This is a genomic window from Paraburkholderia sp. J76 (assembly GCF_905220295.1).
In the GTDB taxonomy this organism is placed as follows: domain Bacteria; phylum Pseudomonadota; class Gammaproteobacteria; order Burkholderiales; family Burkholderiaceae; genus Paraburkholderia.
The window spans coordinates 57,672-114,426 of record NZ_CAJMZJ010000007.1 but is presented as its reverse complement, the minus strand read 5'-3'; the positions used below and the strand labels follow the sequence as shown (position 1 = coordinate 114,426).

52 protein-coding genes (2 of these 52 only partly in view) are annotated in these 56,755 nt (G+C 63.5%); 37 read left to right on the top strand and 15 right to left on the bottom strand.

Going from position 1 to position 56,755, the window contains the following annotated elements; all coding sequences use genetic code 11:
• Positions 1-1,223 carry the 5' portion of an MFS transporter gene (locus U5768_RS15495; RefSeq protein WP_415913912.1) on the bottom strand. It extends 85 nt beyond the left edge of the window, so only the first 1,223 of its 1,308 coding nucleotides appear in the window; the start codon lies at positions 1,221-1,223; its stop codon lies beyond the left edge, outside the window.
• A 331-nt stretch (positions 1,224-1,554) separates the two neighbouring features.
• Between U5768_RS15495 and U5768_RS15490 the strand changes: the two genes are divergently transcribed.
• The 4 genes from U5768_RS15490 (at position 1,555) to U5768_RS15475 (ending at position 5,040) form a co-directional block, all read left to right on the top strand.
• Complete coding sequence (locus U5768_RS15490) at positions 1,555-2,289, top strand: ribonuclease activity regulator RraA (protein ID WP_322031287.1); 735 nt, start codon at positions 1,555-1,557, stop codon at positions 2,287-2,289.
• The gene (locus U5768_RS15485) at positions 2,286-3,227 is read left to right on the top strand and encodes an SMP-30/gluconolactonase/LRE family protein (RefSeq protein ID WP_322031286.1); all 942 of its coding nucleotides are present in this window, start codon (positions 2,286-2,288) and stop codon (positions 3,225-3,227) included. The genes U5768_RS15490 and U5768_RS15485 overlap by 4 nt, the downstream gene beginning before the upstream one ends.
• A gap of 25 nt (positions 3,228-3,252) precedes the next feature.
• Positions 3,253-4,161 (top strand): aldose epimerase, encoded by a 909-nt coding sequence (locus U5768_RS15480; RefSeq protein WP_322031285.1) that lies wholly within the window; start codon positions 3,253-3,255, stop codon positions 4,159-4,161.
• Positions 4,162-4,350: 189 nt separating this feature from the next.
• Positions 4,351-5,040 carry a FadR/GntR family transcriptional regulator gene (locus U5768_RS15475; RefSeq protein ID WP_322031284.1) on the top strand — a complete coding sequence of 230 codons (690 nt, stop codon included), beginning with the start codon at positions 4,351-4,353 and terminating at the stop codon, positions 5,038-5,040.
• 126 nt (positions 5,041-5,166) lie between these two features.
• On the opposite strand, the gene U5768_RS15470 is transcribed toward U5768_RS15475, so the two are convergent.
• Complete coding sequence (locus U5768_RS15470; protein WP_322031283.1) at positions 5,167-5,730, bottom strand: phasin family protein; 564 nt, start codon at positions 5,728-5,730, stop codon at positions 5,167-5,169.
• Positions 5,731-6,170: 440 nt separating this feature from the next.
• Here U5768_RS15470 and U5768_RS15465 point away from each other — a divergent pair, with 440 nt between their 5' ends.
• The 8 genes from U5768_RS15465 (at position 6,171) to U5768_RS15430 (ending at position 16,314) form a co-directional block, all read left to right on the top strand.
• Positions 6,171-7,634, top strand: coding sequence for a catalase (locus U5768_RS15465; RefSeq protein ID WP_322031282.1), 1,464 nt, complete (start codon positions 6,171-6,173; stop codon positions 7,632-7,634).
• Positions 7,635-7,914: 280 nt separating this feature from the next.
• Positions 7,915-8,544 (top strand): cytochrome b, encoded by a 630-nt coding sequence (locus tag U5768_RS15460; protein ID WP_415913911.1) that lies wholly within the window; start codon positions 7,915-7,917, stop codon positions 8,542-8,544.
• A 21-nt stretch (positions 8,545-8,565) separates the two neighbouring features.
• Positions 8,566-10,032: a glycosyltransferase gene (locus U5768_RS15455; protein WP_322031281.1), complete on the top strand. Its 1,467-nt coding sequence runs from the start codon at positions 8,566-8,568 to the stop codon at positions 10,030-10,032.
• A gap of 251 nt (positions 10,033-10,283) precedes the next feature.
• The gene (locus tag U5768_RS15450) at positions 10,284-11,690 is read left to right on the top strand and encodes a circularly permuted type 2 ATP-grasp protein (RefSeq protein WP_322031280.1); all 1,407 of its coding nucleotides are present in this window, start codon (positions 10,284-10,286) and stop codon (positions 11,688-11,690) included.
• 40 nt (positions 11,691-11,730) lie between these two features.
• On the top strand, positions 11,731-12,684 hold the full coding sequence (locus tag U5768_RS15445) for an alpha-E domain-containing protein (protein WP_322031279.1): 954 nt from the start codon (positions 11,731-11,733) through the stop codon (positions 12,682-12,684).
• Positions 12,685-12,736: 52 nt separating this feature from the next.
• Complete coding sequence (locus tag U5768_RS15440) at positions 12,737-13,537, top strand: transglutaminase family protein (protein WP_322031278.1); 801 nt, start codon at positions 12,737-12,739, stop codon at positions 13,535-13,537.
• Positions 13,538-13,584: 47 nt separating this feature from the next.
• Positions 13,585-14,466 (top strand): proteasome-type protease, encoded by an 882-nt coding sequence (locus U5768_RS15435; protein WP_322031277.1) that lies wholly within the window; start codon positions 13,585-13,587, stop codon positions 14,464-14,466.
• A gap of 150 nt (positions 14,467-14,616) precedes the next feature.
• Positions 14,617-16,314, top strand: coding sequence for an acid phosphatase (locus U5768_RS15430; RefSeq protein ID WP_322031276.1), 1,698 nt, complete (start codon positions 14,617-14,619; stop codon positions 16,312-16,314).
• 440 nt (positions 16,315-16,754) lie between these two features.
• Here U5768_RS15430 and U5768_RS31970 read toward each other — a convergent pair whose 3' ends face one another.
• Complete coding sequence (locus tag U5768_RS31970; RefSeq protein ID WP_415913917.1) at positions 16,755-16,934, bottom strand: sugar transferase; 180 nt, start codon at positions 16,932-16,934, stop codon at positions 16,755-16,757.
• A gap of 357 nt (positions 16,935-17,291) precedes the next feature.
• Between U5768_RS31970 and U5768_RS15425 the strand changes: the two genes are divergently transcribed.
• The 9 genes from U5768_RS15425 to U5768_RS15385 all read left to right on the top strand — a co-directional run bounded on the left by U5768_RS15425 (position 17,292) and on the right by U5768_RS15385 (position 25,899).
• Positions 17,292-17,612: a hypothetical protein gene (locus U5768_RS15425; RefSeq protein WP_322031275.1), complete on the top strand. Its 321-nt coding sequence runs from the start codon at positions 17,292-17,294 to the stop codon at positions 17,610-17,612.
• Positions 17,613-17,781: 169 nt separating this feature from the next.
• Positions 17,782-20,262 carry a type VI secretion system tip protein VgrG gene (locus U5768_RS15420; RefSeq protein WP_322031274.1) on the top strand — a complete coding sequence of 827 codons (2,481 nt, stop codon included), beginning with the start codon at positions 17,782-17,784 and terminating at the stop codon, positions 20,260-20,262.
• Complete coding sequence (locus U5768_RS15415; RefSeq protein WP_322031273.1) at positions 20,259-20,954, top strand: hypothetical protein; 696 nt, start codon at positions 20,259-20,261, stop codon at positions 20,952-20,954. The genes U5768_RS15420 and U5768_RS15415 overlap by 4 nt, the downstream gene beginning before the upstream one ends.
• Positions 20,951-21,457, top strand: a complete 507-nt coding sequence (locus tag U5768_RS15410) for a hypothetical protein (RefSeq protein WP_322031272.1) — start codon at positions 20,951-20,953, stop codon at positions 21,455-21,457. The genes U5768_RS15415 and U5768_RS15410 overlap by 4 nt, the downstream gene beginning before the upstream one ends.
• Positions 21,458-21,519: 62 nt before the next feature.
• Entirely contained in the window at positions 21,520-21,963 is a 444-nt protein-coding gene (locus U5768_RS15405; RefSeq protein WP_322031271.1) for an N-acetylmuramidase domain-containing protein, read from the top strand.
• Complete coding sequence (locus U5768_RS31965; protein ID WP_415913916.1) at positions 21,917-22,168, top strand: N-acetylmuramidase domain-containing protein; 252 nt, start codon at positions 21,917-21,919, stop codon at positions 22,166-22,168. The genes U5768_RS15405 and U5768_RS31965 overlap by 47 nt, the downstream gene beginning before the upstream one ends.
• 744 nt (positions 22,169-22,912) lie before the next feature.
• On the top strand, positions 22,913-23,563 hold the full coding sequence (locus U5768_RS15395) for a hypothetical protein (protein WP_322031269.1): 651 nt from the start codon (positions 22,913-22,915) through the stop codon (positions 23,561-23,563).
• A gap of 47 nt (positions 23,564-23,610) precedes the next feature.
• The gene (locus U5768_RS15390; protein WP_322031268.1) at positions 23,611-23,850 is read left to right on the top strand and encodes a hypothetical protein; all 240 of its coding nucleotides are present in this window, start codon (positions 23,611-23,613) and stop codon (positions 23,848-23,850) included.
• A 627-nt stretch (positions 23,851-24,477) separates the two neighbouring features.
• Positions 24,478-25,899: a sugar efflux transporter gene (locus U5768_RS15385; RefSeq protein ID WP_322031267.1), complete on the top strand. Its 1,422-nt coding sequence runs from the start codon at positions 24,478-24,480 to the stop codon at positions 25,897-25,899.
• A gap of 34 nt (positions 25,900-25,933) precedes the next feature.
• On the opposite strand, the gene U5768_RS15380 is transcribed toward U5768_RS15385, so the two are convergent.
• On the bottom strand, positions 25,934-27,436 hold the full coding sequence (locus U5768_RS15380; protein WP_322031266.1) for an MFS transporter: 1,503 nt from the start codon (positions 27,434-27,436) through the stop codon (positions 25,934-25,936).
• Between the two features lie 124 nt (positions 27,437-27,560).
• Positions 27,561-28,040 carry a hypothetical protein gene (locus tag U5768_RS15375; RefSeq protein ID WP_322031265.1) on the bottom strand — a complete coding sequence of 160 codons (480 nt, stop codon included), beginning with the start codon at positions 28,038-28,040 and terminating at the stop codon, positions 27,561-27,563.
• Positions 28,041-28,789: 749 nt separating this feature from the next.
• On the opposite strand from U5768_RS15375, the gene U5768_RS15370 reads away from it, so the two are divergent.
• The 5 genes from U5768_RS15370 to cyoD all read left to right on the top strand — a co-directional run bounded on the left by U5768_RS15370 (position 28,790) and on the right by cyoD (position 34,543).
• A complete protein-coding gene (locus U5768_RS15370; protein ID WP_322031264.1) occupies positions 28,790-30,334 on the top strand; it encodes an NADH-quinone oxidoreductase subunit M in 1,545 nt (514 codons plus the stop codon).
• Positions 30,335-30,673: 339 nt separating this feature from the next.
• Positions 30,674-31,561: a ubiquinol oxidase subunit II gene (gene cyoA, locus U5768_RS15365; protein WP_322031263.1), complete on the top strand. Its 888-nt coding sequence runs from the start codon at positions 30,674-30,676 to the stop codon at positions 31,559-31,561.
• 7 nt (positions 31,562-31,568) lie between these two features.
• Positions 31,569-33,602, top strand: coding sequence for a cytochrome o ubiquinol oxidase subunit I (gene cyoB / locus U5768_RS15360; protein ID WP_322031262.1), 2,034 nt, complete (start codon positions 31,569-31,571; stop codon positions 33,600-33,602).
• Positions 33,602-34,213, top strand: a complete 612-nt coding sequence (gene cyoC, locus U5768_RS15355; RefSeq protein ID WP_322031261.1) for a cytochrome o ubiquinol oxidase subunit III — start codon at positions 33,602-33,604, stop codon at positions 34,211-34,213. The genes cyoB and cyoC overlap by 1 nt, the downstream gene beginning before the upstream one ends.
• Positions 34,214-34,543 carry a cytochrome o ubiquinol oxidase subunit IV gene (gene cyoD / locus U5768_RS15350; protein ID WP_310631508.1) on the top strand — a complete coding sequence of 110 codons (330 nt, stop codon included), beginning with the start codon at positions 34,214-34,216 and terminating at the stop codon, positions 34,541-34,543.
• Positions 34,544-34,623: 80 nt separating this feature from the next.
• Here cyoD and U5768_RS15345 read toward each other — a convergent pair whose 3' ends face one another.
• Positions 34,624-35,331: a hypothetical protein gene (locus tag U5768_RS15345; protein ID WP_322031260.1), complete on the bottom strand. Its 708-nt coding sequence runs from the start codon at positions 35,329-35,331 to the stop codon at positions 34,624-34,626.
• A 6-nt stretch (positions 35,332-35,337) separates the two neighbouring features.
• On the bottom strand, positions 35,338-35,988 hold the full coding sequence (locus tag U5768_RS15340; protein WP_322031259.1) for an SGNH/GDSL hydrolase family protein: 651 nt from the start codon (positions 35,986-35,988) through the stop codon (positions 35,338-35,340).
• Positions 35,989-36,100: 112 nt separating this feature from the next.
• Between U5768_RS15340 and U5768_RS15335 the strand changes: the two genes are divergently transcribed.
• The 4 genes from U5768_RS15335 (at position 36,101) to U5768_RS15320 (ending at position 39,137) form a co-directional block, all read left to right on the top strand.
• Positions 36,101-36,703 carry a TetR/AcrR family transcriptional regulator gene (locus tag U5768_RS15335; protein ID WP_322031258.1) on the top strand — a complete coding sequence of 201 codons (603 nt, stop codon included), beginning with the start codon at positions 36,101-36,103 and terminating at the stop codon, positions 36,701-36,703.
• A gap of 149 nt (positions 36,704-36,852) precedes the next feature.
• Positions 36,853-37,536, top strand: a complete 684-nt coding sequence (locus tag U5768_RS15330; protein ID WP_322031257.1) for a type 1 glutamine amidotransferase domain-containing protein — start codon at positions 36,853-36,855, stop codon at positions 37,534-37,536.
• 152 nt (positions 37,537-37,688) lie between these two features.
• Positions 37,689-38,786: an NADH:flavin oxidoreductase/NADH oxidase gene (locus U5768_RS15325; protein WP_322031256.1), complete on the top strand. Its 1,098-nt coding sequence runs from the start codon at positions 37,689-37,691 to the stop codon at positions 38,784-38,786.
• Positions 38,787-38,837: 51 nt separating this feature from the next.
• Entirely contained in the window at positions 38,838-39,137 is a 300-nt protein-coding gene (locus U5768_RS15320; protein WP_322031255.1) for a putative quinol monooxygenase, read from the top strand.
• Between the two features lie 92 nt (positions 39,138-39,229).
• On the opposite strand, the gene adhP is transcribed toward U5768_RS15320, so the two are convergent.
• Positions 39,230-40,258 carry an alcohol dehydrogenase AdhP gene (adhP, locus tag U5768_RS15315; protein ID WP_322031254.1) on the bottom strand — a complete coding sequence of 343 codons (1,029 nt, stop codon included), beginning with the start codon at positions 40,256-40,258 and terminating at the stop codon, positions 39,230-39,232.
• Positions 40,259-40,487: 229 nt separating this feature from the next.
• Here adhP and U5768_RS15310 point away from each other — a divergent pair, with 229 nt between their 5' ends.
• The 4 genes from U5768_RS15310 to U5768_RS15295 all read left to right on the top strand — a co-directional run bounded on the left by U5768_RS15310 (position 40,488) and on the right by U5768_RS15295 (position 50,372).
• Positions 40,488-42,860: a tetratricopeptide repeat protein gene (locus U5768_RS15310; RefSeq protein WP_322031253.1), complete on the top strand. Its 2,373-nt coding sequence runs from the start codon at positions 40,488-40,490 to the stop codon at positions 42,858-42,860.
• A gap of 151 nt (positions 42,861-43,011) precedes the next feature.
• Positions 43,012-48,918, top strand: coding sequence for an excinuclease ABC subunit UvrA (gene uvrA / locus U5768_RS15305; RefSeq protein ID WP_415913910.1), 5,907 nt, complete (start codon positions 43,012-43,014; stop codon positions 48,916-48,918).
• A gap of 303 nt (positions 48,919-49,221) precedes the next feature.
• A complete protein-coding gene (locus U5768_RS15300) occupies positions 49,222-49,452 on the top strand; it encodes an H-NS histone family protein (RefSeq protein WP_069267441.1) in 231 nt (76 codons plus the stop codon).
• 341 nt (positions 49,453-49,793) lie between these two features.
• The gene (locus U5768_RS15295) at positions 49,794-50,372 is read left to right on the top strand and encodes an NnrU family protein (RefSeq protein ID WP_322031251.1); all 579 of its coding nucleotides are present in this window, start codon (positions 49,794-49,796) and stop codon (positions 50,370-50,372) included.
• Positions 50,373-50,549: 177 nt separating this feature from the next.
• Here the strand turns inward: U5768_RS15295 and pcaG are convergent, their stop codons facing one another.
• Together pcaG and pcaH are read right to left on the bottom strand one after the other, a co-directional pair.
• On the bottom strand, positions 50,550-51,137 hold the full coding sequence (gene pcaG / locus U5768_RS15290) for a protocatechuate 3,4-dioxygenase subunit alpha (RefSeq protein WP_322031250.1): 588 nt from the start codon (positions 51,135-51,137) through the stop codon (positions 50,550-50,552).
• Between the two features lie 3 nt (positions 51,138-51,140).
• Positions 51,141-51,845: a protocatechuate 3,4-dioxygenase subunit beta gene (gene pcaH, locus U5768_RS15285; RefSeq protein ID WP_322031249.1), complete on the bottom strand. Its 705-nt coding sequence runs from the start codon at positions 51,843-51,845 to the stop codon at positions 51,141-51,143.
• Between the two features lie 139 nt (positions 51,846-51,984).
• Between pcaH and pcaQ the strand changes: the two genes are divergently transcribed.
• Positions 51,985-52,968: a pca operon transcription factor PcaQ gene (gene pcaQ / locus U5768_RS15280; RefSeq protein ID WP_322031248.1), complete on the top strand. Its 984-nt coding sequence runs from the start codon at positions 51,985-51,987 to the stop codon at positions 52,966-52,968.
• Between the two features lie 49 nt (positions 52,969-53,017).
• On the opposite strand, the gene U5768_RS15275 is transcribed toward pcaQ, so the two are convergent.
• Positions 53,018-53,674 (bottom strand): XRE family transcriptional regulator, encoded by a 657-nt coding sequence (locus U5768_RS15275; protein ID WP_322031247.1) that lies wholly within the window; start codon positions 53,672-53,674, stop codon positions 53,018-53,020.
• 346 nt (positions 53,675-54,020) lie between these two features.
• Between U5768_RS15275 and U5768_RS15270 the strand changes: the two genes are divergently transcribed.
• A complete protein-coding gene (locus U5768_RS15270) occupies positions 54,021-54,224 on the top strand; it encodes a DUF6900 domain-containing protein (RefSeq protein WP_322031246.1) in 204 nt (67 codons plus the stop codon).
• 158 nt (positions 54,225-54,382) lie between these two features.
• Here U5768_RS15270 and U5768_RS15265 read toward each other — a convergent pair whose 3' ends face one another.
• The 3 genes from U5768_RS15265 to U5768_RS15255 form a co-directional block, all read right to left on the bottom strand.
• A complete protein-coding gene (locus tag U5768_RS15265; protein ID WP_322031245.1) occupies positions 54,383-54,889 on the bottom strand; it encodes a metal-dependent hydrolase in 507 nt (168 codons plus the stop codon).
• Between the two features lie 114 nt (positions 54,890-55,003).
• Positions 55,004-55,360 (bottom strand): sugar ABC transporter ATPase, encoded by a 357-nt coding sequence (locus U5768_RS15260; protein WP_322031244.1) that lies wholly within the window; start codon positions 55,358-55,360, stop codon positions 55,004-55,006.
• Between the two features lie 288 nt (positions 55,361-55,648).
• Complete coding sequence (locus U5768_RS15255) at positions 55,649-55,861, bottom strand: hypothetical protein (RefSeq protein WP_322031243.1); 213 nt, start codon at positions 55,859-55,861, stop codon at positions 55,649-55,651.
• On the opposite strand from U5768_RS15255, the gene U5768_RS15250 reads away from it, so the two are divergent.
• Positions 55,860-56,378 carry a hypothetical protein gene (locus U5768_RS15250; RefSeq protein ID WP_322031242.1) on the top strand — a complete coding sequence of 173 codons (519 nt, stop codon included), beginning with the start codon at positions 55,860-55,862 and terminating at the stop codon, positions 56,376-56,378. The genes U5768_RS15255 and U5768_RS15250 overlap by 2 nt on opposite strands.
• 29 nt (positions 56,379-56,407) lie before the next feature.
• Here the strand turns inward: U5768_RS15250 and U5768_RS15245 are convergent, their stop codons facing one another.
• Positions 56,408-56,755 carry the 3' portion of a hypothetical protein gene (locus U5768_RS15245; RefSeq protein ID WP_322031241.1) on the bottom strand. 87 nt of this gene lie beyond the right edge of the window, so only the last 348 of its 435 coding nucleotides appear in the window; the start codon falls outside the window, past its right edge; it ends in the stop codon at positions 56,408-56,410.

The following is a 56,755-nucleotide window of genomic DNA, read 5'->3' as shown; positions in this document are numbered from 1 at the left end:
CAGGCGCCGATGATGTCGAACAACATGAGGCACACGAACAACGGGTTATAACCGATCGTGCTGGCCACTGCGCCGACGATGAGCGAGAACACCGTCGCGCCGAGGTAGCCGAACATGCCGGAGAGACCCGTGGCCGTGGCGACTTCGTGCTGGCCGAACACGTCCGAAGCGAGCGTGAAGAGCGCGCCCGAAATCGTCTGGTGTGCGAACGTACCGACGCAGAAGAGGGCGATGGCGGCGTAGGGGCTCGCAACGAGGCCCACGCAGGCCGGCCCGATCATCAGCAGCGCGCCGGTCGTGATGACGAGCTTGCGCGAGGTGATGAGCGAGCAGCCGAACCAGCGGATGAAGAGCGGCGCGAGATAGCCGCCCACGAGGCAGCCGAGGTCGGCGGCGAGGAACGGCATCCACGCGAACAGCGCGATTTCCTTCAGGTTCATGTGCCGCACGGTGACCATGTACAGCGGAATCCACGCGCCGAAGGTCTGCCATGCCGGTTCGGCGAGCATGCGCGGAATGCCGATGCCCCAGAAGCGGCGCGTCCTGAGCACTTCCTTGAACGAGGCGCGGCGGCCTTTGGTCGACTTCTGCGCTTCGGTCTGGCCTTCGCGAATGTATTGGGCTTCTTCCGTCGAGAGGCGCGGGTGCTCGGCGGGCATCTTGAAGAACACGAGCCACAGCGCGACCCAGATCAGCGCGCCGCCGCCGGTCACCACGAACGCGAATTGCCAGTTGAACTTAAGAATGCACCACACGACGAGCGGCGGTGCGAGCATCGCGCCGATCGAGGTGCCGGTGTTGAGCCAGCCGGTCGCAACCGAGCGCTCTTTCGCCGGGAACCATGCGCTGATGGCCTTCATGCCGGCCGGGAAGATCGCGGCTTCGGTCATGCCGAGCATGCCGCGGAATGCCGCGAGCGCGGGCCAGCTACCGGCGAGGCCGTGCAGCATGTTGGCGATGGCCCAGCCGAACGCGAAGATCGCGAAGCCGATCTTGATGCCCACGGAGTCGAGCACGAAACCGGCGACAGGCTGCGCGAGCGCATAGCAGGCCTGGAAGGCGGTGACCACGTACGAGTACTGCTGCGTGGTCATGTGAAGCGTTTCGGTCAGCGTGGGTGCGGCCACCGCGAGCGAGCTGCGCGCGAGGTAGTTGAAGATGGTGCCGATCATGATGAGGCCGATGATCCACCACCGTACCCCCTTGATTGTCTTGCGTTGCACTGCTCGTCTCCTGCTGTTGGCGGGCGCTGCCTGGCACGGCTGTGTCGGAAAGTGAGCCCGAATGGCTGTCTGCGCGTGGCGCCCGGGGCTGGCCCGGTAGCCTTGTTAAGCCCTTCATGTAAGACATCATTCTATTTGGAGCAAAGTTGTAAAGCAAATATTGAAGCGATGGGGGTTTCCCTGGTGCGCGCGGGAAATCTGTCTTTCGCGCCGACGCGCGCGGAAGTCCGGTCGTCGTATGTCTCCGCGCGGCATGCGCGGCGACGCCGGGTTGACAATTTTCACGTTGTATTACAACAATGCGACGACCCACGACAACGGACGAGACACGATGAATTCCCCCACCATCCCCGTGAGCGACGCCGCGCTCGAACAACTGCGCCACGTCTCCAACGCCACGCTCACCACGCAACTGTTCAAGCGCGGTCTGCGCAATGTCTTCCTGCAGGGCGTGAAGCCGCTCGCCGCGCCCGCGCCGGGCGCGCCGAACCTCGTCGGGCCGGCCTTCACGATGCGCAACATCCCGGCGCGCGAGGACCTCGACCAGTTGAGCGCGTTCCAGAACCCCGAGCATCCACAGCGCAAGGGCGTCGAGACCGTGCCCGCGGGCGCGGTGCTCGTGCAGGACTGCCGCGGCGTGACCGACGCCGCCTCGATGGGCTCGATCCTCGCCACGCGCATGAAGGTGCGCGGCGTGGCGGGCATGGTCTCGGACGGCCCCGTGCGCGACAGCGCGACCATCGCCGCGCTCGGCATTCCGGTGTTCTGCGCGGGCGCCTCGGCGCCGCTCAATCTGTGCAGGCATCACACGGTCGACCTGAACGTGCCGATCGGCTGCGGCGGCGTGGCCGTGTTTCCGGGCGACATCATCGTCGGCGATGCGGACGGCGTGGTCGTGATTCCGCGCCATCTGGCCGAGGAAGTCGCGCGCGACGCCACGGAACAGGAAACGCTCGAACGCTTCATCACGGAGCGCATCGAGGCGGGCGCGGCGCTGCCGGGCACCTATCCGCCGAACGAGGCGACGCTGGCCGCCTACGAAGCCTGGAAGAAGGAGCAGCGTTGAGCACGCAGCATGAGGCGACGCCGGTGCGTGCGCTCGAAGCCCGCGATGCGCGCCGTTCTTCCGTGGGCGAATGTCCCGTGTGGCGCGCCGGGGAAAGCGCGCTTTACTGGGTGGATATTCCCGCGCAAACGCTCGTGCGCTATGCGGTCGATACCGCGCGCCGCACGGAGTGGACGCTGCCGGAGCGCATCGGCTGCTTCGCGTTTGCGCGCGATGGCGGCGTGCTCGCGGCGCTGGAAACGGGGCTCTTCGCTGTGACTTTGCACGAACCGGCCGCGAACGCGCGCGCCGGCGAGGCAAGCGTGCGGCCGCTCGCGAGCGTGGCGCACGAGGCCGCGCGCATGCGTTTCAACGACGGCCGTTGCGATCGCCAGGGCCGTTTCTGGTCCGGGACGATGGTGCAGGACGCGGCGGAGCCGAACCCGGCGGGCAAGCTCTATCGCTATACGGCGCAAGACGGCTTGTCGGCGCCCGTGGTCGAAGGGTTGTGCACGCAGAACGGCCTCGCCTGGTCGCCGGATGGCTGCACGATGTATCTCTCCGATTCGCACGCATCGAGCCGCCTGATCTGGGCGTTCGACTACGACATCGACGACGGCGTGCCCACGAATCGCCGCGTATTCGCCGATCTGCACGACTACACGGGTCGCCCGGACGGCGCGGCGGTGGACGCCGACGGCTGCTACTGGATCTGCGCGAACGACGCGGGCCGGTTGCTGCGCTTCACGCCCGAAGGGCGGCTCGAGCGCAGCGTGGCGTTGCCGGTGACGAAGCCTTCGATGTGCGCGTTCGGCGGGGCGAATCTCGACGTGCTTTACGTCACGACGATCTGCCCGCCGCAAACCGGCGAGCTGGACGGCCTCGTGTTCGCCCTCGACGCCGGTGTGCGTGGATTGCCCGAGCCCGATTTCGCGGGTGCGCTGCGCGCGGCCCGCTGACTCCTGCTTACGAGGCGCTTGCGACATGCCGCAGTTTCAAAACCAGGACGTCATCGAACTGGCGCGTGGCGCGTCGCGGCTGCTGGTCGCGCCGCAGGCGGGCGGGCGTTTGCTTGCATGGACGATAGGCGGCGCGCCCATCATCCATTGGCCCGACGCGCCGGACTGGAGCAAGCCGGGGCTGATCCGCGGCGGCAATCCGCTGCTCTTTCCGTTCATCGCGCGGCAGTGGGTGGAGGGTCGCGTGGGCCGTTGGCGCGACGCACAGGGCGTCGTGCGGGACATTCCGCTGCATGGTTTCGCGCGCGATCTGCCGTTCGCGGCGCAGATCGAGCCGCAAGGCGACGGCGTGCGCATGACGCTCACCGACAGCGCCCAAACGCGCGAGATGTACCCCTTCGGCTTTCGCTTCGAGGCGGCCTGCCGTCTTGCCGACGAAACGACGCTCGACGTGGAACTCATCACGACGAACACGGGCGATGCGCGCATGCCTTACTACGCGGGCCATCACTTCTATTTCGCGCTGCCGCACGCGCAGCGCGGCGAGACGACGATTGCGCTGCCGCGCAACGTCCATCGGCGGCAGTTGGCGGACGGCACGACGACCGGGCCCGCGGCAGGCGCGACGCAGTACCGCCTCGACGACGCGCAGATCATCGACCGCTTTCATTGCCTCGAAGGCGAGCCGGACGCGCCCGTGCGCATCGAGATGCCGTCGCAGCAGCGCGCGATCGAAATCGATCTGCGCCGGCCCGGGTCGGCGCCGTGGTACGCGGTCACGACCTGGACGCTCGCGCCCGATTCGGACTTCTACTGCGTCGAGCCGTGGCTCGGCCTGCCCGACGCGATTCACACCGGTCTCGGCCTGCGCTGGCTGGAGCCGGGCGAGACGCAGAAAGTGGCATTGCGCATCCGCGTGAGCGCTTTGCGGTAAGGCGAGTCCCCGCGAAGGCGTATAAGCGGCCGAAATTGGCCGCAAATTGGTAAAGCAGGGCGCAAGCATGCACGAATGGGCGGAAACGCCCGCAAAATGGGGCCCGGCCGGGCGCGCATGCGCGCTATCGGCCGGCCATATGACTTACAATTGACGACACTCCTGACAACCCAAGTGCACCGTCCGATCATGTCTGAGCAGAAAGCGCCGAATATGCCGGCGCGGATTTACAGCGATATCCTCACCCGCATCATCGAGGGCGAGTACAAGGAAGGGGAGCGCCTGCCGACCGAGCACATGCTCGCGGAGCGCTTCGCGACCTCGCGCCCGACGGTGCGCGAGGCGCTCGCCCAGTTGCGCGCGGACGGCATCATCGCCACGCGCCACGGCTCGGGCACGACGGTCATGCGGCGTCCCGATCCGGACGTGCGCCGCTTCGCGCCGCTCGAAACGCTGTCTGACATTCGCCGCTGCTACGAATACCGCGTGGTGGTCGAAGCGGGCGCCGCCTCGCTCGCCGCGCAAAAGGCCGAAGACGAAGACATCGCCGCGATCCGGCGCGAGTGGGACAACCTGCAAACCATCATCGAGACCTCGGGCATCGGCGCGAAAGACGACTTCGCGTTTCATATGGCCGTGGCCCGCGCCTCGAAGAACCAGTTCTTCATCACGGCGCTCTCGGGCATCCAGGAGCAGATGGTGTTCAGCATGAACCTGTCGCGCAACCTCTCGCTCGTGAAGTCGATCGAGCGCCAGCGCCTCGTGCAGCAGGAACACCTCGAAGTGCTCGAAGCGATCCAGGCGCGCGACGCCGAACGCGCATCGACCGCCATGCGCGCGCATCTCGAACGCGCAGTGAACCGGATGTTCGGCTCCTGACGGCTAGCGCCGGGCCGCGTCGGCCCAAAAAGAAAACGGGCGTGAATCTCGCATTGCACGAGATTCACGCCCGTTTTCATTCCGGCTGGCGGGAGACGTTGCCCCCGCCAGCGCAAAGCGTAACGCTTAAGCAGCCTGCTTCGCGGCGCGTGCCGACGCTTGCGCGACGGCCTTCGTTGCGGCCTTGCCGGCGGCGTCCAGGTTGCTTTCCGCGAATTCCACAGCCTGCTTTGCAGCGTTGTTCACCGACGCATACGCGCTGCTGGCGGTGTTCAGCGCCGACTTGAGCGCGGCGACAGCGGCTTCCGAACCGGCCGGGGCGTTCTTCGCGGCGTTGTCCACGAACGTTTCGAACGCGCGCTGCTGCGTTTCGTACTGCGACTGGGCGGCGGTGGCGAGTTCGGCTTGCGCGGCCGAAACGATGCCGTAGACGCTGCGGCCATAAGCCAGCGCCTTTTCGGCGGCGGGCTGGGCGAAGCCGGCTTGCACGGCGAAGAAGCCTTGCGGGTCCTTGGCCGAAAGCGCGCGCTGGGCGTGTTCCTGACCTTCGGCGAACGCCGAACGGGCCGTTTCGATGTTGAGTTCTGCGAGCTTGATCGCGCCTTCGAATGCCTTGCTCGTCAGGCCGAAGAGGGCCTCGAGACCGGCTTTCTGGGTGGCGGCGAACTGTTCGGGAGTCGGCAGGTTCATGTCTCTTTCCTTTTGAGGGACGCTACGCGTCGGTTCGGTTACGAAAATGCGAAAACTTTCGGTTCGATCACCGGTTCGCGCAGGGAAGGTTTTGTGCGATGCAGCAATCGACTTCATGGTAACTCATCTAAAAATCGTGTCAAGAAGTTTTTTGTGCGTCGCAGCAATTATGTAAACGCCTGATTTACGGTGGAAATTCCCAACATCGCGCCCGACACGCCGATGATCCGGCTCGGCCGTGAACCGCTTGAGCGCAGCGCTTCGCGTCTGCGGGCAAAATGACCTCTCCCTCGGGCGGGAGCCGGTAAATAGAAGGCACTCTGCCCGGGTTGGTCCCCCAATCCAGCGGTGGCGGCCCGCTGCGGCTCAAACGTGCCGAAAGCCCTTGAACGGGCGCGGCGCGCGCAGCCGCCACTCGCGAATCCATCAGGAGAGCGGTAATGGGTGCATCGAACGACAAGTCTCACGGTCCTTCCACGACGAGCACGGGCGCGCCGGCCGTTAGCGACCGTAACTCGCTCACCATCGGCCCCGACGGCCCCATCGTGCTGCACGACGTGCATTTCCTCGAGCAGATGGCGCATTTCAACCGCGAGAAGGTGCCCGAGCGCCAGCCGCACGCGAAGGGCTCGGGCGCATTCGGCGAATTCAAGACCACCGAGGACGTTTCGCGCTATACGAAGGCCGCCTTGTTCCAGAGGGGCGCGGCCACGGAAATGCTGGCGCGCTTTTCGACCGTCGCCGGCGAAATGGGCAGCCCCGACACCTGGCGCGACGTGCGCGGTTTCTCGCTGAAGTTCTACACGACCGAGGGCAATTACGACCTCGTCGGCAACAACACGCCGGTTTTCTTCGTGCGCGACCCGATGAAGTTCCCGCACTTCATCCGCAGTCAGAAGCGTCTGCCCGACTCGGGCCTGCGCGACGCCCAGATGCAATGGGACTTCTGGACCAACAACCCCGAATCGGCGCACCAGGTCGCTTATTTGATGGGCGAGCGCGGCCTGCCGAGAACCTGGCGCCACATGAACGGCTACGGCTCGCACACCTACATGTGGGTGAATGCGAAGGGCGAGAAGTTCTGGGTCAAGTATCACTTCCACACGAACCAGGGCATGCAGTTCTTCACCAACCCCGAATCCGCGGCGATGGCGGGCGAGGACGCCGACTTCCACCGGCGCGACCTGTTCGAATCGATCAAGCGCGGCGAATTTCCCTCGTGGACGCTTTCCGTGCAGGTCATGCCGTACGCGGAGGCGAAGGCGTACCGCTTCAATCCGTTCGATCTCACGAAGACGTGGTCGCACAAGGACTATCCGCTCATCAAGGTCGGCACGATGACGCTCAACCGCAATCCGGAGAACTTCTTCGCGCAGATCGAGCAGGCCGCGTTCTCGCCGGGCAACACGGTGCCGGGCATCGGCCTTTCGCCGGACCGGATGCTGCTCGGCCGCGCGTTCGCCTATAACGACGCGCAGCGCGCGCGCATCGGCACGAACTTCAACCAGTTGCCGGTGAATCGTCCGAAGGTGCCGGTGCAGACCTATATGTTCGACGGCCACATGGCGTACGAACACAGCGGCAACGCGCCGACCTACGTGCCGAACAGCTTCGGCCGCCCGTGGGCGGATACGACGGGCGCGGCCGACGACGGCTGGGAAGCCGACGGCGAGATGGTGCGCAGCGCCTACTCGCTGCACGCGGACGACGACGACTTCCGCCAGCCGCACGACCTCGTGCGCAACGTCTTCAACGACAAGCAGCGCGAGGGGGTGATCCAGCAGGTGGTGGCGAGCCTGAACGGCGTGGGCAGCCCGGTGCGCGAGCGCGTGTTCGACTACTGGAAGAAGATCGACGCCGAAGTGGGCGCGGAAATCGAAAGGCAGGCGGGCAACGTGAAGTAAGTACGCCGCCGAAGGCGCCACAGAACCGGAACGGGTTTCATGGCCCGTTCCGGTTTTTCTTTTGCGGCGTGCCGTTCGAGGCGCGCCGCATGGCGGCAGGCCGCCGTCAAACTGGCAGAACCGCCATCTGGCCGATTCTGCAGTGTCAGGGACGAGGGGGCATAATGCGCGAGTCGCTGTGCGGGCCGCATCGTGCCATCCCGCCGGCGGACAACGCGCGGCGGGAATAAATGCGCCGCGCCGTGCGTTATCCCTACTGACCCGCAACGGCCACGTCCACGTGAAAACTTCTTTTTCCGCTGAAACTCCCGCCGAAACCCCGTTTGCCGACGCCGCCGCCGGCGCGCAGAAGTACACGCGCGTGGCCGTGCTATTGCACTGGTCGATAGCGCTGCTGATCCTCACGAACGTCGCGCTGGGTTTGACCGCGGCGCTGCTGCCTGACGGCGCGCTTTCGGACACCGCCATTCGCCTGGTGATCGACACGCACAAGTCGATCGGCATAACCGTGCTCGGGCTTGCCATCTTGCGCGTGCTGTGGCGTCTCACGCATCGGCCGCCTGCGCTGCCCGCCGAATTTCCCGCCTGGGAGCGCGCATCGGCCCACGCCGCGCACGTCGCGCTCTACGTGCTGATCTTCGCGATGCCGCTCACGGGCTGGCTGCACGACTCCGCGTGGGTCGCCGCGGCCTCGCATCCCATGTATCTCTTTGGCCTTGTGCAATGGCCGCGCATCGGCTTCATCATGAATCTCGATGCGGCCACGAAGGAACAGTTGCACAGCCAGTTCGGCGCGCTGCACACGGCGTGCAGCTATGCGCTTTACGGCGTGCTCGCGCTGCATGTCGCGGGCGCGCTCAAACATCAATGGATCGACCGTCATTCGGTGCTGCGCCGGATGATGCCGTAAGCAACACGAGAAAGGTACGCCGTGAACAACACGCTTGAAGACGCGCTCGCCCGCACGTCGCCGCGCCTCGCGCCGCCGCGCACGCCGTTCGCGAGCATTGCGATTCATCTGGGCGTCATGGCGCTCTGGTTCGTGCTGTTCGCGCGCGCGTTCTTCCTGCAAGGCGTGGTCGCATGGTCCACGGGCATTGCCTATGTCGTCTACGACACGGTGCTGCTGCTGTTCGTCGCGTGGAAGGCGCGCGTGCTGCTTGCGCCCGCGGCAACACCCGCCGCCGCCGACGAAGCGGCGCTGCCCACGCTCGGCGTAATCGTCGCCGCGCACAATGAAGCCGCCGTGCTGCCGATCACGCTCGACGCGCTGTTCGCGCAAACCCGCGCGCCGCAGCAGATCGTGATCGCCGACGACGGTTCGACCGACGGCACTGCCGCGTTGCTCGCACAGCGCTACGGTCTCGCGGATCCCGGCGTTGGGCAGATGAGCGCGCCTTCGCCGCAGTATCCGAATCTGCGCTGGTTGAGGCTCGCGCACGGCGGCAAGGCGCGTGCGCTCAACGCGGCGTTGCTTGCGATAGCAACGGAAACGGTCATGACCGTCGACGCCGACACGCTGCTCGAAGCGGACGCGTGCGCCGCGATGGCGAGCGCATTTGGGCGCGAGCCCGCGCTCGTGGCGGCGGCGGGCCTGCTCACGCCGGTTTGCGACCATACGCTGAGCGGCCGCTTTTTCCAGTGGTTCCAGACCTACGAGTACATCCGCAATTTCATCTCGCGCTTCGCGTGGATGCGCGCCGACAGCCTGCTGCTCATTTCCGGCGCGTTTGCGGGCTTTCGCCGCGATGCCGTAGTGACCGTGGGCGGCTTCGATGCGGACTGCCTTGTCGAGGACTACGAACTGATTCACCGCTTGCGGCGTTATTCGGCGCGCAACGCTCTGGGCTGGGACGTGCGCGTGCTCGGCACGGCCCGCGCGCGCACCGACGCGCCCGGCACGCTCACGACCTTCCTGCGCCAGCGCCGCCGCTGGTTTGCGGGCTTCCTGCAGACGCAGTACTGGTATCGCGACATGACCGGCAACCGCCAGTATGGGAAGCTCGGTTTGATGATGCTGCCCGTGAAGGCGTTCGACACCGTGCAGCCCATTTATGGGCTGACGGCGTTCGCGCTGTTGATCGGCTTTTTGTTCGACGGGCGCTTTACGATCGTGCTGCCGGTGCTCGGCGTGATCGTCGGCAAGATCGCGATCGATCTCGCTTTTCATCTGTACTCCGTACATCTTTACCGGCGCTGGAGCGGCGACCGCACGCATTCGAGCTTCGGTATGGCGCTCCTTGCCGCCATCTTCGAGCCGTTCTCGTTCCAGTTGATGCGCCACAGCGGCGCGGCGCTCGGCTGGCTGCATTTCCTGCTCGGCCGCCGCAAATGGGGCGTGCAAAGCCGCACCGGACTGGCGGCGGCGCGCCGCCGCGAGAGCGCGCCTTCGCAGTGATCTGACTCCCGCAGCACCCGGCTTGCACCAGCCTGAGGCGCAAATGCATCGGCACGCCGGCGTGCCCCGTTTCGATCTGCCGGTCACACCCGTCTTGCACCAATCGTGCGCATGAAACAAGGCCTGAATGCGATGGCATACGCCTTGCTTTTTAGCCGTGTACCGCAGCGCGCAACGCATCTCGCCTCCTTCGTGAGCCGAAACGCGGCAGCGCCGCTGACGCAGTTGCACTCACGCGCGAGAACGAACCGATGCAAGTCCATGACGAAATGCGCGACGAGGGCGCGGTGCGCCCGCACTACGAACGCTTCCAGCACTGGCTCCAGAGGCAGACTGGCGAGACGATGGCGCGCAAGCGCGCCGAGGCGGATCTGCTGTTCAGGCGGGTCGGCATCACCTTCGCGGTGAATGGCGACCTTTCCGGCACCGAGCGTCTGATTCCATTCGACCTCATTCCCCGCATCATTCCCGCCGACGAGTGGGCGCTCCTCGAGCGCGGGCTGCGCCAGCGCGTGCAGGCGCTCAACCGGTTCCTGCACGACGTCTATCACGAGCGCGACATCGTGCGTGCGGGCGTGATTCCCGCCGATCAGGTGTACACCAATGCGCAGTACCGCCCGGAGATGCAGGGCATCGACCTGCCGCTGGGCGTGTATGCGCATATCGCGGGCGTCGACATCGTGCGCGACGGCCGCGATGGCGCGTTCTACGTGCTCGAAGACAATCTGCGCGTGCCTTCCGGCGTCTCCTACATGCTCGAAAACCGAAAGATGCAGATGCGGCTCTTTCCCGAGCTGTTCGTGCAGCACAAGGTGGCGCCCGTCGCGCATTATCCCGATCTGCTGCTCGATACGCTGCGTTCGTCGGCGCCCGAAGGCGTGGACGAGCCGACCGTCGTGCTGCTCACGCCCGGCATGTACAACTCCGCCTATTTCGAGCACACGTTCCTCGCGCAGCAGATGGGCGTCGAGTTGGTGGAAGGCAAGGATCTGTTCGTAGAGGATAACTACGTATTCATGCGCACGACGCAAGGGCCGCGCCGCGTGGATGTGATCTATCGCCGCGTGGACGACGACTTTCTCGATCCGCTCGCGTTTCGCTCCGACTCCGCCCTCGGCGTGCCGGGGCTGCTCACGGCGTATCGCGCGGGCCGCGTCGTCCTCGCGAATGCCATGGGCACGGGCGTGGCCGACGACAAATCGATCTATCCGTATGTGCCCGACATGATCGAGTTCTATCTCGGCGAAAAGCCGATCCTGAAGAACGTGCCGACGTGGCAATGCCGCCGCCCGGACGATCTCGCGTGGACGCTCGAACATCTGCCCGACCTCGTCGTGAAGGAGGTGCACGGCGCGGGCGGCTACGGCATGCTCGTGGGTCCCGCTTCCACTCGTGAGGAGATCGAATCGTTTCGCGCGCGGCTGCTCGCGCGGCCGGGCAATTACATCGCGCAGCCCACGCTGTCGCTTTCCGCGTGCCCGACTTTCGTCGAGGCGGGCATCGCACCGCGCCATATCGACCTGCGTCCCTTCGTGCTCTCCGGCAAGACGATCCAGATGGCGGCTGGCGGCCTGACGCGCGTGGCGCTCAAGGAAGGCTCGCTCGTCGTCAACTCGTCGCAGGGCGGCGGGACCAAGGACACGTGGGTACTCGAATAAGTTCACTGGCCATGCCGCACGCACGCGAAGAGGGTCGATCATGCTGAGCCGCACCGCCGATCATCTGTTCTGGATGGCCCGCTACATGGAGCGCGCGGAAAATACCGCGCGCATGCTCGACATCAATCTGAAGGCGCTCCTGCTGCCGGGCAGCGCCGACGCGCAGGCGCGAACGCATCGCGCGATGCTGCGCATCTCCGAACTGGAGCCCGCTTTCGACGCCCGTCACGAGGAAGCGACCAGCAGCAATGTCCTGCACTTTCTCGTTGCGGACCCAACGAACCCGTCGAGCATTTACTCGTGCCTGCAGGCGACCCGCGAGAATGCACGCGCGGTGCGCGGCACGCTCACCACGGAATGGTGGGAAACGATCAACGACACGTGGCTGCAATTCGTCGAACTCTTGCGCGGCAGCGAACTCGAGGCCCGTCCCGATGCGCTGTTCGAGTGGGTGAAGTTCCGCTCGCATCTCTCGCGCGGCGTGCGTCTTGGCACGGCGTTGCAGGACGACGCGCTGTTCTTCACGCAGCTAGGCACGTTCCTCGAACGCGCGGACAACACGGCGCGCATTCTCGACGTGCGTTTCGTCGACGTGGCGAACGCCGATTCGCGGTCGGCCGCGCGTCAACTCGAGGACTTCTATTACTGGACCTCGATTCTCAGTTCGGTTTCCGCGCTCGAAATCTATCGCAAGGTGTATCGCGACGTCGTGACGCCCGCGCGCGTGGTGGAGCTGCTGATACTCAACCAGCAGATGCCGCGCTCGCTGCTGGCGTCGCTGGACGGCGTGTGCACGAATCTCGCGATGCTGCGCACGGAAGGTTCTCGCGAAGTCGAGCGTACGGCGGGCAAGCTGCGCGCCGAGCTGCTTTATGCGGACTTGCGGCAGATCTTCTCCATGGGCGTGCATACGTTTCTCACGCAGTTTCTCGGGCGCGTGTACGAACTGGGCAACCAGGTCGCGCGCACTTATCTGATGTTGCCGATGGGTTAGCGCGATCCCGCGCGCGTCGATATCCCGATCGTCTCGATGGAGGACTCCTGTCATGCAGCTCGCTATCCGCCACGACACCGTTTACCGCTACGAAGCGCCCGTGCAGTATTCGATCCAGCAGTTGCGGCTTTCGCCGCTCACCACGGCCGCGCAGATCGTCAAGCAATGGCACGTCGATGCGCCGGGCAAGCTTGACGCGTGCCGCGACGCCTATGGCAACGCGATGATGACGCTGGTGCTCACACGGCCCCACAGGGAAATTCGCGTGCGCGTGCGCGGCGAAGTCGAGACCGTGGCGCTGCCCGATGGCCGCTTGCCCGAAGGCGAGGGCGCGGTGCCTACGCATCACTTCACGTCGCCCACGCGCCTTACCGAAGCCGACGAGGCGCTCACGGAACTCGCGTTCAGTCTGCCGCCGCTCGACGATACGGCGGCCATCCTCCACGCGGCTTCGCGCATTACGGAGCGCGTGCGCTACGAATCCGGTGTCACGGACGTGACGAACACCGCGGCGGACGCGCTGTCGCTGGGCCGTGGCGTATGCCAGGATCACGCGCACGTGATGCTGGCGGTGTGCCGCGCGCGCGGCGTGCCGGCGCGCTATGTGAGCGGCTACATCGACCCGGGCGACGTGCCGGAAATGGCGAGCCACGCATGGGTCGATGTATGGCTCGACAACGGCTGGGTGACCGTGGACGTCACGCACGCATGTTTCGCAAGCGAAAAATATTGCCGGATCGCGGTGGGGCGTGACTACGACGCCGCCGCGCCGGTTCGCGGCCGCCGCGTGGGCGGCGCGGGGGAAACGCTCGATGTCAGCGTGCATGTGAGCGCGCAGCAGTCGCAGCAGTAGTTTTCCCGCTATAACAAAGCACTGATCAGGGACGGGCGAGGAGGCGCATGACGTACTGTGTGGCAATGGCGGTGGACGAAGGGCTCGTGTTTCTTTCGGACACGCGCACGAATGCGGGTGTCGATCACGTCAGCACGTCGCGCAAGATGGCCGTGTTCGAAGAGCCCGGCGAGCGCGTGCTCGTGCTGCTGGTGGCGGGCAACCTGGCCATCACGCAGGCCACGCTGCAAGTGCTGATCGAGCCGCAGGACGCTGGGCGCGCCACGCTCTGGAACGCGCCCACCATGGTCGAAGCCGCGCGCGTGGTGGGGGAGGCCGTGCGCGAAGTGCACCGACGCGACGCGCAGGCGCTCGAAACCTTCAACGTCGACTTCAACTGCAGTTTCATCCTCGGCGGGCAGATCGGCGGCCATGCCATGCGGCTTTTCCAGATCTACGCCGCGGGCAATTTCATCGAGACGTCGAGCGTCAATCCGTATTTCCAGATCGGCGAGTCGAAGTACGGCAAGCCGATCATCGACCGCGTGCTGACGCCGCGCACGCCGCTCGACGAAGCCGCGAAGTGCGCGCTCATCTCCATGGACTCGACGCTGCGCTCGAACCTCTCGGTCGGCCTGCCGCTCGACCTGCTCGTGTACGAGCGCGATGCTCTGCGCGTCACGCGATACGCTTCGCTCGATCAATCGAATGCGTATTTCCAGATGATTCATTCGACGTGGGGCGAGCGGCTGCGCCAGGTGTTCGGAGAGATTCCCGATCCGCTCTGGACCGACGAAGGCGATGTGCCGCGTCACGAGCGCGCGACGTTGCCGAACGCGCCGCGCGCCGCCCATGAGGGCCACACGAGCGAACCGCGCCCCGCGCAAACGCTCGCGCAAGCCCAGCCGTACGGCGCTTCGACCACGCCGCGCATGCCGCGCGACGGCTGAAAGGCCGCTAACAGGCGCTCGTTGCGCCCGGCTTTCTGCCTCTCAAACTACCGGATCGGTATCCTCCTGCGTAATATTCGCGGTACGCCGCGCGTAATGCGCGCCCCTCGATTCGCCCTTGCGGGCATGTCGACACATGGAGGCAGACTGATGAAGCAGAACGACGACCCCAACAACGGGCGCCCCGAAGATCCAACCCTTCCCGCCGGACCGGACGACCCCGCACGCCGCCGCGTGCTCGGCGGACTGGCGGCGGTGGGCGTGGGCCTCGCGCTCGGCGGCTGCGAAACGCCGGCGCAAACGGCGGCGAGCGCGCCGCGCAGCGCCGCCGACGCGCGCGTGGACGCCGCGCTGCGCGACCAGGTGCGCAACATCGTCGTGATCTACGCGGAGAACCGCAGCTTCGTCAATCTGTACGGCAACTATCCCGGCGTGCAAACGCCGCTGGCGAGCGTGAGCGCCGAGCGCTACGCGCAACTCGATCGCGACGGCAAGACGCCGCTGCCGCAACTGCCGAAGATCTGGGGCGGCCTCGTGCCCCAGGCGCAGGAACTCGACGGCAAGCGCTACATGATTGCCGAGCACCAGATCACGGGGCTCTCGAATGGCCCGTTTCGTATCGTCGATGCGCACGGCGAGCCGTTGCCGAACGGCATCATCACGCGCGACCTGGTCCACCGGTTCTATCAGAACCAGATGCAGATCAACGCGGGGCGCAACAACCAGTTCGCCGCATGGGGCGATTCGGGCGGCCTCGTCATGGGCTTTTACGAGAATTCCGCGCAGACCTTGCGGCTCTGGAATATCGCGCAGCAGTACACGCTCTGCGACAACTTCTTCATGGGCGCGTTTGGCGGCTCGTGGCTCAACCACATCTACCTGATCTCGGCGCAGGTGCCGCAGTACGCCGATATCCAGACGAGCGCCGCGAAGCATCTCGCCTCCGTCGTGGAGGGCATTGACCCCACCGGCACGCGCCTGAAGGTCGCGGCGAACTCGCCGGCCTCGGCGCTCGACGGTCCGCCCAAGTTCGTCAACGACGGCCTCTTCACGCCCGACGGCTACGCGGTCAACACGATGGCGCCGCCGTATCAGCCGAGCAACGTGCGCCCCCCCGAAGACGGCAGCCGCGCGCTCGCCGATCCGTCCAACCCGCGCGTGCTGCGCCCGCAGACCTACGCGACGATCGGCGACCGGCTAACGGCGAAGGGCGTCGACTGGGCCTGGTACAGCGGGGCGTGGCAATACGCGCTGGACCATCAGGACACGGGCGCGGTGCCCGACTTTCAGTACCACCATCAGCCGTTCAACTACTTTGCTAACTTCGCGCCGGGCACGGCGGCGCGCGCGCGTCACCTGCGCGATGCGGGCCTCGGCGACGATCCGTCCACTAACCGTCTGCTCGCGGACATCGACGCGGGGCGGTTGCCCGCCGTCACGTTCTACAAGCCGCAGGGCAACCTGAACATGCACGCCGGTTATGCGGACGTCGAATCGGGCGACCGCCACATCGCGACCGTGATCGAGCACATCCAGCGCGGTCCGCAATGGGCGAACACGCTGATCGTAGTGACGCACGACGAGAACGGCGGCTGGTGGGACCCGGTCGCGCCGCCCCTGGGCGATCGCTGGGGCCCCGGCTCGCGCATTCCGGCGCTCGTGATCTCGCCGTTCGCGAAGAAAGGCTATGTCGATCACACGTTCTACGACACGGTTTCGATCCTGCGCTTCATCAGCCGCGTGCATGGACTCGCGCCGCTCGATGGCGTGGCCGCGCGCGATCAGGCGTTCGTCTCGCGAGCGCAGACGCCGCCAGGCGATCTCACTGCGGCGCTAGACCTGGCCTGAGGGCGGCGTGCGACGATGTGTCAAGGAGGAAAGGGCGGCCATCGCCGCCCGGGTTGCCCACCGGAAACGCAAATTGATGCAAGCGCGACACAAGCGACGAACTCCCCATCCGATCAATGAGTTGGCGCGCTCGCCAGGCGGTTATCAACAGGTTTGTCCAGAAAAACTGTGGACAACTTTGCTGCGCAAAAAACATGCATTTTCTGTGTCGTTTGCGAGCTTCCCGTTTTCAATCAGTGACTTGGGGTGGATGTCCAGAAGTTACTAACAGGGCTGCCAACAAAAACTGTGGAGAACTTTTTCTCGCAACGCACCACACGGACAAACATCTATTCTGTTTAGATTCAACAACTTGGATGTTTGCTCGCTGTTCCGGCTTCCGACTAGCCCCATGCTTATGCATGCGGTCGCCTTTTTTCTGGAAGGGACGGGGATTCGATTCAGTATGCCCTGTCGTGAGTGAAAGCGCGGATTACTGTCTGCCACATGATCATGAGATCCAAGCCAAACGACTGCCTGTGGACATAGTCGAGGTCGATGGCAATCATTCTTTCAAAGGAGCTTGGGCCAGCGATCAGCCATAGTCCCGTTATTCCTGGCTTCGCCGAGAGTCTGAGCATCTGTCCTTCGTCAAGATGAGTTACTTCATACTCCATAAGTAGCCTGAATGTAGAACCCCCCGCGCCCGCAAGGGTGTGGGGCTGCCTTTGTTCGTCCACAGATTTCAACGGGCGGCCTGGGCGGGGAGGTCTTCGGACCTGCCGGTTAGGTTCTACGCCGGTCTGCTAACCCTGTCTTGTGCCCGCTCACCCTCCTTCCCCCTGTTTCGAGCGGGCCGTCCCAATACCTGTGGAGACGGCGAGATGGATTTCCTGAACCCCCAACGATCTCTTCGAGATCACGTTCGCGGGCGTGCTTTGCGTGACCGCGCTGCTGCTTTACCTGGTTGCGCCACGCCGTTCCCCTGAGCGCGCGCGATGACCGGTTGCCATCTCACCGTTGCGTCCGGTACAGGCCGCATCTTCCCGAACGATTACACACGCGACGAACTGGTGCAGTACATCGTGACGCTTGTGGCCCAGGCATACGACACCGCTGAAAATACCAGGAAGCTGACGGCGCGCATCCGCGAGCTTGAAGCGCGCCTGCGCGCCTGCGCGCCGCTGGGAGTGGGGCGTGAATCCGTCCGTCGCCGTGCTGTGCACCTGGATTATCTGCACGTGGCTCGTTGTCGCATTCATCAGGGGTGCGAAGGGCTGAAGGCCCCTCAACCCGCGTGGTTGATTCGTTCTGCATAGTTATTTCAAGTGACTTGCGAGACCGGCGAGGCGTCGTTGTCGTGCATCAATGTTTCCGGGGTCTGTACAACCTTCACTGCCCGATATGCCCTAATTTGTTTGGCTGGAAGCGGAGTCGTCGGATGCGTGTAACACAATCCGGCCAGCCTGAAAAAGGAGAACTGAAAGCATGGCGGAGTTTGATCCATTACGGCCTGGTATCACGGGCCGCCAGGCGTATCACTTGCAGGTTCCAGGAACGGCAAGCGCCGCTGAACTGTCGGTCGTGTCGTTCACGGCCACGGAGGCGATGGGCGAGCCGGTCACAGTGATGATCGAGGCGACACATCCCGAGGCGTTGCCCCGTGAGGACTATCTGAACCTCGACGCGGTTTTCACCATCACGGCGGACGACGGGAGCGTGAAGAAGTTCTCAGGCTACCTCGAACGCATCTCCGTCATCCAGAAGACGCACGACCTGACGAAGCACCAGTTTGTTCTCAAGTCGCGCTTCGGGCGGCTGGCGGCAGTCACTACGACTCAGACCTACCAGCGTCAGTCGGCGCCTGACATTATTCGCGCGGTGCTGCGTCGGCACGGCATCCCGGATCACCTGGTTTCGTTCCGCCTGCGCCGCCAGTATCCGGTGCATGGGTGGCGTTTTCAACATCAGATGGTCGATCTGGCCTATGTCCAGATGCTGATGCAGAAGGAAGGCCTCTATTCCTTCATCGAGGAGTGTGAGTACGGCGACCAGGTCGTGTTCGCGGATGACATCGACCATTATCTCTATGACGAACCCCAGCGCATCGTGCCATACCGCGAGGCGGCGGGGCTGGAAGCGGGGGGCGTGGAGGCGGTCACGTTACTGAAGACCCACGCGGAGACGGTGCCGCAGTCTTACCTGGTTGCCGACTACAACCCGGAATCGGCCTGGGAGAGATTTAGAGACAGCGCCAACCTCGCTCCGCAGGATTCGACCACGTACGGCCAGCCCTACATTTACGGCACCCACCATCTCGACCAGGCTGGGGCAAAGTGGGAAGCGCAGCTTCGCCACGAGGCGGCACTTGCACGTCAGATCATTTACGAAGGTGAAAGTAACGTACTGGCGTTGCAGTGTGCAAGCGTGCTGGAGATGGATATCGTGCTGCCCGATGCACCGAAAGGCCAGGTCGTGATCGAGGTCACGCATAGTGGCGCGCGGGATGAGCCCTATACGAACCGTTTCAAGGCGATTCCCGCCGACCGGCGCTTCCGGCTCCAGCTCAAACCGGAAACCTGGGCTCGTATACCGGGCACACTCAGCGCGCGAATTTGCAGTCCTGACAAATATTCCTACGGCTATATTACGGCGGCAGGCTATTACGTCATCCGTCTGGATGCGGACTTCGGCACGTGGCCGAAGGGCGGCGAGAGCGTGCCGATGCGGCTGGCCAAACCGTTCGCGGGCAAACTCCAGACCGGCATGCACTTCGTCGCGCTGGACAACGACGAGGCGGTAATCCGATTTCGAGATGGGGACCCTGACAAGCCGGAAATTTGCGGGTTTCATCACCACAGCCAGGCACGCGACCTCATCACGAATGACCGGCGTTGGCTCTCGCGCAACATGATCCGCACGCAGGCGAACAACAAACTGCGTATGGAAGACTGGGCGAGCCAGGAAGGCATCAAGCTCAGCACGGAGCACTCGGGCAAGTCACAGCTTAACCTGGGCTACCTCGTCAACCAGAAGCTCGAATACCGGGGTGAGGGCTATGAGATCCGCACGTCGGGCTGGGGTGTCAACCGTGCAGGCAGGGGCCTGCTCCTGACGGCATACGACCGTCCTGCTGCCACCGGCAAGCAGCTTGACATGCAGGAGATCATCGCGGAACTCGAAAGCGCCCTGGCGACTGCGAAGGCGCTGGCCGCATCCGCCAGCAGTGCGAAGGCGGAACCCGCTGACACCGACACCCAGCAGCAGATGAAGGAGGACTTTGACGGCCTGAAGAAGCCGGGGCTGCTCGCGGGCACGCCGGCCTCGGCGGGGATCGTGGCGGGTCAGGGCATCCAGTTCGCGGCGCAGGAGAACATCAACGCGGTGGCCGGGAAGAACGCCGACTGGAGTGTGCTCAAACGCTTCACGGTGGCGGCGGGCGAAAAGATTTCGCTGTTCGTGCAGAAGGCTGGCATCAAGATTTTTGCGGCGAAAGGCCCGGTCGAGGTGCAGGCGCAGAGCGGCCCTATCTCGCTCGCCGCAGACAAGGACATCAGCGTTGCGAGCGTGAACGGCAAGGTCCAGTTGTCGGCGGCAAAGGAAGTCATTCTTGAATGCGGTGGTGCGTTTATCCAGATCAAGGACGGCAGCATCACGCTCGGCGGTCCGTTCGACCTGTTCTTCAAGACGATTACGGTGCAGAAGCAGGGCAAGGCGTCGATGCATATACCCGTGCCCGTTTTCCCTCTTACTCTTGGCCCGGACGAGGAGATTATCCAGCAAAGCTTTAGTTTGCTGAAAGACGGAATCACGCCGGTCAGAGGCTACCACTACGACTTATATAGTGATGGTGATCCCCATACGCAAAAAGGAGAGTACTCAAGTGGTGAAACGGTAAGTGTTTCAGGGCAATCTTCTCTGAAACTTGTTACTTGGATTGCAGGAGATTCAGCAAGGAAAGACGCATGAGTAATTCAGATTCGCCGGAGCAGCCAGCCAGTACAGTAATGCCCGCGAGTGCTGCAACGCCCGTGAGCGCAGACGCACAACCTATCGACGCCCAGACGAGGCAACTTGCCGCAATGGCTTTTGGTGAATCATCTTTGCAGAACAATTCTGATGAGATGATGGCCATTGCTAGTGTGCTTGTGCGACAGCGTGATGCCCGCGGCTACTCCGATATGGCCACGTTTACCAAAAATGACCCGACGTTCTCGTTTGTCGTCAAGGACGGTAATCAGCGCTACTCCCAATTGATGAACGCGAAGGATTCGGATATCTCAAAGCAGCCCGCAATGCAGGCAGCTATCAATGCTGCACGCAATGCCCTTTCAGGTGGTCCGGATAAATCAAATGGTGCTTATTTTTGGGATGGGGCGGACATTAAAACAAATTATGCGCATCATTTCAAGGTGACGCATGGGGTTAAAATTACTGATCCAAGCCATAATGTATATGGAATAAAGGATTCGACCAAGCTTGTGATTTTAACTAAAACTGTAAAAATCAGGAACAATAAAACAGGTGCAGTGTCCACTAAGAAGGTGGAAGTGGGTCGATACGATCATGTGTACGACTCAACAGCGGGCGTTGGAGGTACGATTTTTTGGAAATATGATCAGCAATATTTAGGTGTCACGCACGGGAGAGAATACAATTGAAGCGGATCATATTTTTGGGCGCGATTTTGATGCTCGTCTCAGATTTGGGGTATGCTGCTCCCCCAGATGAGAATACGGTGAGAAGTTGTCTTCAGGCCCAGTCTGTTGCGCACTCCGTTTCGATCAAGATTCTGCGCACGAGTGAAATTACACAAGAGGATGACTATGGGGACGGATTTAACGCAAATTATATATTTAAATATCGTGGAGGTGATGCAGGCTACGCGGAAGGGAGATCGGATCAAGCGTTAATTTATTCTGGAAGGCTTTACAGATTATCGAAGGCTTTAACTCTTGGGGATAGTCATGAGATTAGGCCGGGAGAATTTAACCCAAACTTGGCGCAATGGAGTATCGCTAAAGCAGGGGGGCAGCAGTATCTCTGTGTTAGTTTTACTTTTGACGGCTTGGGGAAAAGTGGGTCTTTTCAGAGCGTTCACGGTGGTTATATGTTGAACATCAAAACCAAAAGTCTATATTTTGCCGTGCGCGAAGTTAAGTAGTAGGCATCTAGCAGAATTTTTTCAATCGTCCCCGTGGCCCCGAGCGGCGGTGAAGTTATACCGTGCCAGAGACGAAGCCCGCCGAACACGTGATTGCTGCCGCTGTATTTACTAAGGGCCAGTGGATGGAAAAAATACGCACATGGGACCCGCTTGCCTACGTGATTGTGTTCGAGAAGGACGATGGGGAGCGCCGGTACCACGGCAGCGAATTGCAGAGCGGACAGGCGGCGCTGCGCTGTTACCCGTCACCGTTCAACGCCCTGCTTGATATCTCACGTAATCCCGCCAGCGTCGTCGAGTCGGGGCAGTCCATCTCAATTTATCCTGACTTATGCTTTCCAAATGGAAAGGATAATTATGGCGCTGGCGGACTGCATCAATACGAGAAATTAGTTCGTGCGGCAAGTCTTGATTTTGAAGTGGCTTTGAGAGCCTGCTCTTGGGGGGGCATTTCAGATTCTTGGGCAATATTATTCATCATGTGGTCGTTCAACGGTATTTGAGTTTGTAAATAAATTCCTATCGGGTACGGATGGGCAGGCGCAAATATTTTGTGCATTTATGAAGAACGAGAAACCGGATGCGCTGGAAGGGCTGCGCAATCACGATTGGGAAGCGGTCGCACGGGCCTACAACGGGAAACATTGGCAATCTACAAACCCCAATTATGCAACTGATTTGGCCAAATATTATGCTGAAGCTAAATAAAATATTGATGTGTGCGATTGTTATTCTTGCTGAACATTCGGCAATCGCAGGGGAAGCAATTTTTTTTAACCAAGGTAATTTGATTGCATATCGGGAAAATGGAACTGTTGAGGGATTTTATGATTCAGAGAACGAAAAATTCTCTTGTTATTTCTTATTTTCTCAGTATCCGGGGGATAAATCCAATTCCTCCGGCATCGGAGGATATTCTTCGACGAAAATACTTACCTTTGTTCCCGGTGATGTGTCTTTGAATTTTTCTGCTAGATTTAAGGAATTTGATATAGATGGATTTATTTACAGGAAAGGGGGTGATTGGGTGGTAAAGACTACACGGCCACAGGCGGGATGTGCGAATGCGATGGGTGTGTTTGAGTTCGATCCTTCGCAGGAAGGTGCGGAAAGCTATTATGTTTCGGACACCGCGCCGGCAATCGGGATAAGATTGGTTAATCTAAAGACTGGGCTTTTTGATTTAAAGGACGGGAAGTTTTCCCTTAGAAAGGGCTATCTGACAAAGGGGGATGGAGTTGTTGTGTTAAAGACATATGAGCAATTTTCATATGTGCGTTATTACAACCCTCATATGAATACAAGAAATGCAGCGAAAGTTACGACCGGCTGGATTCACTCCGCCGACCTCGTGAATCCGTTTCCCCCTGCCACGAAGCAATGAGGAAGTAGCACAGGGGTCTTGTAGAAATCACTGTGTGCCCTGTCATGAAGGAGACGTGTCGTTGAATCATGAGCAATCTGGTCGTGTTCGGCCGTACTTTTCCGAATTCTCGCTACAGGTGCTGGCGCGCGACACGGGCGGCGGCCAGTACGACGTTTCGTGTGACGGGACCGAAGATGGGATGTCGGTTGGCTGTTACACCAACGCCGTTACCGCGCTCATCGATGCTGCATACCTTGCTCGTGCCGGACAACCGGGGTTCCGCCCCCCGGTGCGCAAGCTCGGTGGAGCGGGCATTGTTCTACAAGGAAGAGCGTCACTGCCTGATGGCAGACGTGCGTGCCGCGTGGCCGGTGATGAACCGCAGGATCATCCTGCGCACGGATCGCGGGCTTTCGTCGGTCTCCAGGGAAATCCGGGTTCTAGTACCGGACAACGAATCGCCGGACGTGTTCGAGGTGGACGAAGCTGGACTCAGGTGGCTTGATGACATCCACGAGCGGGCCGGACTTTTTGCCTGGCGCGACACGGTACGCTCTATAGGCTCATGGAGCACCGACAGGTTGGCTCGTGTGGTGGATCGCGCATTGGCGGCCATCGAAGTGACGGTGTGCGAGCCATCACTGTGCGACGAGGTGGTCCTGTTTGACCCGGAGTCGGAGCTGTGGCACTTCGTTCCCGCCACGAGCTTTGTGAAGAAGAAGTATCTGAGACGCTGACGCAGCGTCCGTGCCGCACTGACCCAAAAATCACAGGGTATGATTTTATGAGGAATAGGACGAAGAGCGTTGTCACCTGGCAGAGGATCGCAAACGGCATCAACGGCTACATGGAACGGTATGGCCGCAAACCCGCCGTGCTGATACTGCATCCCTGCCAGCTCCAGGCGCTGAATCTCGCCGCATACGGCAGGCCGGAACTGCTGGATCACATGCGGATACGGACCAGTGCGCTCATTGATGAGCCGATGCTGGCAAGCGAGAAGGGCGAGCCGTTCGATATCTAGCCCTATCATCGCGCGCCGTGGGGAATCCCCACAGCATGTCCCGTCATAGGTTCGCCGCAGCGTGAACAGATCGTTTGTACGTGTCTTTCGTGTACAAGCGACTTGTATAAACGACTGCTGGCCTCCCGTTAGCCCGCAACTTCTACAAGACACATGTTTAATATGTAGACCGTCCCCGCCATGGGGAACGCAGGTTTCCCCGCACCGCAGCGTGAGGGGAAACGTGGGGGAATGATGTTTGGTGGCGCGTGGGGAATGCTCTATTTCTCCCCACGTAGCCCGAAAAGCCTTGTGGCGTGCGATTCCGCGCTGTGGGGGAAGAGTTATCCACTGACTTGCCAACAAAATCTGTGGAAAACCGCTCGCGCGATTTTCCCTGCGACGCCGCCGCTGCAACAATCGGTGACTTTGAGCACAATCCTAATTGCGTCAAGCACTTGATGGAGTCGTCCCAATGTTACGCACAAGGCTGTCCACGTAAGTTGTGGATAGCCACACCCAGATGTTGATCGCGGCCGAATCGATCTTGCACAGTGTGGGAGTTCGGCACGATAATCGCCGTCGATATGGCCGTCGCGTGACCGCGCGTGCACGGGCAACTTTCTTTTCGCCACTACCCGCCGCGCCGTGCTCAAAAACTCGCGCTTTGCCGGTCTTCTGCGTATTCCTGGTTTCCTGCCACTCGCCGGCGCCACGCTGATGCTGGGCGTCGCGATGTCCTTCACCGCGCCGTACCTTTCCCTCTTCGGCGTCGAGCGCGCCGGCATGACGCCGTTCCGGCTCGGCGTGTTCATGACCGCCATCGCCACGAGCGGCGTGATCGCGAGCACCGCCGCGGGCCGCTGGAGCGACGCCACCGGCAAGCATCGAACCCTGCTGCTCGTCTCGCTGTGCGCCGCCACGCTCGGCTATCTGTGCCTGTGCGTCGTGCGCGATTACCGCCTTCTGCTTCTCGTGGGCGTTGCGTTCATCGGCGCGGGCGGTTGCGCGCTCTCGCTCGTGTTCTCGTTCAGCCGCGCGGCGCTGCCCGCGACCGACGACGCCGAGCGCACCTTCGCAAGCGCGACGCTGCGCACGATTCTTTCGGCCGCGTGGGTGTTCGGGCCCGCGGTAGGCGCGCTCGTGCTCGCGGCGACGAACTTCTACGGGCTCTTCCTGTTTGCGGCGGCGAGCTTCGCGGCTTGCGGAACCATTGTCTGGCGCATGCGCGAGCCGCGCCACGACGAGCACGCCACGCAGCATTTGATGGCGCGTCCCACCTCGGGCGAAGTCGCGCAGGAGATGAGCGCCGAAAGCGCGGCGGAGTACGAGGGCCAGCCGCTCACGCAGGCCGAAGTGCTGCCGGGCGCGCCGCGCGACCCCGCGACGCTGCCGGCAGCGGCGGGAACGGCGGGAACGGCGAAAGGGAAGGCGAAGGTGCGCCCCCGGGCGCCCGCTTTGGATGGCTCGCAAAAAGACATCATGCGCGCGATCGTTGCGCTCACACTCATCGGTCTTGCGGCCAACGCGACGATGATCGTGCTGCCGCTTTACATCGTGCATGGCTTGCGGGGCACGCGCATCGACGTGTCGATCATGCTAGGCCTCGGCGCGCTCATGGAGATACCGATGATGCTCGCGCTCGGGGCGCGCGCCTCGGTCCTGAACAAGCCCTGGTGGCTGGCGGCGTGCGCCGTGGTGCATGCCGTCTACTTCGTGGCGATGTCGCTCGCGCCCGGCGTGCACGCGCTAATCCCGATGCAGATGCTCAACGCCTTCGTGGTTGCCGTCACGTCGTGTCTTGGCATGACCTTCGTGCAGGATCTGATGCCGTCGTCGCCGGGGCGCGCAACGGCGCTCTTCTTCAATGCGTCGCGGCTCGGCTCGATTCTTTCGGGCGTGCTTTCCGGCATGCTCGTGCAGGCGTTCGGTTATCGCGGCACGTTCGTTTTTTGCAGCCTGCTTGCGCTGTGCGCGCTCGTGTTGTTCGCCGTGCCCGGCGAGCAATATCCGAAGATGGCGCGCGCGGTACGGCGTTATCTGCGCGAACGGTTGAGCAAGCGGGACTAGCGCCCGGCGCGCACGCACCGCCCTTCGTCGAGATTCACTGGACCGTTTCCACGTCCCGCCCGGCGAGCGTTCGCGCGGGCGTGGCGGCGTCGAAGTCTTCCGCGTCGACGTCGTAGCCCGAAGGCTCCCAGCGAATCGAAAGCAGCGCCGCGAGCCCGGCGAGCGGCGCGACTGCGATGATCCAGAATACGTGCGTGCCGAGCGCGGCGGCGAGCACCGGAAACAGGAATAGCGAGACCGTGGAGCTTGCGCGCATGAGCGTCTGGTTGAAGCCGACGCCCACGCCCCGCAGCGAGGTCGGATAGCCGAGCGAGGCGAACGTCATGCAGTGCGAACCGGGGCCGACGCCCTGGCCGAACAGGAAAGCGGCGAGCAGGGCGACCGCGCTCACGACTTCGGGCGCCGTGGCCGGCTTGCCGACGATCGCAAGGCCCACGAGCGCCGCGAACTGAATAGCGTAGCCCCACACGGTGAGCTTCCACGCGCCGAAGCGCGGCACGATACGCACGGCGATCACCCCGCCCACGAAGGCGAAGCCGAGATTGAGCACGAGCGAGGCGAGGATCGTCGTGAGCATGGACTGCGCGAGGAAGCTCGAGATGATCACGGGCAGGCCGAACGCGACCGCGTTGTAGGCGAACGAAGACGCCACGCCGATGACCGTGGCGAGCACCGTGCGCCGCGTATAGGCGCCGCGCAGCAGCGCGCCATAGTTCTTCCACGAGGCCACGCGCGCCGGCTTGGCCGCGCCGCGCGTGTCGGCCAGCGGCGCGACCTGCGCGTCGATGCCATACGAGCGCTTGAGAATGCGTGCCGCGCCCGCGAGATCGCCCTGATTCGCGGCCCACACCGGCGACTCGCTGATATAGCGGCTGCGGATCGCGATGATGACGAGCGCGGGCACGGCGCCGAAGCCGAGCGTGAGGCGCCAGAGCAGATGCGAGTGCGAGGCGGGCAAGCCTGCGTAGAACGCGAGCACGAGCAGATACGACACGCTGATCGCCGCGTACCAGACGGGACACCACGTCGCCACGCGCGCAGCCTTGTTGCCGCGGCCCTTGAGCCGCGAGAACTCGGCGAGAAACGCCATGGCCACGGGCAGATCGATGCCGACGCCCAGCCCCATCACGAAGCGCGCGCCGCCGAGCACCCATGCGTTTGGCGCGAGCGCGCAGGCAATCGCGGCGACGACGAAGAAGAACATGTCGGCCATGAACACGCGATAGCGCCCGATGCGGTCGGTGAGGAAGCCGCCGAGAAACGCGCCGACGATGGCGCCGAACGTGATGGCCGATGCGACGAAGCCCGTGCCCGCGGGCGAGAGCGAGAACTCGCGCGCCACGTCCTTGAGTCCGAAGGCGAGGGCGCCGAGGTCGTACGCGTCGAGGAACACGCCGCCCAGCGCGATCGCCACGACGATGCGCGCGTTGCTGCCCGCGGCCGCTCCCGCGTTGACGAGCTGCGAGACGTCGGCGGCGCTGCGGATTACGGGGCGGCTGGCGGGGCTGAGCGAAGAGGGAGAAGCTGAGGCGGACATGCGAGGCAACGCGGGCGGGCGCGCAAATAGCGGCAAAGCGCGTGATGCTACCGCCCGCGCGTCGCGCGCCCAAATCGTTTTTGGTAATTAGCTCATGCCGCCGGCGCGGGCCGGCGTGGGCGAGTCAGTGCATGTAAGTGACGCGGCGGGCGCGGTCGCTCAACTGCAATCCCGCGTCGAGCAGCGCGATGGCGAACCAGCGCGCGGTTTTGAGCATGCTGCTCACACTCGGCGTCGGCAGCCAGTCGTTGAGGAGTTGCACGGCGGCCTCGCTGCGCGTGGACTGCAGCAGCGCGATCACCTGCAGCAGCGAGCCTTCGTCCTTCGCGAGTTCGGAAGCGCAGCGGCAGCGCGTGTCGAGCGGGCGGCACGAGGCGCGGCACAGTGTGCCCATCAGTAGATCGAAATAGCCGAAGCCTTCTGCGCCCAGCCCGGCTTCGGCGAGTACGCCGCGCCAGCTTTCGGCCTTGGCGTAGGCGTCGCAATGCGGGCGCAGCCAGGTGCGCACCGCGCGCAGGACGGTCTGCTCCGCGGTGTCGGGGTGATGGACGAAAGTGTCGTCGATCAGCGTGTCATTTCTCGCGAAAGGGGCGGTGTAGTTCATGGAGCCTCCGGTCCCGCACAGTCGATTCGGGTGGCGCCGGGTCGTCCGGCGTGGGCTCTATTCTGGGACAAATTTTTTCCAAATGCAAATGATTCTCATTTGTGAAAAGAAGAGACCAGAGTGCGAAGATAAAAGGGCAAAACCGGAAGGAACTGTTCCAGCCGGCGCCCTTAATTACGGGGCCACAAGTCGCTAAAGTGCCGCTCATGCGTGCTCCAGCGCTCTGGCGCAACGTGAGAGTTGGCCCCGGCCCGATGACGGCCGGGGCTTTTTTTTGCACCGCGCCAGAGCCGTCGCGACGCCCCTGGCACGCGCTTTGGCAACGACCGCGGGCTACACCGCGATGCATAAGTCATTGAACCGAAAGAAACAAGTAAGGTATTATTCTGCCCGCGCAGCGTGACAGCCTGCCGCGCGTCACCGCGCCCCGGCCATCGAAAACGTTGTTTTTGCGACCAAAAACAGGCTGTAGCAGCCCGTTTGTTGTTTTTTCTCTTAGTACGTTTCTGAATAAAAACAATGACTTGTGTCAACCGTCGATCCGGCCCGTGTTGTTGCGCTGCAAAACTTCCGTATTCCGTTTACCCTCGTTAACCCTTGAACGTGTGTTGCATTTCGCCTCGTCGCTGACAAATACATTACAGACAGCCTGGTTCGATTTTCACCCCGCGTCAATCTTTCAAGTTGCTTGCGCACCTGAACGTGCGCCGTGGAAGCTATTTGCTCCGCATTTTTGAGGTCCTGTTGAAATGCAATCCGTTCCATTCCTGAGTCTGGCGATCTGGATTCCCATCCTGTTCGGCGTGGCCGTGCTGCGCCTCGGGTCGGATCGTCATCCGCAGCGCGCCCGCTGGCTGGCGCTCGTTGGCGCCGTCGTCAGTCTGCTGCTGACGCTTCCGCTCATCTCCGGTTTCGACAACCATGCCGCCGGCATGCAGTTCGTCGAATTCCGCGAATGGCTGCCGGAATTCGGCGTGGCGTGGCGACTCGGGATCGACGGCATTTCGATGTGGCTCGTGGTGCTGACCGCGTTCACGACGCTCGTGATCGTGATCGCCTCGTGGGAGTCGATCACCGTGCGCGTCGCGCAGTATTTCGGCGCGTTCCTGATTCTCTCGGGTCTGATGGTCGGCACGTTCGCGGCGACCGACGGCATGCTGTTCTTCGTGTTCTTCGAAGCCACGCTGATCCCGCTGTACCTGCTGATCGGCTCCTGGGGCAATGCCCGCCGCACCTACGCCGCGGTGAAGTTCTTCTTCTTCTCGTTCGGCGGCTCGCTGCTCATGCTGGTGTCGATGCTGTACCTCTACGGCCAGTCGCACACCTTCGACATGGCCGTGTGGCACGGCCTCACGCTCGGCTTCGTTCCGCAGCTTCTCATTTTCATCGGCTTCTTCGCGGCCTTCGCGGTGAAGGTGCCGATGTGGCCGTTCCACACCTGGCTGCCCGACGTCCACCTCGAAGCGCCGACCGGCGCGACCGTGATGCTGGCCATGCTCAAGCTCGGCGGCTACGGTTTCCTGCGCTTCACGCTGCCGATCACGCCTGATGCAGCGCACTTCTTCGCGCCGGCCATCATCACGCTCTCGCTCGTGGCCGTGGTCTATTCGAGCCTGCTCGCGCTCGCGCAGACCGACATGACCAAGCTGCTCGCGTACTCGACGGTCGCCCACATGGGCCTCGTCACGCTGGGCCTGTTCCTCTTCAACCAGATCGGCACCGAAGGCGCGATCGTGCAGATGATCTCGTACGGTTTCGTGTCGGGCGCCATGCTGCTCTCGATCGGCGTGCTGTTCGACCGCACCAAAACGCGCACGATCTCGGCTTACGGCGGCGTCGTCAACGTAATGCCGCGCTACGCCACCTTCATGATGCTGTTCTGCATGGCCAACCTCGGCCTGCCGGGCACGTCGGGCTTCGTGGGCGAGTTCATGGTCATCATGGGCGCGATCCGCGTGAACTTCTGGGTCGGCGCGATCGCCGCGACGACCGTCATCCTGAGCGCTGCGTACACCCTGTGGATGTACAAGCGCGTGATCTTTGGCGCTGTGGCGAACAAGGGCGTTGCGAAGCTGGCCGACATCGGCCGCCGCGAAACGCTGATCTTTGCTTCGCTCGCGGCGTTCGTGCTCGCGATCGGCCTCTACCCGAAGCCGATGACCGACGCGATCGAACTCTCGGCGGCGAACCTCGTCACCCAGGCCGGTCGCAGCAAGCAACCTGTCGACGATGCAGCGCCTGCTGACGCAGTGCGCGCGGGCACGGACGTTCGTGCTCCGCACTCGCCGACGTGATCGCTAGAGATTGACGGCGCAACCAGCGCGCCGCAACGCTTCCGGGCGCTGCGGCGCGTTTGTGCGTCCAGAAGCTTTCGAATTTTGAGATTCGAAAAGTAGCCGCGGCGGACCGCTGTCAAGGGCGGAGCAGGGCGCGATGTGCGTGTGTTTCCGAGGCGCGACAAACCTCGCGAACACATGCGACAAAGTGTCTCAATCTTCTTTTGACAAAGGTCATTTTCCACATTCATTGATTGCGAAATATCAAAGCGGCTGTATGATGCGGGCGCGCTTCCTTTGTCGGATGTCAGGGGACGTGTCCGGAACTATTCAATGAATGAAATTCAGGCAAACGTGATGAAAAGAACGACCTTTCAAAGGTTACTGCTTCCCGTAAGCGCCGGATTGGCCTTGTGTCTTTCCGGATGCAACATGGAGCTTCTCGACCCCAAGGGAAGTGTGGGCGTGGCGGAAAAGCAGCTAATTGCAACCTCCACATGGGCCATGCTGATCGTGGTGATCCCCGTGATCGTCCTGACGCTGTGGTTCGCGTACCGTTATCGCGCGTCGAACCGTAGCGCCACTTACGCGCCGAAGTGGTCGCACTCTACGGCGATCGAAGTCGTCGTCTGGACCATCCCGACGCTGATCATTCTGTTCCTCGGCGTGCTCACGTGGAACACCACGCACGAACTCGACCCCTACAAGCCGCTCGAATCGAACGTCAAGCCGATCAATGTGGAAGTGGTGGCGCTCGACTGGAAGTGGCTCTTCATCTACCCGGATCTCGGCATTGCGTCGGTGAACCAGTTGGCTGTGCCCGTTGGCACGCCGGTGAACTTCAGCATCACGTCGGACTCGGTGATGAACTCGTTCTTCATCCCGCAGCTTGGCACCCAGGTTTATGCGATGGCTGGCATGCAGACGCGTCTGCACCTGATCGCCGACCACGCTGGCGACTACGCCGGCCTCTCGGCGAACTTCAGCGGCAAGGGCTTCTCGGACATGAAGTTCCGCACGCTCGCCACGAGCCAGCAAGACTTCGACGCGTGGGTCCAGAAGGTGAAGGCTTCGCAGACGCAGCTTTCCATGGATCAGTACGCATCGGTCGCACAGCCGAGCGAGAAGGCTCCGGTTGAGTACTTCTCGACGGTCGACCCGAAGCTCTTCAACAACATCATCGCGAAGTACAACAACGGCCACGTCACGAATTTCAGTGACCCGTCGTGCGTGACCAAGGGGTAAACCAGGCATGTTCGGAAAACTTACACTGGACGCCATTCCGTATCACGAGCCGATTATCGTCGGCACGATGATCGGCATGGCGCTCATCGGCGCATTCGTGCTCGGTGGCATCACTTACCTCGGTAAGTGGAAATATCTGTGGACGGAGTGGCTGACGAGCGTCGACCACAAGCGTCTGGGCGTGATGTACATCGTCCTCGCCCTCATCATGCTGCTGCGCGGCTTCGCCGACGCGATCATGATGCGTACCCAGCTCGCGCTCGCGTACAACGCGCCGGGCTACCTCCCGCCGCACCACTACGACCAGATCTTCACGGCGCACGGCGTGATCATGATCTTCTTCATGGCGATGGCCTTCATGGTCGGCCTGATGAACATCATCGTGCCGCTGCAGATCGGCGCGCGCGACGTCGCGTTCCCGTTCCTGAACTCGCTGTCGTTCTGGATGACCGCTGTCGGCGCGATCCTGCTGATGATCTCGCTCGTCGTGGGCGAGTTCGCGCAGACCGGCTGGCTCGCGTATCCGCCGCTTTCGGAGCTTGCGTACAGTCCGGGGGTAGGGGTCGATTACTACCTGTGGGCGCTGCAGATTTCGGGTGTCGGCACGCTGCTGACCGGCGTGAACTTCTTCGTCACCATCATCAAGATGCGCGCTCCCGGCATGACGATGATGAAGATGCCGGTGTTCACGTGGACGGCGCTGTGCACGAACGTGCTGATCATGGCCGCGTTCCCGATCCTGACCGTGACGCTCGCGCTGCTCGGCCTCGACCGCTACATCGGCACGCACTTCTTCACGAATGACGGCGGCGGCAACGCCATGCTGTACCTGAACCTGATCTGGGCCTGGGGTCACCCCGAGGTGTACATCCTGATCCTGCCGGCGTTCGGTATCTTCTCGGAAGTCGTCGCAACGTACGCGAAGAAGCCGCTGTTCGGCTACAAGACCATGGTCTACGCGACCTGCTCGATCATGGTGCTCTCGTTCCTCGTGTGGCTGCACCACTTCTTCACGATGGGTTCGGGCGCGAACGTCAACGCGTTCTTCGGCATCATGACGATGATCATCGCGATCCCGACGGGCGTGAAGATCTTCAACTGGCTGTTCACGATCTACCGCGGCCGCCTCGAGTTCACCTCGCCGGTGCTCTGGACGATCGGCTTCATGGTCACCTTCACCATCGGCGGCATGACCGGCGTGATGATGGCGATCCCGGGCGCGGACTTCGTGCTGCACAACTCGCTGTTCCTGATTGCTCACTTCCACAACGTGATCATCGGCGGCGTGCTGTTCGGCTACCTGGCCGGCTTCAACTACTGGTTCCCGAAGGCGTTCGGCTTCAAGCTCAACGAAAAGCTCGGCAAGCGCGCATTCTGGTTCTGGCTCTCGGGCTTCTATGTCGCCTTCACGCCGCTGTACGTGCTCGGCTTCATGGGCGCCACCCGCCGTCTGAACCACTACGACAATCCCGCATGGCATCCGTGGATGATCATCGCGTGGGTGGGCGCCGTGCTCGTGGCAATCGGTATCGCGCATCAACTGCTGCAACTGTACGTGTCGATCCGCGACCGCAACCTGCCGGAAAACCGCGACCTGACGGGCGATCCGTGGGGCGGCCGTACGCTGGAGTGGGCGATCTCGTCGCCGCCGCCGTCGTATAACTTCGCGATCATTCCGCACGTGAGCGAACTCGACGAGTTCCAGCACCTGAAGGACACCGGCCGCGAGACCGTGGACGTCGCGAACACGAAATACACCGACATCCACATGCCCTCGAACACGAGCGCAGGTGTGTTCATCGGTTTCTTCAGCCTCGTGCTCGGCTTTGCTGGCATCTGGCACATCTGGTGGCTCATGATCGTTGGCTTTATCGGCATCGTCGGTACGGCAATCGCTTATAGCTTCCAGAAGAACGAAGGCTATTACATCCCGGCCGCCAAGGTCCGGGCAGACGAAGAAGCGCGTAGCCGCGCACTGGTCAAGGCGTTCGCTGACAAGCAACGCGGTGGCAAGGTTGAAGAAGCACTGGAGGCCAACTGATGTTGACGAAAACAAGTGCGGCCGCACTCGCGGAGCACGATCACCACGATCACCCGCCGTCACACTCGGTGTTCGGCTTCTGGCTGTACCTGATGACGGACTGCATTCTGTTCGGCTCGCTGTTCGCAGTGTTCGCCGTGATGCAGAACCAGTTCGCGGGCGGCCCGACGGGCAAGGACCTGTTCGACATCAATGGCGTCGCGATGGAAACGGCAGTGCTGCTGCTGTCGTCCATCACGTACGGCTTCGCGATGATCGGCGCGCACAAGCAGCGCAAGGGTCAAGCGCTGGTCTGGCTGGCGATCACCTTCCTGCTGGGCGCAACATTCCTGTACTTCGAACTGCATGAATTCGCGCACATGATCGCCGAGGGCAACGGCCCGAGCCGCAGCGCGTTCCTCTCGTCGTTCTTCACGCTGGTTGCCACCCACGGTATCCACGTGACGATGGGCATGATCTGGATGATCGTCCTGATGGTTCAGGCCGTGAAGGCGCCGGTACTGGGCGAGCGTGAAATCCGCCGCCTGACGTGCCTGAGCCTCTTCTGGCACTTTCTGGACATCGTCTGGATCTGCGTGTTCTCCTTTGTTTATCTTGCGAGCGTGATCTAAATGAGTGCTCATTCCATCCATGAAGAAGAGAGCCATGGCAGCGTAGGCAGCTACGTGGCCGGTTTCGTCCTGGCGGTGGTGCTCACGGCCGCTTCGTTCTGGCTCGTGCTGCACGGCGGCTTCCCGCGCGAAACCGCGCTGCTCGGCCTCGCCGTGCTGGCCGTGGTGCAGATCGTGGTTCACCTCGTGTTCTTCCTGCACATGAACACGTCGTCGGGCCAGCGCTGGAACGTCACGGCGTTCGGCTTCACGGTGCTGACGGTCCTGATCGTGGTCGTCGGCACGTTGTGGGTCATGCACAACGTCAGCATGAACATGATGTCGCGTTAAGCGCATCGTGACCGGAGGGCCCTCCCACGTGGGGCTCTCCGGACTTCTCCCTCAGATTTTTCCCCTCCAGTATCAAGGCCTCACGGGCCTCCTGCCGCTTGCACACTGCGGAACTCGACGACCCAGACCCACGGGTTGGCGTCCCAGGCAAAGCCTCGCGCGGCGTTCAAGCCATTCCACAGCTCGCGATACCAGTCGATCGGGAAAGGCGCATCACTCGGGCAACCTTCATCGAATGCGTCGTCGTTGCTGATCTCCTGCAGTCGCTCGACGCGAACACCGGCGATTTCGAGCGTGATGCGCGAAGCGGCGCGTGGCATGTGGATCGCGGGTCGCTTCCACCATGCGGGCAATACGCCGTCATTCCTCGGGCTCGTCACCGGCGCATCCGGGTTGTCGGCCGCGTATCGATACGCCCGATCGCATTCGAGCGTCATGTCGACAAAGCGCCACTCTTTGCGGCCCTTCCTGGCGTTGTGGCGCGTCTCCCAGCGTCCGTAGGCGAAGAATGTTTCGCGAAGCCAGAGCCGATCGCCAGCGAAGCCGTGAGGGCACAGCGCGTTCTCGGGAAGCGCGACATCCTCGGGCGTGAACTGCGCCTGCTGTAGCCAGTCGAGCGCCTGGCCTTTCGCGATGCGACGCGTCTGCGTCTTGCGACCTTCGAGGATCGCGCGGACCATCGGGGCGCTGAAGAGGATCGGGCGCTCTCTCATTGCACTCCTCGCGAAAATTCGCCGTGCGTGCGGCCGTCGAGTTGACGCCCGGCCATCGACGTCCGCTGGCGTCACGCGCGGCTAGGCGCTGAAGCGTTGGCGCACGACATCCGCTACGGCCTTGCCGAGGCGGTGGTGTTGCGAGGCTTCGTAGTGAATGCCATCGGTCGGACTGACGGCGGCGAATTCGCCGGCGTCGAGAAACGCCGAACCGTATTTCACGGCCACGCGCTCGTAGAGCGGCGCAAGCAGGCGCGATTTCGCCGCGCCGCCCGTGAATATCTCGCCGAGGAAACCAATCTCCTCGATCGGCACGGGCGACATCAGCAGCACGTGCGGCGTCGAGCCGCCCGGACCCGCGCGACAGGCGACGAGCGTTTCGAGCAGCACGTCCACCGAATTCGCGATGTCCGCGGGCGTGACGGAAAAGCGCGTCTTGAGGTCGTTGGTGCCGAGCATCAATGCGACCACGTCCACGGGTAGCTGGCTTTCAAGGCAGGGCCGCAGATAAGCGTGCCCGTTCTTGTGCCGCCCTTCGATGGGATCGTCGTGAACCGTGGTGCGCGCGGGCAAGCCTTCCTCGACGATCGTCCAGCCCGGGCCGAGCGCCTCGCGCAGCACGCCGGGCCAGCGGTCTGCGGGGCCGAATCGCTCGGACACGCCGGGTACGGTGAGCGGCTTCGTGCCGTGCGTATTGGAGTCGCCGTAGCAGAGCAGGGTGCGTGACGTCATGGGTTGCCTCTCATGGGTGCCTCGTTGGATTGCGGAGTTGCGATGCAATGCCACTACTCATCGTGGGAGATTACTAGACGACTGGTCTAATCGCTTTGTAACATGCCGTCTCATGAATGCAGCGGCAGCCGTTGAAGTGCGGCAACACATCCTCGATACCGCCATGCCCATTTTGCTGGGCAAGGGCTTTTCCGCGGTGGGTCTCAATGAGATTCTCGCGGCCGCCAGAGTGCCCAAAGGGTCGTTCTATCACTATTTCGGATCGAAGGAAGCGTTCGGCGAAGCCCTGCTGACGTCGTATTTCGCCGAGTATGCCGAGCGTCTCGACGATATGCTCGTGCGTTCGCCGGGCACGGCAGCCGAGAAACTGATGCGCTACTGGGACGACTGGCGCCTGATCCAGTGCGCCGACGACCCGGTAGGCAAGTGTCTCGCGGTGAAACTGGGCGCTGAAGTGAGCGACCTTTCCGAGCCCATGCGCGAAGCGCTGCGCCGCGGCACCGGCGCGACGATCTCGCGCATTGCCGCGTGTATCGAGGCAGGTCGGGCGGATGGCTCGCTCGCGGGTGTGCGCGACCCCGCGGTCATGGCGCTCACGCTCTACGAACTGTGGTTCGGCGCAACCCTGCTCGAAAAGATCCATCGCGACCGCAGGCCGCTCGACGCGGCCTTGGCGACCACGCGAATTCTGCTGAACCTGCCTCCGGGCGATTAATCCAATGCGAATCAGCCGCGCAGTGTGTGAACTGCGCGCGATTGTCACGCATTGTGCCAAGGTACTAGACGACCGGTCTAATAACACATGAAGGGGCCGGTTTCCGAAGGGCGCGTGAGCGCCCAAACCTCACGAATAAAGGAACGCCGATGAAGGTACTGATCGTTTTGACCTCCCACGAGGACCTCGGCAACACAGGCAAGAAAACGGGTTTCTGGCTCGAGGAATTTGCCGCGCCTTATTACGCGCTGCGCGACGCCGGCGCCGAGCTTACGCTCGCGTCGCCCAAGGGCGGCCAGCCGCCGCTCGACCCGAAGAGCAGCGATCCCTCGGCGCAAACCGATGCGACGCGCCGTTTCGCATCCGATACCGACGCGCAAACGGCACTTGCCAATACGAAACGTCTCGCCGATATCGACGCGAACGCCTTCGACGCCGTGTTCTACCCTGGCGGCCACGGCCCGCTCTGGGATCTCGCCGAGGATCCTGTGTCGATCGCGCTGATCGAAAAGACCATCGCCGCGGGCAAGCCTGTGGCTGCCGTGTGCCACGCGCCGGGCGTGCTGCGTCACGTGAAGGCCGCGGATGGCAAGCCGCTCGTGGCCGGCAAGTCGGTCACCGGTTTTTCCAATGACGAAGAAGCGGCTGTGCAACTGACCGACGTCGTTCCGTTCCTCGTCGAGGACATGCTGAAGGCAGCCGGCGGCCAGTATTCGAAGGCCGCTGACTGGCAGCCGCACGTTGCCACCGACGGCCTGCTCATCACAGGCCAGAATCCGGCTTCGTCCGAACCGGTTGCCGAGGCTTTGCTCGCGGCGCTTCGCCGTTCCTGAGCGCGTTCCCTTTTCTCCATTTCCTTTCGGCCACGCTGCGAGCCGCACTCGCAGCGCGTGTCCGGGTGTGCGTTGCCGAAAGGAAATCCTGTTTTTGCCAACCGGCGCAGGCGCCGCGCGATGCGTGACCTGTGCCAGGAAAGGAGTTGTAGATGTCAGCATTGTTCGAACCGTTCAAGCTCAAGGGCGTGTCCCTGCGTAACCGCATCGCCGTGCCGCCGATGTGCCAGTACATGGCTGTCGACGGCATGGTCAACGATTGGCACCGCGTTCACTATGCGCAGATCGCGCGCGGCGGCGCGGGCCTTTTGATCGTCGAGGCCACGGCGGTTTCGCCCGAAGGCCGCATCACGCCGGCCTGTACGGGCCTGTGGAACGACGCGCAGATGGAGGCGTTCAAGCCCATCGCCGCCTCGATCAAGGGGGCGGGCGCCGTGCCCGGCATCCAGATTGCCCACGCGGGCCGCAAGGCGAGCGCGAACCGCCCCTGGGAAGGCGACGACCACATCGCCGAGGGCGACGCGCGCGGCTGGCCGACCATCGCGCCCTCGGCCACCGCGTTCGGGGCGCACCTGCCGAAGGTGCCGAAAGCGATGACGCTCGACGACATCGCGCGCGTGCGCGAGGACTTCGTGGCCGCTGCGAAACGCGCGCTCGAAGCCGGTTTCGAGTGGCTCGAACTGCATTTTGCGCATGGCTATCTCGGGCAGAGCTTTTTCTCGACGCATTCGAACCAGCGCGACGACGCGTATGGCGGCAGCCTCGAAAACCGCAGCCGTTTCCTGCTGGAAACGCTGGCCGCGGTGCGCAAGGTCTGGCCGGAACATCTGCCGCTGACGGCGCGCTTCGGCGTGATCGAGTACGATGGCCGCGACGAGGAAACGCTCGCCGAATCCATCGAACTGGCCAGGTGTTTCAAGCGCGATGGGATCGACATGCTGGGCGTGAGCGTCGGTTTTTCGACGCCCGCCGCGCAGATTCCGTGGGCGCCCGCCTTCCTCGCGCCGCTCGCGCAAAAGGTACGTCGCGCAACCGGCCTGCCGGTGTCGTCGGCATGGGGCATCGGCACGCCGGAACTGGCCGAGGGCACGGTGGCGAAGGAGCAGCTCGATCTCGTGATGGTCGGGCGCGCGCATCTCGCGAATCCGCACTGGCCGTACTTCGCGGCGAAAGAACTAGGCGTCGAGCGCGCGGCGTGGACGTTGCCCGCGCCGTACGCGCACTGGCTCGAGCGCTACAAGGTCGGCTGAAATTCGCCTCGCCTCACAGACAGTAAAACCGTTGACGACAAGGAAATTCCGATGACCGTCTATCTATTCGCGAGTATTACGCCCAAGCCCGAACATGTCGCCGAAGTGGAAGCGCTCATGCGCGACATGGTTTCTCATACGCGCAAGGAGCCGGGCAACCTGCGCTACGACCTGCTGCGCCGCGCCGATGGCGCACCGGGCTTTTCCCTCTACGAAATGTATGTCGACGAAGCGGCGGTCCAGGCGCATCGCGAAAGCGCGCACTTCGTGGCGTATCGCGCGAAGATCGCTGCGTGGGTGACGGAACCGCCCGAGGTGAGACTGCTGACAGGCGTGGACGTCGCTGACTGAGCCTGGTGACTGAGCCGAGTATTTGCGATCAACGCGCCGGACATCGCTTAGCAGCGGCGTCCGGCGCGTTTTCGTTGCGCCGCCGCGCACGACTAGCCCGCCATATCGAGCACGACGCGGCCCTCGATCGCACCGCGCTCCATGCGCGCGAACACGTCGTTGATGTTCTCCAGCTTGTCGGTAGACACGGTCGCCTTGACCTTGCCTTCCTGCGCGAACATCAGCGATTCCTCGAGGTCCAGACGTGTGCCGACAATCGAGCCGCGCACCGTCACGCCGCCCAGCACCATGTCGAAGATCGGCAGCGGAAAGTCGCCGGGCGGCAGGCCGTTGAGCGACACGGTGCCGCCCCGGCGCACCATGCCGAGCGCCTGCGAAAACGCAATCGGCGAGACCGCGGTGACGAGCACGCCGTGCGCGCCGCCAATTTCCTTCTTGAGATACGCGGCGGGATCGGTGGTTTTCGCATTGACCGTCACGGCCGCGCCCAGACGTTTCGCCAGTTCGAGTTTCGCGTCGTCCACGTCGACGGCGGCGACGTTCAGGCCCATTGCGCGCGCGTATTGCACGGCCATGTGGCCGAGGCCGCCCACGCCGGAAATCACGACCCAGTTGCCCGGGCGCGCGTCCGTGACTTTCAGGCCCTTGTAGACCGTCACGCCCGCGCAGAGTACGGGTGCAATTTCGATAAAGTCGATATTTTTCGGCAGCAGACCGACGTAGTTCGCGTCGGCTTTCGCGTATTGAGCAAAGCCGCCGTTGACCGAATAACCGGTGTTCTGCTGCTGCTCGCAAAGCGTTTCCCAACCGCCGAGGCAATGTTCGCAATGACCGCAGGCCGAGTAGAGCCACGGAATGCCTACGCGATCGCCCTCCTTGACGTGCGTGACGCCCGCGCCCACACCCACGACATAACCCACGCCCTCATGACCGGGAATGAACGGCGGCTGCGGCTTCACGGGCCAGTCGCCGTGCGCGGCGTGCAGGTCCGTGTGGCACACGCCGCACGCTTCGATTTTCACGAGCAGTTCGCCGGGCCCAGGAGTGGGCACAGCCACTTCCTCCAGCACGAGGGGCTTGCCAAATGCGCGCACTACGGCGGCTTGCATCGTCTTGTTCATCGTCGGGCTCCTGTCGAAACACAGTGGCGGCGCGCGGCCGGATGCGTTGCGCATCGTGGTGTCGCCGTGCGCCGGACCAGCTTTCGAGTCTGAAGGAAAGGGGTGTCGCGTGCGATGAACTTGCTCAATATCTGGTGATATAGCGGGAGAGAAGTTTTCGAAAGAACTGCCGTTAATATGGTTGGATAAGGTTTGATAACCCCTCCGTTGCACGAATCCACTGAGCCCGATGCAGAACCAGTCCCTCTACGAGCGCGCCAGCGAGAGCCATTTCGCGGGCGACCTGCCGCGCGCGCGTGAGTTGTACACGCAACTGCTCGCAATCGACGCAACGCATGCGGGTGCGATGTTTCGCCTCGGCGTGATCGGCTTGCAGGAAGGCGCGCCCGCCGATGCGACCGGGTGGTTGCAGCGCGCACTCGGGGTCGAACCCGGTCAGCGACGCTACCGCGAAGCATTGGGGCAGGCGTATGCCATGGCCGCGCGTCATGCCGAGGCGGCGCAAATCTATCGCGGCCTGCTGGCGGACGATGCCTCATCCGCCGATCTCTGGTGCGGGCTTGCTTCGGCGTTGCAGGCGCAGGGCGCGCTGGCGGAAGCGACCCAGGCGTGGCAAGCGGCGCTTGCGCGCGAGGCGACCCGGGCCGACGCCTGGAACAACCTCGGCAACTGCCTGCGTCTGCTGGGCGATTCCGGCGAGGCTCAGGCGGCGTATCGTCGCGCGCTCGCCTTGCAGCCGGGCGATGCCGACGTGCTAACGAACCTCGGCTCGCTGCTGCAGGAAGCGGGGCTGGACGAGGAAGCGCTCGACAGTTTGCGTGCCGCATTGGCCGCCGCACCGGACACCGCCGTCGCGATGATCAATCTCGGCGTGCTGCTGACGCGTCTGGCGCGTCTGGACGAAGCGTTGCGCTTGCTCGAACGCGCGGCGGCCATCGAACCTCACCTCGCGCATGGAGCCTATAACTATGGCGTCGCGCTTCAGGCATGCGGCCGCCTGCGCGAGGCCGAAGCGCAATATCGCCGCGCGCTCGCGCTCGATCCGGCGCATGCGGAAGCGGCCAACAACCTGGGGAATGTCTGTCGCGATCTCGGCGAACACCGGGCCGCCCAGGAGGCCTACGAAACGGCCATGCGCGTACGGCCGGATTTCGTCGATGCGTACAACAACGCCGCGAATCTGATGCGCACGCGCGGCAGTCTCGACGAGGCGCAGGCGCTGTTGCGCCAGGCCCTCGACCTCGATCCGTCGCGCTCGGCTACGCTCAACAATCTCGGCAACGTGCTCAAGGACAGCGGGGACCTGGACGAAGGCATCGAATGCTTTCGACGCGCCGTGGCGAGCGAGCCCGGCAACCTCATCGCGCACAGCAATCTTCTCTATGCGTTGTCGTTTCAGTCCGAAGATCCGCAGATGATTCTGGGCGAGGCGAAACGCTGGTCCGCGCAGCACGAAGCGCCATTTCATGCCGAACGCACGCGCGCGCAGTTCGAGCCGGCGCAGGGCAGGCGATTGCGTATCGGCCACGTATCGGCCGATTTTCGTGAGCATTGCCAGGCATTGTTCATGACGCCGCTGTTCGCGCACCACGACCGGACGCGCTTCGAAATTCACGCGTATTCGAGCGTGGTGCGGCCCGATGCGACGACCGCGCGTCTCGCGGCGCACGTCGACAAGTGGCACGACGTGCGCACGTTGAGCGACGCGGCGCTGGCGGACCGGATTCGCGCGGACGGCATCGATATCCTCGTCGATCTCACGATGCATATGTCCGATGGCCGGCCTTTGCTGTTCGCGCGCAAGCCTGCGCCGGTGCAGGTCGCCTGGCTCGCGTATCCGGGCACGACGGGGATCGATGCAATGGACTGGCGGCTCACCGATCCCTGGCTCGATCCGCCTGCGCACGACAGCCACTACAGCGAAAAGTCGTGGCGCTTGCCCCACACGTTCTGGTGTTATGACGCGCTTGCTTCGGAGCCCGAAGTGAATGCGCTGCCGGCATCGAGCGCCGGTCATGTCACGTTCGGCAGCCTGAATAACCCGTGCAAGCTCACGAATACGACGCTGAATCTGTGGGCGCGCGTGTTCGCCCGTTTGCCCGCAGCGCGCCTCCTGCTCATGGTCGCCGAAGGCGACGCGCGGCGCCGGCTTGCGCAGCGGCTCGCGCGGGCCGGCATCGACCCAGCGCGCGTGCGCTTCCTGCCGTTCAGGCCGCGCGCGGATTATCTGCGCAGTTATCACGGGATCGATCTCGGGCTCGACACGTTGCCGTACAACGGCCATACCACGTCGCTCGACGCGCTGTGGATGGGCGTGCCTGTCGTCACGCGCATCGGGCCGACGGTGGCGGGGCGCGCGGGCTTGAGCCAGTTGGCGAATCTCGGCCTTCCCGATCTGGCCGCCGATTCCGACGACGCCTTCGTGGAAACAGCGGTGAGTCTCGCGAACGACCTGCCGCGCCTCGCGCATCTGCGCGCGACGCTGCGCGAGCGCATGGCGGGCTCGCCGCTCATGGATGGCGGGCTTTTCGCCCGTGGCGTCGAGGCGGCGTACGACGGGATGTGGCGCGTGGCCGCAAACGCGGGGCGGTCTGGCGCGTAAATATGGCGCATCCGGCGATGGACAATCGGCCAGATGGCCATCCAGCGTGCTGTATAAATATACAGTAGAATCCTAGGCTGACACCCGGGCCTCGCCGCGCATCTGCCCCCATTCGCGCGCCGCCCGGCCCCATGCGTGTGATCCAGCCGGAATGCCAGCGCAAGTGAGCGAAAACCGATCCATCCGTATCCGTGGTGCCCGCCAGCACAACCTCAAGAACCTCGACCTCGACCTGCACACCGGCGAAATGACGGTCGTCACCGGGCCTTCGGGCTCGGGCAAGTCGAGCCTCGTTTTCGACACGCTTTACGCCGAAGGCCAGCGCCGTTACGTCGAAACGTTCAGCGCCTACGCGCGCCAGTTCCTCGACCGCATGGACCGGCCGCAGGTCGATCGCGTGGACGGCGTGCCGCCCGCCATCGCCATCGACCAGACCAACCCGGTGCGCAGTTCGCGCTCCACGGTCGGCACGATGACCGAGTTGAACGACCACCTGAAGCTGCTCTACGCGCGCGCCGCGAATCTGTTCGACCGCGTCACGGCGCAGCCCGTGCGGCACGACACGCCCGAAACGATTTACGCCGAACTGATGGCACGCACGGCCATGGGCGATCCGCGCCTCGTGGTCACGTTTCCGGTCGAACTGCCGGATACGACCACCGAGGAAGAAGTCGCGCAGTGGCTCTCCGCGAGCGGCTATACGCGCGTGCAGGCGCAGCGCGAGGTCAGGACCGCTGAAGGCACGCGCAAGCTGCTCGACGTGGTCGCCGACCGTTTCCGCATGCAAAACGTGGAAAAGAGCCGCGCGATCGAGGCCATCGAAGCCTCGCTCAAGCGCGGCAGCGGGCGCGTAAACATCTACGTGCTGCCGCCCAGCGACGCCGATGAACAGGCCGAGCCGCAGATCTGGCGCTTCTCGACCGGCCTGCATTGCCCGGACAGCGATCTGCGTTATGCCGACCCGCAGCCCGCGCTGTTCTCGTTCAACTCGGCCTATGGCGCGTGCGACGCTTGCCGGGGTTTTGGCCGCGTGATCGGCGTGGATTGGGGCCTCGTGATTCCCGACGAGCGCAAGACGCTGCGCGGCGGCGCGATCAAGCCGCTGCAAACGCCGGCATGGAAGGAATGCCAGGACGACCTGATGCGCTATGCCGCAAAAGCCGGCATTCCGCGCGATACCGCATGGTCGGAGCTTACGCAGGCGCAGCGCGATTGGGTCGTCAATGGCGCGCCGGACTGGAAGGGGAGCTGGCAAACCCAGTGGTACGGTGTGAAGCGCTTCTTCCAGTATCTGGAGTCGAAGGCGTACAAAATGCACATTCGCGTGCTGCTGTCGAAGTACCGCAGCTACACGCCGTGCGAAACTTGCGGCGGCGCGCGCCTGAAAACCGAGGCGCTGCAGTGGCGTCTCGGCACGCAGCAGAACGCGGACGACGTGCTCGCGCCATCGGGCCGCTTTCTGCCGCACGGCGTGGACTGGACGCGCGCGCAACTCGAAGCGCTGCCGGGCCTCACCGTCCACGACGTGATGCTGCTGCCGATCGAGCGCATTCGCCGCTTCTTCGACAATCTTTCGCTATCCTCATCATTACTCGACGACGCGCTCAAGCTGCTGCTCGAGGAAGTGCGCACGCGCCTGAAGTATCTCTGCGACGTGGGCCTCGGTTATCTCACGCTCGACCGCCAGAGCCGCACGCTTTCGGGCGGCGAAGTGCAACGTATCAACCTGACAACGGCGCTCGGCACCTCGCTCACGAAAACGCTGTTCGTGCTCGACGAGCCGAGCATCGGCCTGCATCCGCGCGACCTCAACCGCATTGTCGAAGCGATGCAGCGGCTGCGCGACGCGGGCAATACGCTCGTCGTGGTCGAGCACGATCCTTCCGTGATGCTCGCGGCCGACCGCCTCATCGACATGGGGCCGGGCCCCGGCGAGCGCGGCGGCACGATCGTCTACGACGGTACGCCGAACGATATCCGCTCCGCGGGCACGCTGACGGGCGAGTACCTGGGCGGCCACCGCGCCGTGGCCGACGCCTCGCACTGGGAACGGCGCCCCGTCGATGCGTCCACGCCGCACCTTTTGCTCGAAGGCGCTAGCGAGCACAACCTGCGCGATGTGACCGTGCAGATCCCGTTGCAACGCCTCGTGTGCGTGACGGGCGTGTCGGGCTCGGGCAAATCGACGCTCGTGCAGGACGTGCTGTATCCCGCGCTCGCGCGGCATCTGGGCAAGGCCACCGAAGCGCCGGGCACGTTCCGCAAGCTGAGCGGCGCGGAGCAGATCCGCGACGCCGTATTCGTCGACCAGTCGCCGATCGGCAAGACGGCGCGCTCGAATCCGGCCAGCTATGTCGGCGCGTTCGACGAAATCCGCAAGCTGTTCGCCAAGGCGACGCTCGCGAAGCAGCGGGGCTATACGGCGGGCATGTTCAGCTTCAACTCGGGCGAAGGCCGCTGCCCGACTTGCGGCGGCTCGGGTTTCGAGCACATCGAAATGCAGTTCCTGAGCGACGTGTACCTGCGCTGCCCCGATTGCGACGGCAGCCGTTATCGCCCGGAAGTGCTCGAAGTGAAGATCGAGCGCGCCGGCCGCACGCTTTCGGTGGCCGACGTGCTCGACCTTACGGTGAGCGAAGCGGTGCAATGTTTCGCTGAGGATGCCGAAGTATTGCGCGTGCTCCAGCCTATCGTGGACGTGGGCCTCGAATACGTGAAGCTCGGCCAGCCCGTGCCGACGCTCTCGGGCGGCGAGGCGCAGCGCCTGAAGCTCGCGGGCTATCTCGCGGAAACGGCGCAGTCGCGCGGCAAGGATGCGGGCGGCCGCCTCTTCATGTTCGACGAGCCGACCACGGGCCTGCATTTCGACGACATCGCCAAGCTCATGCGCGCGTTCGGCAAGCTGCTCGCGGGCGGTCATTCGCTGCTCGTGATCGAGCATAACCTCGACGTGATCCGCGCCGCCGACTGGCTCATCGATCTCGGCCCCGAAGGCGGCGACGCGGGCGGCGAAGTGGTGTGCGTCGGCACCCCCGAAGACGCGATCGCGTGCCCGCGCTCGCATACCGGCGCGGCGCTCGAACGCTATGAAGCCGCGCTTGGCAGCGGCGTCGAACTGCTTGCGGAAGAAGAAGGCGTGGCGCTGCAAACGGCGTTGCGCGCCGCGCAGGCGCGCCGCGAAGTGCAGGGCGAAGATGTCGTGCGCATCGTGAACGCGCGCGAGCACAACCTCAAGGCGCTCGACGTCGATATTCCGCATGGCCGCTTCAACGTCATTACGGGCGTGTCGGGCTCGGGCAAGTCCACGCTCGCGTTCGACATCCTCTTTCACGAAGGCCAGCGGCGCTACCTCGAATCGCTCAATGCGTATGCGCGTTCGATCGTGCAGCCCGCGGGCCGCCCCGAAGTCGATGCCGTGTACGGCATTCCGCCGACCGTCGCGATCGAGCAGCGCCTCTCGCGCGGCGGCCGCAAGAGTACCGTGGCCACGACTTCGGAAGTGTGGCACTTCCTGCGTCTGCTTTACGTGAAGCTCGGTGTGCAGCATTGCGTGCATGACGGTACGCCCGTGACGTCGCAAAGCGTCGATGCGATCGTCGCGCAACTGTTGCGCGAACATCGCGGCCAGCATGTCGGTTTGCTCGCGCCGCTCGTCGTCAATCGCAAGGGCGTGTACACCGATCTCGCGAAGTGGGCGAAGGGGCGCGGCAATACGCATCTGCGGGTGGACGGCGAATTCGTGCCGGTCGCGCCGTGGCCCAAGCTCGACCGTTTCCGCGAACACACAATCGAACTGCCCGTGGGCGACCTCGTGATCGAGCCTGAAAACGAGGCGCAATTGCGCGCGATGCTCGCCACCACGCTCGAAGCGGGCAAGGGCATCGTGCACCTGCTCGCGCCGCTCGACGGTCTCGATCATGCGATTGGCAATGGCGGCACGACGGCGAGCATCGGCGAGGTGAAGGTGTTGTCCACGCGGCGCGCGTGCCCGGTGTGCGGCACGAGCTATCCCGAACTCGATCCGCGCATGTTCTCGTACAACAGCAAGCACGGCTGGTGCACGACCTGCGTGGGCACGGGCCTCGCGCTCACGCGCGAGCAGCGCGCCGCCTACGACGACACCATCGTCGCCGAAGACGGCCGGGGCCGCGAGCAGACGTTGCCCTCGGAAGAGCAGGAGCCCGACGGCATGGTCGACGAACCATGCCACGATTGCGGCGGCACGCGTCTTAATCCGGTGGCGCGCGCCGTGACATTCGACGCGCAGGCCATCACCGATGTCGCGCAGTGGACCGTAGCGGACACGCGCCGCTGGATCGACGCGTTGAAGCTTAACGGCCGCAATGCGCAAATCGCGCGCGACGTGGTGAGCGAAATCCGTAGCCGCTTGCAGTTCCTGGAGGAAGTGGGGCTCGGCTACCTGAGCCTCGATCGCGCCGCGCCGAGTCTTTCGGGTGGCGAGGCGCAGCGCATTCGTCTCGCCGCGCAACTGGGCAGCAATTTGCAGGGCGTGTGCTACGTGCTCGACGAGCCGACCATCGGTCTGCATCCGCGCGACAACCAGATTCTGCTGAACGCGCTGCGCAACCTCGGCGAGAAGGGCAACACGCTCGTCGTGGTCGAGCACGACGAAGATACGATCCGCCGCGCAGATCACATCATCGACATCGGTCCGAGCGCGGGCAAACGCGGCGGCCGCGTGGTCGCGCAGGGCAGTGTGGCCGATCTCGCGGCGCAGGCCGATTCGCTCACGGGCCGCTATCTCGCGCAGCCGATCCAGCATCCGCTGCAGCCGCGTCGCGAAGTGCGTCCCGCGCGCGCCGCTCGCGAGGCGGTGCCGGGACAATGGCTCACCGTGCATGGCGGCAAGCTGCACAATCTGCGCAACGTCACCGCGCAGATTCCGCTGGGCCGTCTCGTGGCGATTACGGGCGTGAGCGGTTCCGGCAAGTCCACGCTCGCGCGCGACGTGCTGCTTTCCAATCTGCTCGACGCCGTGGGGCGTTCGGTGCTGTCTTCGCCCGCCGAGCGCCGCGCGCGCAAGGCGGTGAAGGAGAAAGCGCCGAGCGCGTCGGAGCGCCGGTCGAGCGTGCTCGCGCGTACGAGCGTCAGGCCCAGGCTCGAGGTTTCGCATACATGGCAGGGCTGCGATTCGATTAGCGGATGGGAAAGCATCGACCGCGTGCTCGAGGTCGACCAGACGCCGATCGGAAAAACGCCGCGCTCGTGCCCGGCGACCTATATCGGCGTGTGGGACGCGATCCGCCGCCTGTTCGCCGATACGCTGGAGGCGCGCGCCCGCGGCTATAGCGCGTCGCGTTTCTCGTTCAATACCGGCGACGGACGCTGCCCCGCGTGCGAAGGCCAGGGCGTGCGCACCATCGGCATGAGCTTTCTGCCCGACGTGAAGGTGCCGTGCGACGTGTGCCACGGCCAGCGCTTCAATCCGGAAACGCTCGCGGTGACGTGGCGCGGCCGGAACATCGGCGAAGTGCTGACGATGGAAATCGACGAGGCAGTGGAGTTCTTCGGCTCGATCACGAGCATTTCGCACCCGCTGCAACTCATGAAGGACGTGGGTCTCGGCTACCTCACGCTCGGCCAGCCTTCGCCCACGCTCTCGGGCGGCGAGGCGCAGCGCATCAAGCTCGTGACCGAGCTTTCCAAGGTGCGCGACGACATCACGCGGCGCGGGCAGAAGGCGCCGCACACGCTCTATGTGCTCGACGAACCCACGGTGGGCCTGCACATGGCCGACGTGGCGCGCCTTATCAGCGTGTTGCACCGGCTCGCCGATGCGGGGCATAGCGTCGTCGTGATCGAGCACGACCTCGACGTGATCGCGGAAGCCGACTGGATCATCGACCTCGGCCCCGAAGGCGGCGTGGGCGGCGGCACCATCGTCGCCGCCGCCGATCCCGAAGCGCTCGCGAAGGTGCGGGCGAGTCATACCGGCGCCGCGCTCGCGCCGGTGCTGGCGCGCGGCAAGGGCGACGCGAACGTCGCCGAAACGCCTGCACCACAGCGGCGCGCAACGGGCGCGGCGGAGTCGCGCTAAAGAACGGAGCGGGCCTCGGAGGCCCGCTCCGCCTTGAAACCGCTTGATCTGTGCCGCGCGCGCAAGGTATCATGGGTTCCGCTTGCAGCAAACGTTCGCTCACCCGTAGCGGCGTCACCTGAGAGCGGAGCAGCGGACTGCAGATCCCCTCCGAACCGGTCGCGGGCCCACCCCCAGGCCACCTCATCAGTGCAGCAAGGCTTCGCAGTCTGTTCGCGAAGCCTTTGTCTTTTCAGGGAAGACGATTCTTTGCCGATTGTTGAATCGGTGCCTTGCCCCAGATGAAGCGAGAGGAATTAATCGATGTTCGACCTCGATGGAGAGGCGCGCGAACGGCTCATCGTGTGGATTCGACGCCGCATGGAAGAGTACGGCATTACGTTCGAAGAGCTTGAAGCGTCTATTGCCGAAAGCGAAAAACTACCCAAGTACCGCGACGCATACGGAAATACGTGGAATGGCGAGGGCGACATGCCGGCCTGGCTGTTGCGCTATAAGCACGCGGGACAGGATATCGAGCATTTTCGCTGTTAGCCATGATGGTGCACGAGTGCGCATAAAGCGCGCCGGCGTTGCCGTTCGACCGCCCGTGGGTTCGCCCGATCGTTCGCGGCGCAAGCCGCAGAGCCCGCGCATTGGCGCGGCGCCCGGTATTATTCTGCATAGTTTTAAAATGCCTTTCGGCGTGAGCACGGTTTTAATTGCGCACTTCTAAAGTGCGAGCCGGTTTAGGCGCGCAATGATTTACGCATCGTGTTTTGTTGGCATTTCCGCGCGCGTAATTAGTCAGCTTTTTTGAAAACTCCGGTTGGCCACGCGATCAAGCTGCGCGACAATCTCGCCCATTCCATTCTTGCTTCGGCAGGGAGGTTGTGATGGCGATACTCGTGCTGGGCCTCGTGATTTTCATTGGCGTCCATTCGATCCGCATCGTGGCGGGGCCCTGGCGCGCCGCGCAGATCGAGCGCCTCGGTCCGCGCGCCTGGCGAGGCGCGTTTGCGTTGCTTTCGATCCTGGGCTTCGTCCTGATCGTCTATGGCTACGGGCTGTCACGCCGCTATCCGGTGCCGATCTGGATGCCGCCGTTCTGGATGGCGCATGTCACGGCGCTCCTCACCGCCATCGCATTCATCTTTATCGTCGCGGCTTATGTGCCGGGCAATCACTTCAAGCGCGCGCTCGGCCAGCCGTTCGTGAGCGGCGTCGCGCTTTGGGCGTTCGCGCATCTGCTCGCCAACGGCACGCTCAACGACATTATTCTCTTCGCGGTTTTTCTGTTCTGGGCGTTGTTCGAACTGCGGGGGGAGAACCGGCGCGATCGCGAGGCCGGAGTCGTCTATCCGCCGGGACAGGTTTCGCGCGATGCGATCGTCGTCGTGGTCGGGCTCGTGGTCTGGGCGGTGTTCGCCTTCTGGCTGCATGCGTTGCTGATCGGCGTGCGGCCGCTCGGCTAGGCGCGCGGCACGGCCCGCAAGCATTGGCAGCATGCAAAAAAAGAAGCCTGCGCATGGCAGGCTTCACAAGGTACAACTCGGAGTTCCGCGATCGGATCGCAGCGGCACGATCGTAGGGCCGGTTCATGAAAGCCGCGTGAAAGTCCGCGCGATTCCGTTCGCGCATCCGTCGATGCGTTACAGGTCGAAGAACACCGTTTCCTGTTCGCCCTGCATGCGGATGTCGAACGTGTAGACGATGCTGCCGGCCTGCTCGCTGCGACGCGCGATGAGCGTGTCGCGGCGCGATGCGGGCACGGAGGAGAGCACCGGATCTTCGGCGTTGGCGGCGGCTTCGTCTTCGAAATAGATGCGCGTAAAGGTGTGCGTGAGCATCCCGCGCATCATCACGATCACGTTCAGGTGCGGCGCCTCGCCGGCGGTCTCGACGCCCGGCTTAACCGTGTGCACGATGAAGCGGCGCTGCGCGTCCGTGCCCGTACCCACGCGCGCGAAACCGCGGAAGCCGTCTTTCGCGATGGCCTCGCGCGAAGCCGGATAGCGGCCGCTCGCATCGACCTGCGAAAACTCGAGCATCGCATCGAATACCGGGTTGCCGTCGCCGTCGATCACGCGGCCGATCAGCGTAATGTGCTCGCCCGGCGTTTCAGGCCCGACTACGTTGGCCGTGAAGAGGCTCTTGAAATCGAAGTCGTATTGCTGCGGGCACAGGCCGTAGGCGAAATACGGGCCGACCGTTTGCGAGGGCGTTTCCTTGAGTGCCATGGTTCAACGCTCCGTGGGGGTTTGGTTCGGGCCGCGCAGCACGATGTCGAATTCGTAGCCGAGTGCGAAGCCTTCTTCGGTGGTGTCGAGCGAGAAGCGCGAAATCATGCGCTCGCGTGCGTCTTCGGGCGTGCCCTGGTAGATCGGGTCGAACGCGAGCAGCGGGTCGCCGGGGAAGTACATCTGCGTGACGAGACGCGAGCCGAAGTAGTCGCCGAACAGCGAGAAGTGAATGTGATTCGGCCGCCACGCGTTCGGGTGATTGCCCCAGGGGTAGGCGCCCGGCTTGATCGTGAGGAAGCGATAGCGGCCGTCGTTGTCGGTGATCGCGCGGCCCGCGCCGAGGAAATTGGGGTCGAGCGGGGCGTCGTGCTGGTCCTGCTTGTGGACGTAGCGGCCCGCGGCGTTGGCCTGCCAGATTTCGACCAGCGTGTTGCGCACCGGCTTGCCGCCTTCGTCGAGCACGCGGCCCGTCACGATGATGCGCTCGCCGAGCGGCGCGCCGTTCTTCGCCGCGTTGCGCGTGAGGTCGTGATCGAGCGCGCCGAGATCGTCGGCGCCGTACACGGGCGCGTGCTGATTGCGCAGCTTTTCCTTCAGGGGGATGAGTGGGAGCGTGGGGCCGCGTTTGACCGACGAACGGTACGGCGGATAAACGTACGCGGGATGCGAGTCGAAGTCGCGCGGCGACAGGATGGACTCGGCCATGGGTGTCTCCTGAGTGGGATTATTGGGGGAAGGGCCCGTCGCCGGCAGCGGTTGGCGGTGCGAGCCGATGCCGCCACTTTATCCAAAGCGAAAAGTTATGCAAAATGATGTTTTTTCGCATCTCGTATAACGAATCGTTATGCAAAACCGGCTCGCGGACGGACGCGTCAAATTCCGCCATCTCCAATGCTTCCTTGCCGTTGCGCAGATGGGCAGCGTGCAGCAGGCCGCCGAAAGTCTTTCGGTCACACAACCCGCTGTGTCGAAGACGATCGCCGAGCTGGAACTGGTGCTGGGCGTGAAGCTGTTCGAGCGCGGGCGGCACGGCGCGGTCCCTACGCGCGAGGGACAGCTTTTCATGCCGCATGCGAGCGCCTGCGTGAGCGCGCTGCGTCAGGGCGTGGCCTTGCTCGCGCGCGACGAAGGCGCCGTGACCGCGACGCTCGATATCGGGGTGCTGCCCACGGTGGCGACGGCTTTGCTGCCGGGCGCGCTGCGTCACTTCGGCGAGCAATGGCCGCGCGTGAGCGTGCGCCTGGTCACGGGGGCCAACACCGAACTGCTCGAACGGCTCAAGACCGGCGCGGTCAGCTTCGCGGTGGGGCGGCTCGCCGACCCGGAACGCATGGTGGGCCTGAGCTTCGAGCAGTTGTACAACGAGCCGCTCGCCGTGGTGGTGCGCGCGGGGCATCCTCTCGCACAGGGTGCGGGGTTGCCCGCGCAACTCGCGTCGTTTCCACTCGTGCTGCCGCCGTTCGGCACGTTGATCCGCCAGGCGGCGGACAGCCTGCTCGCTGCGTGGGGCGCGCTGCCGCTGTCGGCGTTCGTCGAGCTGCTTTCGGTTTCGGTGGGACGCGCGCTCGCGCTCCAGAACGACGCCGTGTGGTTCGTGCCCGCGGGCGCTGTCGAGTACGACCTTCGGCGCGGCACGCTGGTGCGGCTGCCGCTGCCTTCGGCGGGCGGCGAAGAGCCGGTGGGGCTGATCCAGCGCACCGACACGCAGCCCACGCCTGCCGGTCGCGCCCTGATCGAAGCCGTGCGGCGTGCGGCGCGCGAGCGCGAAGTGCTGCCGGATGGCGCCGCCGCGCGACGGAAGCGGCGCGCGCCTGCCGGGAAGGATTGAGGTATGGGGCCCCCCGCCTAGTCAGGTTGCAGGAAGCCCTGCCACATATTCAGCCGGCCGCTAGCTTCGCCTTCGCGCGCGACCTCGACGTAGTCTCCGGCGCGACGCCAGGCAGGCGTGCGCTCGTGGCCATCCATAACACTTCGGCGTCTTCCTCGCTTGTCGAGATGGCCGCGTGGCCGGTGCGGCTGTCGAAGTAGAGGCTGTCGCCGGCTTCCAGGCAGGTGGGCGCGTAAAGCTCCGAATACAGGCATACGCTGCCGCTGATCACATACAGAAACTCTTCGCCCTCGTGGCGGCCCCAGTCGTCGAAAGCATCGAGCGAATGCGCGGTGATGCGGATGCGAAACGGCAGCATGGCCTTATGCGCGAGATCGGTGGCGAGCAGTTCCATTTGATAGCCGCGATAGGCATGACGCTGACCCGCGCCGTTGCGCGTGAGCGCGCGGCGGCCGCCCGCACTGAGCCTGGGCGGCGTGCCGAACAATTCGGCCAGGTCGATCCTGAGTCCGCCGACGATCTTTTGCAGCACGTCGAAAGTGGGCGACATCAGCCCGTTTTCGACTTTCGACAAGGTCGAGCGCGAGACGCCGCATAGCCGGCTGGCCGTATCGAGCGTCAGATCCTGGGCGACGCGCGCGGCGCGCACGCGGCGGCCGAGGTCGGTGGTCGCCGTGCTGGCGGATGGGGTGAGCGTGGAGTCCATGGGGCTATGTTCGAAGACTGACGAAAAGCCCAGTTGGGCCGCGCGATCTGTTACCGATCATATCAAACGGTTGGCCGCGCGAAATCCTGGCCGAACGGCCAACGCAGGCTGGCGGCGCGGCGTCGGCGGCGCGATAGGGACACACCATCATCTATTAATGCCCTATTAATTTTTGCTTAAAACGATTCGATTTAAAGATATTTAAAAATTAATTTGACAAATTTTAAAGATTTTATGGGGCTGATATTAGAGCGTTGGTTCAAAATGCGGCCATGCGTCGCGGCCTACATGGAATTTGATATTTATCATTGTAGTCAGATGATGTAGGTCAAGTGGAGAAGGCGAAATGGACGACGAACGACTCGAATTATTGCTGGCTATCTCGCGAAGAACGCTCGGGATCGAGAGCTTCGAATTGACCGGGAAGCCTACCGCCGACGCGCACCTCGTGAGCGCGGAGGATATTGGCCGCGCGCTGGAATCGGCGTATGACGCCGGGCTGATTATCGGCTACCGCATGGCCCGCGCGGAGTGCGAGCAGAACGCCTGAATAACGCGTGAAGCGATTTAGGAGCGGCGTCCTTTACGGGGACGCCGTTTTTATTTTTGTGGCTATTCACTCGTTAATAAACTTTCATTCCCGATAGCAAACACATCGATATTGCGCAATCGAGAATGTATTAGCGATTCGCTGGGAACCCGCATCAATCAAACGAGCCGCCGCAACGGCGCGAGCGACCAGTCGTGCGGCACGCCATGCACGGCGAAAAACCACGCGGCGACCCATGACGCGGCGACGACGACCAGGTCGCAACGGCCGCTGCGCCACCAGTTCAGCGAATGGCGCTGAAAGATCCACGGCACGCCAAGCGGATTGGGCCAGTCGGCGAACAGGTGGATCACGCCTCCGCAAGCGAAGCCGAACGCGGGTGCCGCGATCGGCGTGTGCCCGAGCTTGTGATACGACCATACGAGCAATGCGATCCACGCGACGCCCCAGTGCGTGAGCGTTCGATGCGTGATCCAGAGCCGCCGCTTCTTGCGCCACCATGCAACTTCCAGCCAGTCCGGCGCCGATCCGCCCGCGACACCCGCCGCGAACGCGAGCGCCGCGTAAAGATGCCAGGCGCTATCGGCGCCCTGGTGCGTGACGATTGCGGCGGCGATGACGCCTGCGGCCCAACCCGTCGCGTGATGTGCGGTGCCTGATGCCATGAAGCTGTGCGTTGCGAAGTCGAAGGGGGCGCAATCTTCGCAGATGTGCCGCCGTTATGACAGAGGCGCGTGCGAGGCGCGGCGCGAGCGACGCTCGCGCGACGCGCTCGCTCGTCAGGTCGCGCAGCGCGCCACGTCGAAGCGCAGTTCCTCTTCAGGCGGATCGTTCGATGCCGAAGCGCCATGGGTCACGCGAATGACCGAGCCGTGGCCGTTCGCGGTGAGCGTGACGAAGTACGACGCGTCCGAGCGCGAACCCACGCTCAGTTCGGTCGTGTCGCCGTCTCGCGAAGTATGCACGTGCGGCAAGCGGTCTTCGAGGCAACTCGCAACCGACGACGCCGAACGCGCCGACGAAGCGTAGATCATCGTTTCGCCGTTCGAAGCGGTGCTGGAGGGCGGTGTCGATCCACACGCGGCGAGGAGGGCGAGCGGGGTGGCGGCGAGAAGTCGGAGCGTGAGTGTTTTCATAAGCGGCGTGTCGGTAGCGAAGCAGCGGATCTGGCCAGCGAGAGTATACGCAGCCTGATCTGAATCAAGGGCCACGCAGACGTAAAAAGATGCAACAGCTTTCGCCCGGATCGCCGCAATGCGCCGCAATAACGCGCTCATCATTTCTCGCGACTCGCGTTAATCGATGTAAGCGAGTCAAGGTTGATTGTCGTCGTTTAGTGAAAGGTACTCTTCCAGATCCCGGGCTGAACACACGCGCCGTGCGGCGCTACAATTTCTTCAGCCCTCGACCAAGGGTGGTCTTTTTCATCTGTTTTGCGCGGCTTTCGGGCCGCGTTTTTTTGCTTGCGAAACATGCATGATTAAAATCGCCGAGCGATTTTCGGCGTTGGCGGCGGAATAATCCTGGCCATCTGATAGAGGGACGTGGCGCCCGACGCGCGGCCCGATCCGGGTAGAATCTTGCCCTTGCCCCGCGACGGGCAAGTCCCGCGCAGAACCCGACGAAAGCCCCGCCATGACCGATTCCTCCCCCGCAACCGATCCCGATTTCCCCGCCGATGACGCCGCCGAGGCCGAAGTCATCCAGGAAGCGCGCCTGTGGCGCAAGGACGGCTGGACCGCGCGCGTAATCAAGAACGAGGACGACGACGGCTGGGCCGTTGAAATGATCAAGGACGGAGAGCCGGAGCCGGCGCTGGTCGGCCCGTGGACCATGGGCCGTGACAAGAAGAACCCCAAGCCGCTCGATACATCGGCGTTCAACACGCTCGTAAAGACTGCTTCCGAGGTGCTGCGCCGGCACGAGCAGCAATTGCGCGCCCTGTTGCACAAGCGCGTGAGCGTGCAGACCGCCGATGGCGATGTGGACGTGACACTCGACATCGTTCCGGACGAGTACGAGCCCTATGCGCTCGTCAGCGCAATCGATGCGTTCGGCGTGCAACTGGCGCAAGCGCGCGTTGCTCCCAGCTTCAAGCTTACGAAAGCGCGCGCCGAGAATTGGGCCGAAGGCGGCTTCGGGCGTATCGAGTAAGTACCGGAGTCAATACCGGAGCCGCCCGCTCACTCCTGCTTGCAGAAGATCGCCGTCAATAGCGGACCGGCATGATGGACGATGGCGTTGTTGCCAGCCGCCGTGAGCGCCGCCTGGACCTTGGCCTGGGTGCCGACCACCACGGCCCCGTAGGCGGAAGGAGCGATAGGCGTGCCGGCGCCGGACCTGAAAAGCGGGTCGTCCTTCTGGAAACCGACCACGGCGAACACGCTGAAACCGTATGCCGTCATGCGCTGGCCATGCGCGGGCCAGAATGCGTTGATCGAATTGCTTTCGACCCTCATGGGTTTAGGATCGATCAGGTTTTGCGCGATCAATCCCGAGATGAAGTCGTGCGCGGACTCGCTGCAGGTCAG

What these genes read in the sequence shown, in the direction of transcription:
- U5768_RS15450 (WP_322031280.1), top strand. Translation starts at nt 10,284, where the DNA reads ATGCAAGTCCATGACGAAATGCGCGACGAGGGCGCGGTGCGCCCGCAC.
- U5768_RS15445 (WP_322031279.1), top strand. Translation starts at nt 11,731, where the DNA reads ATGCTGAGCCGCACCGCCGATCATCTGTTCTGGATGGCCCGCTACATG.
- pcaG (WP_322031250.1), bottom strand. Translation starts at nt 51,137, where the DNA reads ATGGCACTCAAGGAAACGCCCTCGCAAACGGTCGGCCCGTATTTCGCC.
- uvrA (WP_415913910.1), top strand. Translation starts at nt 43,012, where the DNA reads ATGCCAGCGCAAGTGAGCGAAAACCGATCCATCCGTATCCGTGGTGCC.
- U5768_RS15300 (WP_069267441.1), top strand. Translation starts at nt 49,222, where the DNA reads ATGTTCGACCTCGATGGAGAGGCGCGCGAACGGCTCATCGTGTGGATT.
- U5768_RS15430 (WP_322031276.1), top strand. Translation starts at nt 14,617, where the DNA reads ATGAAGCAGAACGACGACCCCAACAACGGGCGCCCCGAAGATCCAACC.
- U5768_RS15480 (WP_322031285.1), top strand. Translation starts at nt 3,253, where the DNA reads ATGCCGCAGTTTCAAAACCAGGACGTCATCGAACTGGCGCGTGGCGCG.
- U5768_RS15340 (WP_322031259.1), bottom strand. Translation starts at nt 35,988, where the DNA reads ATGACGTCACGCACCCTGCTCTGCTACGGCGACTCCAATACGCACGGC.
- U5768_RS15310 (WP_322031253.1), top strand. Translation starts at nt 40,488, where the DNA reads ATGCAGAACCAGTCCCTCTACGAGCGCGCCAGCGAGAGCCATTTCGCG.
- cyoA (WP_322031263.1), top strand. Translation starts at nt 30,674, where the DNA reads ATGAAAAGAACGACCTTTCAAAGGTTACTGCTTCCCGTAAGCGCCGGA.
- U5768_RS15390 (WP_322031268.1), top strand. Translation starts at nt 23,611, where the DNA reads ATGAGGAATAGGACGAAGAGCGTTGTCACCTGGCAGAGGATCGCAAAC.
- U5768_RS15420 (WP_322031274.1), top strand. Translation starts at nt 17,782, where the DNA reads ATGGCGGAGTTTGATCCATTACGGCCTGGTATCACGGGCCGCCAGGCG.
- U5768_RS15475 (WP_322031284.1), top strand. Translation starts at nt 4,351, where the DNA reads ATGTCTGAGCAGAAAGCGCCGAATATGCCGGCGCGGATTTACAGCGAT.
- U5768_RS15320 (WP_322031255.1), top strand. Translation starts at nt 38,838, where the DNA reads ATGACCGTCTATCTATTCGCGAGTATTACGCCCAAGCCCGAACATGTC.
- pcaH (WP_322031249.1), bottom strand. Translation starts at nt 51,845, where the DNA reads ATGGCCGAGTCCATCCTGTCGCCGCGCGACTTCGACTCGCATCCCGCG.
- adhP (WP_322031254.1), bottom strand. Translation starts at nt 40,258, where the DNA reads ATGAACAAGACGATGCAAGCCGCCGTAGTGCGCGCATTTGGCAAGCCC.
- cyoD (WP_310631508.1), top strand. Translation starts at nt 34,214, where the DNA reads ATGAGTGCTCATTCCATCCATGAAGAAGAGAGCCATGGCAGCGTAGGC.
- cyoC (WP_322031261.1), top strand. Translation starts at nt 33,602, where the DNA reads ATGTTGACGAAAACAAGTGCGGCCGCACTCGCGGAGCACGATCACCAC.
- U5768_RS15275 (WP_322031247.1), bottom strand. Translation starts at nt 53,674, where the DNA reads ATGGACTCCACGCTCACCCCATCCGCCAGCACGGCGACCACCGACCTC.
- U5768_RS15260 (WP_322031244.1), bottom strand. Translation starts at nt 55,360, where the DNA reads ATGAAAACACTCACGCTCCGACTTCTCGCCGCCACCCCGCTCGCCCTC.
- pcaQ (WP_322031248.1), top strand. Translation starts at nt 51,985, where the DNA reads ATGCAAAACCGGCTCGCGGACGGACGCGTCAAATTCCGCCATCTCCAA.
- U5768_RS31970 (WP_415913917.1), bottom strand. Translation starts at nt 16,934, where the DNA reads ATGCTCAGACTCTCGGCGAAGCCAGGAATAACGGGACTATGGCTGATC.
- U5768_RS15295 (WP_322031251.1), top strand. Translation starts at nt 49,794, where the DNA reads ATGGCGATACTCGTGCTGGGCCTCGTGATTTTCATTGGCGTCCATTCG.
- U5768_RS15395 (WP_322031269.1), top strand. Translation starts at nt 22,913, where the DNA reads ATGAGCAATCTGGTCGTGTTCGGCCGTACTTTTCCGAATTCTCGCTAC.
- U5768_RS15325 (WP_322031256.1), top strand. Translation starts at nt 37,689, where the DNA reads ATGTCAGCATTGTTCGAACCGTTCAAGCTCAAGGGCGTGTCCCTGCGT.
- U5768_RS15255 (WP_322031243.1), bottom strand. Translation starts at nt 55,861, where the DNA reads ATGGCGGGGCTTTCGTCGGGTTCTGCGCGGGACTTGCCCGTCGCGGGG.
- U5768_RS15415 (WP_322031273.1), top strand. Translation starts at nt 20,259, where the DNA reads ATGAGTAATTCAGATTCGCCGGAGCAGCCAGCCAGTACAGTAATGCCC.
- U5768_RS15380 (WP_322031266.1), bottom strand. Translation starts at nt 27,436, where the DNA reads ATGTCCGCCTCAGCTTCTCCCTCTTCGCTCAGCCCCGCCAGCCGCCCC.
- cyoB (WP_322031262.1), top strand. Translation starts at nt 31,569, where the DNA reads ATGTTCGGAAAACTTACACTGGACGCCATTCCGTATCACGAGCCGATT.
- U5768_RS15375 (WP_322031265.1), bottom strand. Translation starts at nt 28,040, where the DNA reads ATGAACTACACCGCCCCTTTCGCGAGAAATGACACGCTGATCGACGAC.
- U5768_RS15465 (WP_322031282.1), top strand. Translation starts at nt 6,171, where the DNA reads ATGGGTGCATCGAACGACAAGTCTCACGGTCCTTCCACGACGAGCACG.
- U5768_RS15490 (WP_322031287.1), top strand. Translation starts at nt 1,555, where the DNA reads ATGAATTCCCCCACCATCCCCGTGAGCGACGCCGCGCTCGAACAACTG.
- U5768_RS15250 (WP_322031242.1), top strand. Translation starts at nt 55,860, where the DNA reads ATGACCGATTCCTCCCCCGCAACCGATCCCGATTTCCCCGCCGATGAC.
- U5768_RS15330 (WP_322031257.1), top strand. Translation starts at nt 36,853, where the DNA reads ATGAAGGTACTGATCGTTTTGACCTCCCACGAGGACCTCGGCAACACA.
- U5768_RS15270 (WP_322031246.1), top strand. Translation starts at nt 54,021, where the DNA reads ATGGACGACGAACGACTCGAATTATTGCTGGCTATCTCGCGAAGAACG.
- U5768_RS15425 (WP_322031275.1), top strand. Translation starts at nt 17,292, where the DNA reads ATGACCGGTTGCCATCTCACCGTTGCGTCCGGTACAGGCCGCATCTTC.
- U5768_RS15265 (WP_322031245.1), bottom strand. Translation starts at nt 54,889, where the DNA reads ATGGCATCAGGCACCGCACATCACGCGACGGGTTGGGCCGCAGGCGTC.
- U5768_RS15335 (WP_322031258.1), top strand. Translation starts at nt 36,101, where the DNA reads ATGAATGCAGCGGCAGCCGTTGAAGTGCGGCAACACATCCTCGATACC.
- U5768_RS15435 (WP_322031277.1), top strand. Translation starts at nt 13,585, where the DNA reads ATGACGTACTGTGTGGCAATGGCGGTGGACGAAGGGCTCGTGTTTCTT.
- U5768_RS15440 (WP_322031278.1), top strand. Translation starts at nt 12,737, where the DNA reads ATGCAGCTCGCTATCCGCCACGACACCGTTTACCGCTACGAAGCGCCC.
- U5768_RS15470 (WP_322031283.1), bottom strand. Translation starts at nt 5,730, where the DNA reads ATGAACCTGCCGACTCCCGAACAGTTCGCCGCCACCCAGAAAGCCGGT.
- U5768_RS15370 (WP_322031264.1), top strand. Translation starts at nt 28,790, where the DNA reads ATGCAATCCGTTCCATTCCTGAGTCTGGCGATCTGGATTCCCATCCTG.